Here is a 57,671-nt window from a genome sequence, read left to right as displayed (position 1 = left end):
CGCTGGCCACGAGGGCAGCGACAGCTCCAGAGCCTGCTTCGCCAAGTCGCACGGGTTGGTTTTTCCGATGTTCTCAGTGGAAATAAACGTGGAAGACAGGACTATCTGGTTTTCGTTCGCGGCCATGTACATCGCGCAGCCGGAGCTCTTTGTCGGATCCTCCGTGTTTCCTATGACTGCGGGGTGTCCGGAAACCTCCAGCTTTTCGAAATATCCGTAGCTCGATTTGTTGTCGTAGTACTGCTGAATGGTGCGTCCCGGGAAAGCGACCAAGGAAACTTCTTTCGAGTCGGTAGTTTCGCCTTTCCAGACGCACAGGTCGGGGAGGTTTGGTTTGAGGTCGTTCGGGGTTCTTTCTCCGTTGGTGGTTACGCCCAGTGTGGCGGTGGCTTCGTTGGGTAGTAGTTCGCAGGGTTCGAGTGCGACGGGGTTTTTCGGGTTGGTTATTCCGGTTCCGGATTGCGAGGCGGATGAGGTCACGTTGCTGGTGGTTGTGTCTTCCGGAGTTCCGGTCTGGCCCGTTGAGTTACTGGAGCAGGCGGCCAGTGCCATGGTCAGTACGAGTCCACCCGCGATTACTGAACCGCGTCGTATCTTGTGCATGAGGTTTTCCACGGTGTTCAGCTCTGCCTTTCGGGGTCGCGTTGCGCGACCGAGGCGTTGTCCTCGGCGATGCCGTATTCACGCAGCAGGGCTTCGTAAGCGGCTATCTTCTCGTCCAGTTTGTCGCGAATATCTTCAGCGGCAGCACGAAGAGATCCTTCGGGGGCGCTCATACGCTTCTGGAACGCCTCGCGGGCCTTTCCGGTGGTGTCGTCGTATGCGGTCAACTCACCAGGGTCGATTGTTCTTGAGTTTCTAGCGAGGTCTGCGGCCTCCTCTCGTGCTGTTCGTAGGTCCGCGATGGATGCTTTGAGCTTGTCGTGGTCGACGCTGAAACCGTCTTGACTCACGTCTGCTCCTTCCTGGGCCGCTGGGCTGTGATCCGAAACCGGGTCACATCCTGCCGGAGCTGGGTATGTCGCGTCAGTGGGATGGACCTATGGCCACTATGACGATCAGCACTCCGAGGTGTTCCGCGAACGCACCGCGATCACTCGGATGGCCCAGCGATGACAGCGGTGCTCGCGCGTGCGGAGCGGCCAACCAGGCGAGATCGCTCTGCCGAACGATTCGCGACTCCGCTCGAGGATGCCGTCCGTGCCGCGTAGTGCCGGGGCTTTGTGAATTTCGCGGGGAATCGACGCCCCGGTCACGGCGTAAACGGCGCTTGGTTGGGTCAGCCCTGGTCGTAGTCGCCGGTCTTGAGGCGGTTCAGGAATCCTGCCCAGGCTGCGGGGGTGACGGTGAGGGTGCCGCCCGCGCGGTCCTTGGTGTCGCGGACGGCGATGGTGGTCTCGGCGAAGCCGACTTCGACGCAGTGGGCGTTGTTGGCGCTGCGGCTGGACTTACGCCAGGTGTGCGGTGCGATTTTTCCTGCCATACTTGGGACTGTAGTTAACCTCGCAAGTTTCGGGAAGCCGAAGCGATCTTGTCCAACGACTCTTCGCGGTTGAGTGCGGCTTTAGCGGCTTCGGTGTGTGCGAGGCTGTGTTCGCGAATGGTCAGTGAATCGGTGATCAGTTGCGTGCTCGTCACGGTTTCGTGCCACAACAGCATGGGCAGCTTGCCGGTGGGAAACGTCATGAGTAGGAACGGTGAACCGCCGATAGCGTCGTGCCCGGTCGCTTCGAAGGGCACGATGCGAATGTCAAGAGTGTCGGGGCAAGCGTTGATGAGCTCGACGAGATGGTCGAGCTGTTCGGCCAGCACTTCGGTTCCGCCGATCCGTTGGTGCAGTGCTGCCTCGCTCATCACCGAGCTGAGGTGGAGCGGTTCGGAGCCGGTGATGCGATGCTGTCTCCGCCTGCGGCATTCGAGTCTGCGTTCCACTTCAGCCAAGCGGACGTTGGGGGCTCCTGCCTCGATAACAGCCCTGGCGTAGTTCTCGGTTTGCAGTAGCCCGTTGACGATGGCGCTGTCGTAGGAGCGCACGCCCTCCGCGCCGTGTTCGTAGCCGAAAAAGCGCAGTAGTTCGTCGCTGAACAGTGCCGAGTAGTCGCTCCACCAGCCACGGTTACCCGCTTTCTCGCGCAGGCTACGCAGCTCAGCGGCTTCTTGGTCATCGAGCTCGTACGCCTCGGCCAGCGTCGCGAGTCGTTCCTCGCCGATGTTTTTCTTCCCGTTCTCGAATTCGGACAGGTAGGCCGCGGTGATCCCGAACCGCTTGGCAGCGGCGGTGGCACTCAACCCGGCTTCGTCGCGCTTCTCGCGGAGCCGACGTCCGAGTTCCCAGGCGGCGACGGTCGGTGAGCTTGAGGCCATCGAACGCTCCTTCGCTGCGTCACGCTTTCTGGTGATCTGGCTATCTAATTAGATTGATGTCATCTACTGTCGATAACGAAAGGTGATCATACACGTACGTTAAGTAGTAAGGAGTGTTCGTGATGCTTGAGGTTCCGTTGTTGGGTTGGGGCTGGTCGGGTCCGGTGGTGTGGTGGAACCCGGTGGGCGGCTTCCGCCACGCCTTCTCCCGGGAGATCCGGCCGCGTCCGGAGCAGCGGCGTGACACGTTGTGCGGGCAGCAGGTCGTGCTGATCGATCCGTCCGAGGTGGACTGGCTGGTGCCGACCTGTGACATCTGCATGAGCGCGGCGATCGAGCACGGCCGCGAACAGGAGCGCCAGGAGCAGGAGACCAGTCGCAAACTCCGCGAACGCTTCGGCCGGGACGGAGGCGCGCTGTGACGGCGGCGAACACGCTGGGTCCGGCCGTGCTGCACCAGCCGCTCGGATTGCTGTGGCTGATGGGAACGGTGCTGGCACTGGCGGTTGGCAGCGTGCTGGCCCCGCTGCGCGGCGGGCACGGCGAGCACGCCGACGCGGGCCCGGGCGCGCTGACGGTCGCCGGTCTGCTGGCGCAGCAACCGAACAGCGACCCGGCAAAGCATCATGACGGTTCCGCCACCGGGAACAGCACGCCGGGAGCGAGCTGTGGCCCGATCCCGCCGGGCTCACTACTGGAAACGGCCACGATCGTGCTGCACGGCCCCGACCGCTCACCCGAGTCCGACTGGTGGGACGCCCTCGGCCACCACCCCAGCCCCAACCCCACACCCGCCGAACGACGCGCCCTGCTCAACCACCCCGATTACCGACCCCCGAACACGGCCAGACAACGACCACGCCACCCCACCAGCCTCGTGGAGGAAGACCTCGCCAGGCTGCTCAGCCTGCCCGAAGTGCCCGAGCAGATCCCCGAACCCGGCTACATCGGCAAACACCGCCTCAATGCGAGCTGTTCCCGTTCCGCGGTCGTGAATCCGAAATGGACGGATCTTGGAAGCAGGGGAGAAGATTGCGAGGTGGGGCACATCGGCGAACCGTCACCGTACCGAGAACGGGCCATGGCGGCCTGAGCAGCCGGACAGCCCTCGCGGTGAAGCACCTTGGGCGGTTCACCCGAACGATATGTTGATCTTCGTTCTCCGGTGCTCGACAGTTTTCCCGGGAATCACGAAATGATCACGAGAAAGGATCGGTTCTCGGTGAAGCCGAAGAAGCGGATCGCACTGGTACTCGCGACGGCGCTCTCCCTGGTGGGCATCATGGGAGCGGGAGCGGGTGCCGCCGAACAGCACGAACAGCGGCCTGGGGCGCGCGAGGCGCAGACCTCGATCGTGCTGGGCGAGCCCTACCACCTCTACAACCGCAGCGCCCACCTGTTCATGATCGCCAAGGGGTGGAACACCTCGCAGAACGGCATCCTGGACCTGTGGTACCAGCACCGAACCGACTCGGCGCGTCTGCAGGAGCAGTGGAAGTTCCTGCCCACCGGCTTCAGCGGGGTGTTCCGCATCAAGAACGTCGGCTCGGGGCTCTGCCTGCAGCCGGACAACCAGGACGCGCTGCGCCACGTGCGGCAGCAGGAGTGCGACCGCGGTGACCGCGAGCAGTGGTGGAACGTGGACAAGGACGAGGGGCTGCGCATCTCGCCGTACGACAACGCCCACCGGGTGATGAACCCCTACCAGGTGGCCTATCCCTCGCGGGACATCGTGCTGAACAAGGACGTGGACAGCCTGTCCCAGCGGTGGAGCGCCGTTCCCATCGACTGATCCGCGTATGACTAGTTGAACGGTCGGCTCGTTCCTTCCGGTTGTTCGGAAAGGAACGGGCCGACCGTTTCTACTCTCCGGCTCCGAGCGGTGTTCCGCCACTTCGGCGGGAGCGCCGAGTCGAGCATCCGCCGCTGTTCCCCAGCCGAGAACTCGGCCGGAGAGCACCCTGTCGGAATCGACTCCGTGCTCGGTCGGTTTCCGCATCCCGCGCTAGGCGGGATCAGCCGAGCGGTGCACCACCTCCGCCCGACCGTGGCGAATGCGAACCACCAGATCCGCCCGGTGCACCTCGCGGTCGTGGTGCGTCACCCGAACCACGGTGCGGCCGTGCGATTCGCGCTCCAAAGTATCCAGCAGTTCCAGCGCGGTCGGCTCGTCCAGGTGGGCGGTCGGCTCGTCCAGCAGCAGCACCTCCGCGTCGGGAACCAGCAGCGCCCTGGCCAGCGCCAGCCGCCGCGCCTCACCACCGGAGAGCTCGGTTCCGCCGTTGCCGACCACGGTGCCCAGCGAGTCCTCCCAGCCTCCCAGCCCGGCCGAGCGCAGCGTCGCCGCCAGCCTTCGGTCGTCGGCGGTGGGATCGGCCAGCCGGAGGTTCTCGCGGATCGTGGTGGAGACCAGCTGCGGATCCTGCGGGCACCAGGCGACCCTGCCCCCCACCGCGCGTTTTCCACTCTCCACCGGCAGCAGCCCGGCCAACACCGCCAGCGTGGTGGACTTCCCACCCCCCGAGTCGCCCACCACGGCCACCTGCGATCGCGGTGGAAGCCGCAGCGTCAGCCCGGACAACGCCGGATCCTCGGCGCCGGGCCAGCTCGCCCGGACGTCCTCAAGTAGCACCTCGCCCGGAGCGACCAACGATTCCCGGGCCGGCTCGGTTTCCGAACTCCCGGACACCCCCACCGGGCGCTTCCCGCCCTCGAGGCCGCCGTCCCGTTCGGACAGCGCCCCATCGGACAGCGTTCCTTCCGCCTGGTCCGGTTCGGACAGGAACGGGCCCAACCGCTGCTGCGCCCTACGCAGCGGCAGCCACTGCTGCGCGGCGGTGGGGAGCTCGGCGACCGCCTCGGTGGCCGCCAGCGGCACCAACGCGAGCAGCGGCGCCAGTACCGGAGCGAGCTCGCCCGCCGCGACCGCTCGGGCCGCCAGCGCGGTGCAGCCGACCACGGCAGCACCCATCACGAGCGTGACGACCGCTCCGGCCGCCCCCTCGCCCGAGGCCGCCCGACGGGCCTTGCGCGCCAGCTCGGCATCGGCGCGTGCCAGTTCCGCACGCCGCTCACCGGTGGCGCCGAAGGACAGCAGCTCGGCGGCGGATTCGAGCAGCCCCAGCACGCGGATGGACACCTCCCGGCGCCCCGAAGCCACCGCCGCGGTGGCACGGCGCTGCACCGCCAGCGCCACCAGCGGAGCCAGCACTCCCGCCAGCAGCAGCGCCACCGCGAGCAGCAGCCCCGCCTCGGGCAGCACCAGGGACTGCACGACAACGGCCCCGCAGCCAACCCCGACGGCGGTCAGCGGCGGCCCCAGCACGCGGGGCACCAGGTCCCGCACGTTGTCGGTGTCGTCCACCAGCCTGGCCGCGCCGTCGCCGCGAACCAGCGCCGTCGTGCGGGCGGGTCCCCAGCGGACCAGCCCGTCCCACAACCGTTCGCGCAGCCTGCCCGCCAGCCGGAACGCGGCGTCGTGGGTGGCCAGCCGTTCGACGTAGCGCAGCACGGCGCGGGACAGCGCGAAGGTCCGGACCCCCACGGCGGCGACGCTGAGCGTCAGCACCGGCGGCTGTTGTGCGGCACGCGCGATCAGCCATGCCGAGGTGGCGGTCAGCGCTATGCCGGACAGCAGCGAGAGCACGCCGAGCGCCGCGCCGCCGAGGCCCCGCGCGGTGACCAGCTCCCGGACGCGGGCGGGGCCGGAGGCGGTGGGGGAGGCTTCGGTGCCGCTCGCGTGCTCGTCGGTTGGCGACTCGCGGGGCTCGGCAGGTCCGGGGCGGTGGCTGGCCAGCACCACGACGGCGCCCGATTCCGCCGCGTCCCCGATCGCGGCGGAGACGTGCGCGGCGGTGGCGGCGTCCAGATGGGCGGTCGGCTCGTCGGCCAGCAGCACCCGAGCTCGGCCGCGCAACCGCAGCAGGGCACGCGCCACCGCCACGCGTTGCCGCTCCCCGGTGGACAGCGAGTCGATCGCTCGACTTGCCAGGTGCTCGGCGGCGGCCGCGCGCAGCACCTCGTCGATGTGGTCGGCGGTGCCCTCGGGCTGGTCGCTGCCGGCGAGCAGCAGTTCGTCGGTGACCGTTCCGCCGGAGAACGCGGGGCGCTGCGGGATCCAGGCGAGCGTGGCGCGCCAGCTCGCGGAGTCCGGCCTGTCGATCTCGGTCTCGCCGTAGCGCAGCGTCCCCGACTCGGGGGTGGTGAACCCGAGCAGCACCGCGAACGTGGTGGACTTGCCGCTGCCGCTGGGGCCGATCCCGCCGAAACCCTCCAGCCGGGTCACCCGCCCCGGCGGAGCCGTGAAATCCAGCCCGTCGGGCGCGTGGACCCCCCGACGGGCCACTCGGAGGCCGGTCACCCGCAGTGGGGCCGCGTGGTTCGGGAGCTCGGCGCCGTTCGGAACCTCGGATTCCGAGGGCGCGTGGGTGTCCTGCCCGGCAGCAGGGGGTTCGAGCCGGACCTCCTCGACGCGGCGTACGGCTTCCAGGCCGTCCTCGCTGGCGTGGTGCGCGGCTCCCGCGTTGCGCAGCGGCAGGTAGCACTCCGGCGCCAGCACGAGCACCAGCAGCCCGGTCGCCAGGTCGAGGTCACCGGAGACCAGCCGCATCCCGATGCTCACGGCCACCAGCGCCACCGAGAGCGAGGAGCACAACTCCAGCACCAGCGCGGACAGGAACGCGATCCGCAGCGTGGAGACGCTGTCGCGCCGGTACCGCTCGCTGACGCGGCGCACCGCCTCGCGCTGCGCGCCCGCCCGACCGAAGGCGGTGAGCACCGGCAGGGCGCGAACCAGTTCGGACAGTTGTCCCGACATGCGCCGCAGCGACTCGGCGGCCCGATTGGTGCGGCTCTCGGTGTAGCGGCCGACCAGCCAGGCGAACAGCGGGATCAGCGGGACCGTGACCAGGATGATGGCCGCCGAGGTCCAGTCGGCCAGCAGGATCCGGAAACCGACGATCGCGGGCACTACGGCGGCGGTCACCAGCGCGGGAAGGTAACGCGTGAAGTAGGCGTCGAGCGCGTCCAGCCCCTTGGTGGCGAGCGTGGTCAGTTCCGCCGCTCCGTAGCGGCCGATCCACTCTGGACCGCGTCGCAGCGCGGAGTCCAGCAGCTGGGCACGCAGCTCCTCCTTGGCGCCCGCCGCCGCGCGGGCGGAGACGCTCGCGGTGGCCCAGCCGAGCACGCCCCGGGCCAGGACCGCGCCGCACAGCACCGCCAGCCGGGCGCCGATGGCGGCGGTGTCGAAGCCGTGCATGACCACTCGCGCCAGCGCGTCGGCCAGCGCCCACGCCTGCGTGATCAGTGCGAAAGCGCTCAGCACGGCCAGCACGCCGCTGAGGTAGAGGGCGCGCCGGGTGGACGGCGACAGTCGGGGCAGCGCCCCCAACGGCCCCCCGGCGAGCACGGCGCTGCCCGCCGCGCCGCCCTCGGCACCCGTGGTGCTGTTCGGCTCCGTCGAACGAGCTGTCACGCTTCCCAACTCCCTGACGCGATCTCTCCCGATCTCATTGCTGCTTTCGCACTGCCACTGCTCTCGACGCCGTGCCGGTAACCGAGTCGCGGTGCTCGGGCGGTGTCAATTTCTCGCGAAATTGACGCCCCGGCGGTGCGGTGTGGCCTCGTGAGCGTCAATTTCTCGCGAAATCGTCGCCCCCTTCGACGCAGGCCGAGCTCCGAGCACCCTCGCAGGGCGAACTCCGACCATCCCGGCAGCCGAGCCCCGACCCCTCGCCACCGGAACCGCCGCGGGTTCTCCGGTGCGGCTCTCGCGAGGAAGGCCCGACGTTGTGTCGCTACCCGATGTCGGGCCTCCCGGAGCGAGAGCCGTGCCAGAGGTTCCGCCATTCGAACCACCACGCAAACCGAGCGGCCACAACGACTAAGCGGCGTGCACCGGAGGGATGTGTTTCGTGCCGATCCGTTTGCGGAACACCCAGTAGGTCCATCCCTGGTAGACCAGCACGGCCGGGGTGCCGAACGCGGCCACCCAGGTGACCACGGTCAGCGTGTAGGGGCTGGACGCGGTTTCGGCGATCGACAGCGACCACGCCGGGTCGAGCGTGGAGGGCAGCACGTTGGGCCACAACGCGCCGAACAGCGTCACCACCGCTCCGGCCAGCGCCACTCCCTGCAGCACGAACGCCTGACCGTCGCGCCCCACCGCCTGCCGCGCGAGTGCGGCCAGCCCGGTCAGCAGTGCGATGACCAGCGGAATCCAGGTCCAGGGCGCTCCTTCGCGCAGCTGGGCGACCAGCAGCAGCCCCACGACGGGTAGCAGCAGCGGGACCCCGAGCAGCAGCGCGAAGCGGTGGGCTCGTTCCCGCACCCCGCCTTCGGTCTTCAACGCCAGGAACGCGGCGCCGTGCAGCAGCGAGAACGCCGCCACGGCCACGGCACCGAGCACGTTGGGCAGCGTGAGTATGACCAGCGGGCCACCGACCCGGTCCCCGTTGGCGTCCAGCGGCAGCCCGAACACGGTCGCCGAGAGCACGAGGCCGACCATCATCGGAGCGACCCACGAGGCGATCACGATCACCGTGTCCCAAGCGCGCCGCCACCGGTCGGTGTCGACCTTGCCGCGGTACTCGAACGCCACGCCTCGGCCGATGAGCACCAGCAGCAGCACGGTGAACGGCAGGTAGGCGGTGCTCAGCAGCCCCGCGTACCAACCGGGGAACGACGCGAACATGGCACCACCCGCCACGATCAGCCAGACCTCGTTGCCGTCCCAGACCGGGCCGATCGTGTTGATCAGTACTCGACGTTCGGTCTCCTTGCGTCCCAGCACGGGAAGCAGCATGCCGACGCCGAAGTCGAAGCCCTCCAGGAAGAGGTAGCCCAGCCAGAGCAGGGCGATGATGCAGAACCAGACGGTCGGCAGGTCCATCAGGTCACTCCGGTGGTCGGGGCGGTGGGTCGTGCGCGGCCGATTCCGCGCGGGTTCGGCGGGTGGTCATCCGTGGCGACGGCGAGAGTGCAGGGCAAACCGGTCCTCCTGGTGGGCGTCAGTAGGCGAAGGAGAGGACGTCGTCCGAGCCAGAGTCGCTCGAGCCGGAGCCGCCCGAATCGGAGTCGTCGTCGGAGGACTTGTGCGGCATCACGGACTCGAAACCGCCGCGCGCGTAGCGCACCATCAGGAACACCTCCACCACGAGCAGCACGCCGTAGACGGAGGTCAGCGCGATCAGCGAGGTCATCATCTCCCCCGGTGACACCCCGGAGGAAACGGCCTGCGCCGTGTACATCCAGACACCGTCCACCCCCGAGGGGTTGGGGTTGGGAGCGACCACGAACGGCTGACGCCCCATCTCGGTGAAGATCCACCCGAACACGTTGGCCAGAAACGGCGTGGCGATGGACGCCAGCGCCAGCGGTCCCCACAGCCGCCCGCGCGGGAACCTCCCGCCTCTGGTGAACCAGAGCGCGCCCAGGGCTGCCAGTGCCGAGATCGCACCGAAGCCGATCATGAACCGGAAACCCCAGTAGGTGACCGGCAGGTTCGGCTGGTACTCGATCCGCTCGCCCGCGAGCTCTCCCAGCCTGGGATCGTCCGGGTAGTGCGTGCCGTACTTGTCCGCGTACTCGCCCTGCAGCTGTGGCACGCCCTTGACCTCGGTGCTGAAGTCGCCGTGGGCCAGGTAGGACAGCATGAACGGCACGGTGATGCTCTTGACGCTCTCGCAGTCGGGGCGGCTGACGTCGCCGTAGGCGAAGACCGAGAAGCTGGCGGGCTGTTCGGTGTGGCACAGCGCCTCCGCCGAGGCCATCTTGAGCGGTTGCTGCTCGAACATCAGCTTGCCCTGGATGTCGCCGGAGATCGCCAGCCCCACGAAGGAGAACAGCGCCACCCACGCGCCGACCCGCATCGACTTGTGCCAGACCCGGCGGTCCTCGTCGTGCGGCATGTCCTGCCGGTCGCGTTTCCAGACCTTCCACGCGGCGATGCCGAGCACGAACGTGCCCGCCACCGCGAAGCACCCGAAGATCGTGTGCGGGAAGGCCGCGAGCAGGGTGTTGTTGGTCAGCACGGCCCAGATCGAGCTGAGCCTGGGTTCGCCGTTGACCATCTCGACACCGACCGGGTGCTGCATCCACGAGTTGGCGGCCAGGATGAAGTAGGCCGAAGCCACGGTGGCCAGTGAGAACGCCCAGGCGCAGGCCAGGTGCACCCGCTTGGACAGCCGGTCCCACCCGAAGATCCACAGCCCGAGGAAGACCGATTCGACGAAGAAGGCGACGATGCCCTCCATGGCCAGCGGTGCCCCGAAGACGTCGCCGACGAACCTGGAGTACTCGCTCCAGGCCATGCCGAACTGGAATTCCTGCACGATGCCGGTCACCACGCCCATGGCGAAGTTGACCATCATGAGTTTGCCCCAGAATTTGGTCATCTTCAGGTACCGCTCGTTACCGGTGCGGTACCAGGCGGTCTGCATTCCCGCGACGAGGATCGCGAGTCCGATCGTCAACGGGACCATCAGGAAGTGATAAACCGTCGTGATCCCGAACTGCCACCTGGCGATGTCGAGAAGATCCACGCGTACCAGCCTGCCCCCCGAGCCGGTGGGGGTTGCAGGACAAATCGTCCTGTTCTTCGCCGGGCGAGGGTCCTGGTGGGGACCGGGACGTTGGTCCTGTCGAGGGAGGACCTATAGCCCGCTCCGGGGTGAATCGGAGCAAGATCAAGCGCGCGGTAAGAGCTTCACCCACGAATGAACGGAATTCTCACCCCGAAATCGGCCGTTGTAAACCGCCCGTCCGAAATTTCCACCGAAGGAGATGCTCCGAGTCGCGGCCCGGGCGGCCCGGGTGGGTGTCAATTTCCCACGAAATCGCCGCGCCGCCACGGCGGTGTGGCCCCGTGGCCGCCGATTTCTCGCGAAATCGCCGCGCCACTTCGACGTAGGCCGAGCTCCCGCCACTCCCGCAAGTCGAACTCCGACCACTCACGCAGGCCGTACTCCGACCACCCCGGGAGTCGGCACCGCCGCGGGTTCTCCCGTGCGGCTCTCGTGAGGACGCCGGAGACGTTGTGTAGGTGCCTACCCGATGTCGCCGGACCCGCAGCGAGAGCCGTGCGAGAGGTTCCGCCACGAAACCAGCTACGCAGACCGAGCCGACAATTCGACTACCCAAGAGCGTCGGAGACGGCGGAGCAGGTGCGCACGACCAGGGGGCCGACCTCGTCCGGCGAGAGCGGCTCCATGGCCACCACGCCCACGCTGGCGCGCAGGCCGGGCACGCCACGTACCGGGGCGGCCACCCCGTACGCCCCCGGCTGCAGCTCGCCCACGCTGGTCACCCACTTCGGCCCGTCCTCCGCGAGGTCCACGGCGCGGCCCGCCGCGCCGCGCTGCACGGAATGTCTGGTGCCCACGCGGTAGGAGACGTGGTAGCTGGTCCAGGACGGCTCGACCACGGCTATGGCCTGGGCCTCGTTGCCGTCGGCGACGGTGAGGTGAACCGTGGCCCCCACCCGTTCCGCCAGGGCGCGCAGCGCGGGCAGGGCCGCGAACCGCAGCTGCGGCACCACCTTGCCCGCCAGCCAGAGCACGCCGAGGCCCAGCCGGACCTTGGACCCCTCCCGGCGCACCAGACCTCGACTCTGCAACGGGCCCAGCAGTCGATACACCGCCGCCCTGCTGACGCCGACGGTGGTGGCGAGATCACTGATGGTGGGGGCCTCGCTGTCGGCGTCGGCCACCGCCTGCAGCAGGTTGAGGCCGCGCTCCAGCGTCAGTGAACTCTCCTTCGTCGGGGTGGCGCCCGCGGGCTCCCGCTCGGGATCCGGAGTGGGATCCCCGGCGGATCGGGCCGAGCTCGTGCTCATCGGGTCACCTCCGAACCGCGGGCAGCACCGTGCCGGACACGTCCCCCAGCCCGACCGGACGACCGTGCTCACCGGGCGCCGTGGCGCTGATCGTCACGCGGTCGCCGTCCTGCAGGAAGGTGCGCTGCTCGCCGTCCTCCAGCGTAACGGGATCGGAACCACCCCAGCTGAGTTCGAGCAGACAACCCCGCTGATCGGGCTCCGGCCCCGAAACCGTACCGGAGGCGAACAGGTCACCCGCTCGCACCGTGCTGCCGTTGACGGTCAGGTGCGCCAACTGTTGCGCGGGCGACCAGTACATCTCCCCGAAGGGCGGCCGGGACAGCAGGGTGTCGTTGCACCGCACCTCCAGACGCAGATCCAGGCCCCACGGCCGCTGCTCGACCAGGTAGTCCAGCAGCTGGTGATCATAGCCGGTGGTGGGGACCCGGGCCTGTTCCAGCGCCGCCAGCGGGGTGATCCAGCCCGACACCGAGGTCGCGAACGACTTGGCCAGGAACGGCCCCAGCGGCTGGTACTCCCAGGACTGGATGTCGCGGGCGGACCAGTCGTTGACCAGCAGGGCGCCGAAGACGTGTTCGTCGAATTCCTCGGGGCTCACGCGCGAGGCCGGTTCGCCGCCGCAGACGAATCCCACCTCCGCCTCGAAGTCGAGCCTGCGGGTGGGGCCGAACACCGGGGTGGGGTCGCCGGAGACGCGGCGCTGCCCGTTGGGGCGGGCCACGTCCGTGCCGGAGACCACCACGGTGCCGGAGCGGCCGTGGTAGCCGACCGGCAGATGCGTCCAGTTCGGCAGCAACGGCTCCGCCTCGCGACGGAAGATCTTGCCGACGTTCTCGGCGTGGTGCCGCGAGGAGTAGAAGTCGGCGAAGTCGGCCACGGTGAACGGCATCAGCTGGGTGTGCCAGTCGGCGCGGATCAACTCGGCGCCCTTGGGGCGTGAGTCGGCTCCGACCAGCTCCAGCAGGCGTTCCCGCAGCTCGCGCCAGGCCGCCGGTCCCGCCGCGAGCAGCGGATCCAACGAGTCGCCGGCGACGAGCCCGCCCACCCGCGGGCCGAGCTCGTCGGCGACACCCCGCAGCGGGACGGCGTGTTTGCCCACCCGCACGGCCACCGTCGGACCCTTGGCGGTGCCCAACACGCCGTAAGGCAGTGTCTGCGGCCCGAACGGGCGGTCCGGCGCGAACTCTGGGTCCTCGATCCAGGTCACAACAGTTCCAACTCGACGAGATCGGACACGGGGTCGATGGGCGAAGTCGCTCCGTACGAGGAGAACACGCTCCGGACCGCCTTCGCCGCCTCGTCGGAGAGTGAGCACGCCTCCTCGGTCAGTGCCCGTTCGTCGGTGCTGGCCAGGGCCGCGCGCACGTCCTGGCCGGACAGGGCGCGTCCCACGGCCACCAGCAGGTTCAGGAAACCGTGGTGCGGGAAGCCGGTCTCCGAGTCGGTGCGGCGAACCGCGCGGGGCATTCCGGCGGTCACCTTGAACGGAACCTCCAGCGTGGTGGCGACGGCCAGGAACTCGGCCACGACGTCGACACTGGGGAAGGATTCGACGGTCTGGCCTCCCGACCGCAGTTTCGGCCAGCATCCGAACTCGGCGACACGACGGACCCCGTCGAGCCACCCGTCGCCGCGTCGCGGTTCGACGACGCGAACCACGTCCTCCGGGACGAACTCGGAGACGCGTTCCAACCACACGTCGTCGACCTCGGACGGTCCGGGCATCTCGACCATACGCAGCGAGAGCAGTTCGTGGCGCCCCTCGATGATCGACAGTGCCTTCGGCACCTCGCCGAGCCCGGTGTCGCAGACCAGCGACATGGGAAGTGGCTCGGACGGTTTGGCCTTGGCCAGTTCGGTGATCAGTTCCGGCAGACGGGAGACCTGGCAGAGGATCGGCCCCAGTAACCCCGCGTACTCGCCGTCCCGCGCACGCAGGTGTTCCTCAACCGCCTGAGCGACGGACGCGTTGGCGGGCGGGAAGAGCGAGGCATCGTCCACCAGACGTGCGAACAGGGGCGGAATACCGCGCGGACCGGGCGCGTGGAGTTCAACAGCGCTTGACACGAGTGTCACGCTAATGCCGTGCCGGGCAGTGAACAAAAGTGTCCGTAAAACGAACGCTTTGCGGGATCGCTCGATTCGTCGTCGCTTCGGGGTGAACCGGCGACCGTTCGGCTATCAGCCCGGTGTTCTCGCAGCGCTCGGCTTCGCCACACTCGACCGACCGGAGGACGGTATGCCGTACTACCGCCAAGTGGGTGAGATTCCGCGCAAGAGGCACACGCGGTTCCGTCAACCCGACGGGAGCCTCTACGCCGAGGAACTGATGGGAATCGAGGGGTTCTCCTCGGAATCGGCCCTGCTGTATCACCGCGGCCTGCCCACCGCGGTCCTCGCGGCCGAAGCGGTTGCCGAACAGGGACGTGTCACCGAGCCCAACCTGCCGCTCCGGCCACGGCACTTCCGCACCGGGGAACTGACGTTCCCGGGCGGCGAGGCCGGTACCGACGCGGTCACCGGGCGCAGGCTGCTGTTCGGCAACAGCGACGTGTCGATCTGCTTCGCGGTGCCCGACACCACCAGCCCGCTCTACCGCAACGCGACCGGTGACGAGCTGTGCTACGTGCAGCACGGCTCGGCACGGTTCGAGACGATTTACGGAGCCCTGGAGGTCGCCGAGGGCGACTACGTCCTGCTGCCCGCCTCCACCACGTACCGGGTGGTGCCGCTGGGCGAACAACCACCCCGGTTGTACCTCGTGGAAGCCACCGGGCACATCGGCCCGCCCAAGCGCTATCTCAGCGCCAAGGGGCAGTTCCTGGAGAGCTCCCCCTACTGCGAACGGGACCTGCGCGGTCCCACGGAGCCGCTGCTGGTGGAGGGCGAGCACGTGGACGTGCTGGTCCGCCACCACGACGGCCTCACCCGGATGACGTATGAGCACCACCCGTTCGACGTGGTCGGCTGGGACGGTTGCCTGTATCCGTGGGTGTTCAACATCGCCGACTTCGAACCGATCACCGGACGCATCCACCAGCCGCCGCCGGTGCACCAGACCTTCGAGGGGCCGAATTTCGTGGTGTGCTCGTTCTGCCCCCGCAAGGTGGACTACCACCCGGACTCGATCCCGGTGCCGTACAACCACGCCAATGTGGACTCCGACGAGCTGATGTTCTACGTGGGAGGGAACTACGAGGCGCGGAAGGGCTCCGGAATCGGCATCGGCTCGCTGTCGCTGCACCCCTCCGGTTGCAGCCACGGACCACAGCCGGGGGCGGCGGAGGCCTCGCTGGGAGCGGAGCGGTTCGACGAGACGGCCGTCATGATCGACACCTTCCGGCCGCTGCGGTTGGGTGAGGCGGCCACCGCGTCGGAAGACCCCACCTACTACCGCAGCTGGGTGACCAACCGGTAGTTCTCGGAGCGGCAGGCCGGACGAGCTGGCCGCTTGGCGGAACCTCTCGTGGGCTCTCGCTCCGGCAGGCCCGACATCGGGTAGTTACTACACAACGTCGGGCCTTCCTCGCGAGAGCCCGCCGAGAGAACCCGCGGCGGTGCCGATCGCGAGGGTGGTGGGAGTTCGACTTGCGGGAGTGGTCGGGGTTCGGCCTGCTGGGGTGGCTAGGGCGACCTGCGGAAGTGGTGGGAGTTCGGCCTGCGTCGAAGGGGCGCGGCGATTTCTTGGGAAATTGACGCCGCTCCGGCCCCGGCCGGTAGCGCGGTCCCCCGCACGTGGTCCCGACACGCGGCGATCCCTGATCGGGGCACTTCCACAACGGCGCCGACTGGGTTAGGGTTACCTAATAAGTCCTGCTGTGCCGTCTCTGGAGGTGAGCGATGCCCGAGACCGCTCGCACGCCCGCGAAGCCCGGCGCTGCCGAGCGCGCCCGCACGATCGCCAAACGGGGCGGCAGAGCGGCGGTACAGCCTTCCGGCCTCGACGCCGAACGGGTTCAGCCGCTGCTGCACCACGTCCACCGGGACGGCACCGCCACGGTGCTGCTGTCGGACGGGCACCCCTTGGTCGGGGCGGTCTGGCAGGCTCCGCGCGGCGAATTCGGCGCCGTACTGGAAGTGGCCGACTCCGCCCCGGTACGGCTGCGTGAACCGGTACGCGGGCTGATCTGGCTGACCGGATGGCTGCGTCTCCCCGCCAACGGTGAACGGCACGAACGGGTACTGCAGATTGCCGAGGAACGCCCGGATCCGCGACTACTGGACGTCGGGCACGGCGCGACGGCACTGCGTCTGGAGTCCGTCTCGCTGGTACTCGCCGATTCCGAGGAGACCCGCTCGATCGACTCCGCGGATTTCGCCGCCTCGCGGCCGGATCCGTTCTGTCTCTACGAGGACGGCTGGCTGCGACACCTGGAACTCTCCCACCGTGACGTGGTCGGGCTGCTCACCCGCTACCTGCCGGAGCGGCTGCGGGGCGGGCACGTGCGCCCGCTGGGGCTGGACCGCTACGGAGTGCGGCTCCGGGTGGAATCGACCGATGGGGACCACGACGTTCGGCTCGGCTTCTCCCGCGCCGTGGAGGACTCCGAGCAGCTCGGTGCCGAACTACGGCGGTTGATGGGATGTCCCTTCCTGGCGGAACCGCGGTGACCCCCCAGCGATGACCCCACAGGGGTGCCCACACGGCATCGGTCGTGCCGCCCTGATCGCGCGGTCGTTTCGCCTTCCGCCGTGCGTAACGGACCCGCCGTGCGTAACGGATACGGCCACACGACCGGAAAACACCGGTCAGTAGGGTTCCCGGGGTGAGCACCAGTCACGGTCCCACCTCGCCGCGTTCCTGGTTACTGCCGAACCGACCCGACGAGCCGACCCGGATCACCGACCCGGGGCAGCGCAGGGCGATCGTCGTCGAACTGGTGATCGTCTTCGCGATCACGCTCGGCATGGCGGGATTGCAGAGCCTGCTGTCCCTGCTGGACGCGCTGCTGCGCCCCGAGTCACTGGACCAGCAGGCGGTTGCGATCAACACCTCCCAGGCGCGGCTGGGACTGTTGGACCTGCTGGAACAGCTGGCGAGTGTGCTGCGCCTGTTCGCCTGGGCCGCTCTCGGGGTCTACCTGCTGTGGCAGGGTGGCATCGCGCTGCGAAAAGTGGGTTTCGACAACAGCAGGCCGGGGCGGGACCTCGCGGGAGGTGTCGGGCTGGCCGCCCTGATCGGCATCCCCGGTCTGGGGCTTTACCTGGTGGCGCACTCGCTGGGGCTGAACCTGGCCGTGCAGCCCTCCACCCTGGACGAGGAGTGGTGGCGGGCTCCGGTGCTGGTGCTTTCGGCGTTGGGCAACGCCGCGGCCGAGGAAGTGCTGGTGGTCTGCTACCTGCTCACCCGGCTGCGGCAGCTGGGTGCCACCGAGAACCGCGCACTGTGGATCTCGGCGGTGCTGCGCGGCTCCTACCACCTTTACCAGGGATTCGGCGGTTTCGTGGGCAACGTGGTCATGGGGCTGGTCTACGGCCGGGTGTGGCAGCGAACCAACCGGATCCACGCGCTGATCATCGGACACGCCTTAATCGACGTCGTCGCCTTCGTCGGCTATGCCCTGTTGCGTGACCAGGTGGGTTGGCTGCCCTGATCACACACCCTCGGCACAACGAATCGTTACCGTAATGCCGAAATCGGTTAACGATCCGTCGAATTTCGCGTCGGATGCGGCTATTCTCGCTCGATACGGCTAGGCTGCGGGACCGTGACAACCCCACACGTGACGAGCGAAGTCGGCCCGCTGCGCACCGTGCTGCTGCACCGCCCCGGCGGTGAGCTCAAGCGGCTCACTCCGCGCAACAACGACCAACTGCTGTTCGACGCGATTCCCTGGGTGGACCGTGCCGAGCAGGAACACGACGCGTTCGCGGCGGTGCTGCGCGAGCAGGGCGTCGAGGTGCTGCTGCTCGACGAACTGCTGTCCGAGGCGCTGCGCGACCCGAGGGCCCGCACCGCGGCGCTGCACAGCGGCGTGGACGAACGCAGGCTGGGCGCCGAGGTGGCGGACACACTGTGCTCCTACCTGTCCAGCATGGACGAGAAGACGCTCACCGGCGTTCTGGTGGCGGGAATGACTTTCGAGGAGCTTCCCGCCGCCGAGGGGCAGTCGCTGGTGCGCCGGATGCACCAGCCGCACGACTTCGCCATCGACCCGCTGCCGAACCTGCTGTTCACCAGGGATTCCTCGGTGTGGATCGACGACAGGGTGGCGGTGACCTCGCTGGCGATGCCCGCGCGGATCCGCGAGTCCGCGCTGACCGACCTGGTCTACGCCTACCACCCCAGGTTCGCGCAGTCCGCCCGTGCCTACGGCGCGCACTCCGCCCCGGTCGAGGGCGGGGACGTGCTGCTGCTGGCGCCGGGCGTGGTGGCCGTGGGGGTCGGCGAGCGCACCACTCCCGCCGGTGCGGAGTCGCTGGCCCGCTCGCTGTTCGCCGACGGCCTCGCGCACACCGTGCTCGCGGTGCCGATCACGCAGACCCGGGCCTCGATGCACCTGGACACGGTGTGCACGATGGTCGATCACGACGCGGTGCTGATGTATCCCGCGATCCGTGATCACCTCACCGCCTACGTACTGCGCCCCGCAGGGGAGGGCATCAAGGTGGCCGGCCCCGAGCCGTTTCTCCGGGCGGCCGCCGAAGCGATGGAACTGGACCGGCTGCGGGTGCTCGACACCGGGCTCGATCCGGTCACCGCCGAGCGCGAGCAGTGGGAGGACGGCAACAACACGCTGGCGGTCTCCCCGGGAACGGTGGTGGCCTACGAACGCAACGTGGAGACCAACGCACGGTTGGAGGAGGCGGGCATCGAGGTGCTGCGCATCAGCGGTTCCGAACTCGGCTCCGGACGCGGCGGTCCCCGCTGCATGTCCTCCCCGATCGTGCGGGAGCCGCTGTACTGACCGAAGTTCTCCGGGCGGCTCCTCGGGGGGGCTCGCTCGGCGGGACCTTCCGGCGTGCGGCGATTTCCGCGCGAAACGGAGGCCCCGCGGGATTTCGGGTGTGAGGTTGCTCCTGCGGTGAGCGCACGAAGCGCCGAATGGCTATAACGTCGTGGGTGACATGGATTCGACGCTGGCCAGGCGAATGCTCGCCGCTTCCACCGAGATCACCAAGGCCGCCCTCGCGGAGGAGGATCCGGGGGCGGTGCTTCCGCTCGTGGTGCGGCGCGCCGCCGCCCTGGCCGAGGCCGACCTCGGGCTCGTGATGGTCCGCGACGAGCGGGACAACCTCACGGTGGAGGCGTCCTACGTCGGTCCGCACGCCCCCGAGCCGTTGACCGACCCGGTGGGGTCGGTGCTCTCACCGCACTCCGCCGCCTCCCAGGTGGCACACGGCGGGATGCCGGTGGTGGTCGACGACCTCATCGACGACCCGATGACGGCTCCCTACGTCCCGTGGGCGCTGCGGGTGTACGGCCCCTTCGCCGTGGCCCCGTTCGGCACGCACGAACGGAGGTTGGGCGCGCTGGCGGTGTACCGCAGGCGTGGTGCGGCCCCCTTCACCAGGGTGACGGTGGATCTGTTGACCTCGTTGGCCGCGCAGGCCGGGTTGGCGCTGGTACTGGCGGAGGGCTCCACCGCCCGGCAGCGCGTCGCCGTCTACCAGGAGCGCGAGCGGATCGCGCGCGACCTGCACGACGTGATCGTGCAACGGCTCTACGCGGCCGGGGTGCAGCTCAACGTGCTCGACCGCAGAATCGCCGCCGATCTGGATCCCTCGGACGCGAAGCGGCTGACCGAGATCACCGATCAGATCGATCAGACCATAGCCGAGGTGCGCGCCACCGTGCGCACACTGACCTCCTCCGATCCCGAGCAGCCGACCCGGGCGCCGGACCTGGCGGAGTCACTGCGCGGCGAGGTGCGCATCGCGGGGGAGCTGCTCGGTGAACCGCCCGAGCTGGAGCTGTCCGGCAACCTCGACGATGTACCGGTGACGGTGGCCGATCACGTACGCGCCGCGTTGCGCGAGGCGCTTTCCAACGTGGTGCGCCACTCCGGCGCCCGGAACGTGCTGGTCCGGGTGAGGCGTACCCACGACGGGCTGCTGTTGCAGGTCACCGACGACGGCTGCGGTATTCCGCGGGACGTGACCAAGCGGGGACTGCGCAACATGGAGGAGCGCGCCACGGCCGCCGGAGGTAGCTGCACCATCGATTCCTCCCCGGACAGCGGCAGCACCGTCACCTGGCGGGTGCCACTCACCGCGACCTGAGCCCGGCAGGGTCGGTCCCCGCTTCCCGAGCATGTCCCGCGGCTCCGAACGGGTTCCGCGGCTCGACCGAGCCCGCGGTCGCCGATACCAGCCCCGAGCGCCGTGGGCGGCCGAGTGGCCCCTTCGGCGGCCGATCAGCCCTGTCTGCGGGCGTACCAGGCAGCCGCCTGGGTGCGTCGTGCCATTCCCAGCTTGGCCAGCACCGATGTCACGTAGTTCTTCACCGTTTTCTCGGCGAGGAACAGCCGTTTGGCGATCTCGCGGTTGCTCATTCCCTCGCCGATCAGCTCCAGCACCCGCTGTTCCTGTTCCGTCAGCGTGTCCAACTCGTCCGGCGGTTTCTCGCTGTCCTCACGCATCCGGTCCAGTACGCGGCGCGTGGTCACCGGATCCAGCAGGGAGCGCCCCGCGGCGACCTCGCGGACCGCGTTGACGAGATCCTGACCCCGCACCTGTTTCAGCAGATAGCCGGAGGCACCGGCGTTGATCGCCCCTACCAGGGCCTGTTCGTCGTCGAACGCCGTCAGCACCAGGCAGTGCGGCGGTTCGGGTAACTCGCGCAGTCCGCGGCACAGCAGCAGCCCGTCACCATCCGGCAGGCGCATGTCGACGACCGCCACGTCCGGCTGATCCGCGCGTGCCCGGACGAGTCCCTCGTCCACATTGCTCGCCTCACCGACGACGCTGACGTCCGGCTCGGTGTCCAGTAGATCGCGCAGCCCCCTGCGCACGACTTCGTGGTCGTCGACGAGCAGCACGCGTACCTGCACGGTCTCCACGCTACTGGCGTGCTCCGCCGGGTGGTCGAGCAGGGTGTCCGCTGGTCGTTCCGGTGAGGCGGAAGCGTTCCGCCCCGTGAACTCGGCGGTTCCTAGTGCCGGAGCTTTCCGCTCCCGCATTTCTTACCGCCCTTGCCGGGGACGGCCTGCTGCGTCTGCTCGACGGCCCGGTGCGCGCCCTGGCGGGCCCGATAGCCCACCGAGGGTTTGCCCTTCGTGTCCACCGCCGTGGTCAGCAGCCCGCCGAGCAGACCGAGATTCTTCAGGAAGTGGATCTGCTGTGCGGCGCGCTGTTCCGGATCCTCGATCTCCCAGAAGGCGTGCGCCGCGAGTGTCGTCGGCACCAGGCTGCCGCTGAGCAGCACCGCCGCCAGCCGTGGGGCCTTGCCGAGCCCCAGCAGCACACCCGCCCCGATCTTCACCGCGCCGTCGATCCTGACCAGGGTTCGGGGGTGCGTGGGTACCTGCTGGGGCAGGCTGTCCTTGACCGGAGCGGTGGCTCGTTCCACCAGCGGGGTGGCCGCCTTGGCGTGACCCTCGGTGTCGCGGAAGACTCCGATACCGCCCCAGACGAAGATCGAGGCCAACAGTGGACGCGCGAGCCTGCGGATGAGCATCGACGAAACCTCCCGAGGTACTACACCTAGCCAGCCTGCGACGTGGCCGACATTACGCTTTCGAGCTCCGTTCCGCTCGGGGCGGAGTCGCCGCTCGACGATGCCCGCGGGTGGCAGCGGCCGGTGTTCGGTCAGGCGGTGTCCACCCGGGTGAACACCTCGTCCCAGGCGGCTGCCGTCTGCTTGGCGCAGAGTTCCGGCGCGGCGCCCCCCACCCCGGTTCCCAGCCCGGGCAGCGCTATGGAACGCACGACGCGGCGCACCGGTGTCCCGTTGTCCAACACCGCCCCGGACCACAGCCGGAGCATCGCCCTGGCCGCCAGGTAGGGATGCACGGTGTCACCCGGTAGTGTTTCGCCCGGTTCCCGCATCGTGGGAGCACTGATCAGCCAGGTGGGTACTCGGCAACCGGTGGGAACCAACAGCGCCTCACCGACCGGAAGCTCGCCCCCGTGGTAGGCGAGTACGGCACTGCGCACCTGTTGTTCCACATCGGGGAACGCGCTCGCGTAGGCGGCGTCTATCCCGCCCCGCATCCAGCCGTACGAGTTGGCCGGGCTGACCACGGCGTCGACGTGCGTGTCGAGTACCGAACCGTGGTGAACGCTGATGCCTTCCCGGCCGTAGGCGATGCTGTTCCATGCTGCGGCCAGCGGCTCGTCCAGTGCACACAGGACCAGCCGCAGCTCCGGTTCCGCCCCGTATCTCGAGCGCTCCGAATCCGCGGTCACGTGCACAGCATCGCAGCCGGAACGGGTTTCGCGTAATTGGGTAGGTCACACTCCGGGGGCATGATCTTTACCACTATCGTGTGAACTGGGGTTTCTTCGGTACGCCCGGGTGACGATTCCCGACGAAGTGCGGCATAGGCTGGCAGCGTGCCCCGAATCGCGTATCTGGGTCCGCAAGGCACGTTCACCGAACAGGCCGCGCGGGAGCTGACAGCGGACTTCGCCGCAGAGCTGATCGCCTACGACACCGTGCACTCGGCGTTGGAGGCGGTACGTGCCGGGGAGGTCGAAGCGGCCGGTGTGCCGATGGAGAACTCCGTCGAAGGGGCCGTGCCGTCGACCCTGGACGGGCTGGTGGCGGGTGATCCCGTAGTGGCCGTCGCCGAGCTGGTGCTGCCGATCCGGTTCGACGTGCTGGTGCGCCCGGGAACCACCGCCTCGGAGGTCACCTCGGTGGCGAGCCATCCACACGCACTGGCCCAGGTGCGCGATTGGCTGTCCCGGGAGCTGCCCCGGGTGCAGGACGTACCCACCGCTTCCACGGCCAGCGCCGCGGTGGAGGTGGAGAACGCCACCGCGGACGCGGCCGTGGTGGCTCCGGTCGCCCACCGATACCATTCCCGACTCACCCGGCTGGCGAGCGATATCGCCGATGTGGACGACGCGGTCACCAGGTTCCTGCTGGTCCGTAGCCCGGGGCACCTGCCCGAGCCGACCGGAGCCGACCGGACCTCGATCGCCGTGGTCGCACACGACGAAGTGGGAGCGCTCGGGGAGGTGCTGTCCGAGCTCTCGCTGCGCGGCATCAATCTGAGCCGGATCGAGTCCCGGCCCACCAAGGACCGTCTCGGCGCCTACCGGTTCTTCCTCGACTTCGACGGCCACGTGGCCGACACCAGAATCGGCGATGCGTTGACCGGGTTGCACCGGCGCTGTTCCGAGGTGCGCTTCCTGGGCTCGTTCCCCAAGGCGGACAACAAGCCCGTCAGCGTGCGGGCGTCCGACTCCGAACAGGCTTTTCGTCGCTCGATGCGGTGGCTGAGCGAGGTGCGCAGGGGCAGAACCGCCTGAGACCCGGCCCGTCGCCGCTCCGGTCCCGTTGGTCGCGCTCCGGTTGGCGCCGACCCGCTCCCTCCGGCCCGCTGCTACCCCCAGCCGAGTGCGTGCAGCTTCTCCTCGTCCAGCCCGAAGTGGTGCGCCAGTTCGTGCACCACGGTCACGGCGACCTCGTCGACGACGTGCTGCTCACTGGAACACATCTCCAGCAGTGGTTCCCGGTAGATCGTGATCCTGTCCGGCAGCACCCCGCCGTAGCTGCTGTCGCGCTCCGTCAGCGCGATCCCCTCGTAGAGCCCGAGCAGCGACTCGTCGTCCGGGTTGCGGTCCTCAACCAGGATGACCACGTTGTTCAGCTCCCGCAGCAGCCGCTGCGGGACCCGGTCCAACGCGTCGCCCACCAGCTCCTCGAAACGCTGTGACGACATTTCCACCGGCATCTCGGTCACCTCTGGCCGTCGGCGGGAACTCCCGGTCGGGGTGTCTTCTCGGGTGCGGGCTGGTCACTGATGGAGATCTCGCCGGTGACACTGCCGGTCACCGGGGCGAATCCGCCGTCGTCGAGTGTGGCCGCCACCTTGCAGTTGACCTTGCGCGATCCGGCCTGCCAGCTCTCCTTCGAGATGTTGTCCCAGTAAAGCGACAATCCCTTGTCCTCGGCCACGTTCTTGCCGCCCGCGTAGTTGGTCAGCTGTTTCTGGCAGGTCGTGAGCAGGAACTTGTCCTGTTTCTCGGTGGCGGGATGGCCGCCCTCGAACTTCTGGCTCAGATCGGCGACTCCGGTCATCTCCACCGAGTGCGGTTTCGCGCACTCGACGGGCGAGGAGACCGAGGTGCCGCTGATTCCCAGGCAGGTGCCCACGTCGTAGATGTCGGACTGGTCGAGGGAGTCGACCTTACCGGTGAAGCGGTACAACTGCCCGGCCGGACCCGGCTGCTGCAGCGCGCAGTGCAGCGTGCGGTCGCCGTTGTTCCAGCTCTGCTCGCTCGGCAGGAAGGCGCTGACCTCGAACCGACCGTTCGGGTCGAAGCCGTTCCGCAGATACTGCCGCGCCACGTCGGTACAACGCTTCGTCTTGATCTCGTTGAACACCTCGGTGCTGGGGAACGCGGCGTCGGGGCCGAACCGGGCCCACACCTCGGTGGTTCCGGTCATCTCGAACAGGTGTGGTTCGGAGCAGGGGACCTTGTCGATGTCGCTGGCATCCGCCTGGGTCCAGTTCAGGCAGGTCCCGGCCGGTGCCTCGAAGTCGGGGGGAGGAGCCGTGGTGGTCGGCTGTTGCGCCAGTCCGGGCGGCGGGTTCTCGGCGGAGGGCCAGTTCAGCAGCGCCGCCACCGTGAACACCAGCAGGGCGCCGATAACGGCCATGATCATCACCAGTCGTGCGTTCGCGGCTCCCTGCCGGCTCTGGCCGCCGCGGGAGGAATTCGTATTGCCGGAGTTCTGCTCCGACGGTGATTCGGGGGGCTCGGCCATCACTCCTCCATACTGCCTAACCCGACATCGGAACGCGCACAGCACGGTGTGTTTCGCTCCGGAGGGAGGCGCTGGCCATGCCGGTGGGCACGCGGGGCCACCCAGGCTGGGGGACACCGGCCGCGACAAGCTAGGCTGACCTGCCGTGATCGACCTGAAGACGCTGCGCGAGGATCCCGACGCCGTGCGCGCTTCGCAGCGCGCCCGCGGGGAGGACTCCGCTCTGGTGGATGCACTGCTCGCCGCCGATGAGCGGCGCAGGTCAGCGGTGGCCGGCGCCGACGAGCTGCGTGCCGAGCAGAAGCGGATGGGTAAGGAAGTCGGCAAGGCGTCGGGCGAGCAACGCGACAGGCTGCTCGCCGAGGCCAAGGAGCTCGCCAACAGGGTCAAGGAGGCCGAGGCCGAGCAGACCGCCGCCGATGCCGAACTGGAACGGGCGCAGCGGGCCGTTTCCAACATCATCGAACCCGAGACCCCGCACGGAGGCGAGCAGGACTACGTCGTGCTCAAGCACGTCGGCACGCCGCCCGAGTTCGACTTCGATATCGCCGATCACCTCGAACTGGGGACCTCGCTGGGCGCGCTGGACATGGAGCGCGGGGCCAAGGTCTCCGGGGCGCGGTTCTACTTCCTCACCGGGGTGGGGGCGCAGCTCGAACTGGGGCTGCTCAACATGGCCGCGGCCAGTGCGAGCGCGGCCGGTTTCACACTGACGGTGCCGCCGGTGCTGGTTCGCCCCGAGGTCATGGAGGGAACCGGTTTCCTGGGGGCGCACTCCGACGAGGTCTACCGGCTGGAGCAGGACGACCTGTACCTGGTGGGTACCTCCGAGGTGCCGCTGGCCGGGTACCACCAGGGCGAGATCCTCGACTTCACCGCGGGCCCGCGTCGCTACGCCGGCTGGTCCACCTGCTTCCGCAGGGAAGCGGGCTCCTACGGGAAGGACACCCGCGGCATCATCCGGGTGCACCAGTTCAACAAGCTGGAGATGTTCTCCTACTGCCCGCCGGAGCAGGCCCGCGAGGAGCACGAGCGGCTGCTCGCGCTGGAGGAGGAGATGCTGGGCAAACTCGAACTCTCCTACCGGGTGATCGACACCGCCGCGGGCGACCTCGGTGACAGCGCCGCCCGCAAGTTCGACTGCGAGGCGTGGATCCCCAGCCAAGGGGACTACCGCGAGCTCACTTCCACCTCCAACTGCACCACGTTCCAGGCACGGCGCCTGAACGTCCGCTATCGCGACGCGGACGGGGCGAACCGGATCGCCGCCACGCTCAACGGGACGCTGGCCACCACCCGCTGGATCGTGGCCATCCTGGAGAACCACCAGCGATCCGACGGCTCGGTCCGGGTTCCGGAGGGACTACGGCCGTTCATGGGCGGCATCGAGGTCCTGAACCCGTAACCGCCCCCCGGTTTCGGGCCTCCCGCTGGAAGCGGGCGGGAGGTTCCGCCGGGAGCCGGGGCGAGCCGAGCGGCCCGTGCTCACCCGGTGGCGGAGGGTTGCGCGACTTTCTCCGCCGTCCCCTTCTCCAGCGTCACGCGTACGCAGGCCGCGGCCAGCCGGGCCAGTTCCTCGTCTTCGACGAGCTCGGCGAGTTCCGCGGGCCTTCCCGGCAGGCCGACCCGCTGTGCGCCGGTCAGGGCCTTCTTGTCGAAGTAGGGACGCAGTTCCGGCCACACCGCCTGTGCCTCGCGGCAGAAGATGTCGGCCCCCACCGGCCCCAGCTTCGGAATCCCGCGCAGCGCGGAACGCAGTTTCGCCGGGTCACCGTCGGCCTCGGTGCGCATGCCGCGTGGATCGCCCCCGTACTCGTCCCGAAGGAGTTCCGCCCCCTGACCGAGGGCGGTGGCGGTGCTCTCGTCGTAACGGACGTAGTGACCGCGCCCCAGCGCGTCCACCCGTTGCTGCCAGGTGGCGCGCAGCATCCGCTCCGGCGTGTCGAACTCGGCGAGCTCGCGGCCGGCGGCCACCGCGATCTCGGCCTTGATCCGGGTGGACAGCAGCACCGACAACACCAACAGTCGGTACAGCGGCTCCGGCCGGTTCCGCAGTGTGATGTCCGCCTGCGCGGCGTAGGTCGTGCCCGCCACGTCCAGCAGGCGGCGGGCCGTGGTTCGTGTAGTCATGAGCCGGGATCTCCCGACGGCGAGATTGTCGATTCCGAGCGTTCCTCCCGTCGGATACCCGACACGACCCTTGGGTATCCGCGTTGCTCACCACGGTTTCGGCGGTGGTTCCGGCAGTGGGTCAGTGCTCCTTCAGGCCGGGCAGCACCTCCGATGCGATCTCCTCCAGCACCGCTTCCCGCCCCGCGAACGGTGCCTCCGTCCGGGGCCAGTGCACGATCACGTCGGTGAATCCCAGTTCGCTCGCTCTGCCCAGCACGTCCCTGAAACGCTCGACGCTGCTGAGCGAGTAGACCTCGCCCGCGTCGGCGTTCAGGTAGCGCGGCACCCTTCCCGGCACGCGCCCCCGCTCCCGCAGCACTTCCTCGAAACGTTCCGTGTTGTCCCGCAGCGAACGCCACCACGCCTCTTCGTCGGTCACTTCGGTGCCCGAGCCACGGCCGTTCGTCACCCAACCGTTGCCGAACCGCGCGGCGAGACGCATCGCACGGGTGCCCTCGGCGGCCACCACGAACGGGACACGCGGCGTCTGGACACAGCCGGGGGAGCGGCGCGCCTCGACCGCCGAGTAGTACTTGCCGTCGGAACTGACGTTGTCGTTCGTGAGTATCGAGTCCAGCAGCTCGGTGAACTCCCCGAAACGCTCGACCCGATCGGAGGTGGACAAGGGCTCGGTCCCGAACACCCGCTCGTCGAAACCGCTGCTTCCCGAGCCGAGACCGAGGAGGAAACGCCCGTCGCTGACATCGTCCAGCGCGGTCACCTCACGGGCGAAATGCACCGGGTGCCGGAAATTGGGGGAACTCACCAGCGTGCCCAGCTTGATCCGGGAAGTCACGGTGGCCGCCGCCGTGAGGGTGGGGACCGCGTCGAACCACGGTTTGTCCACCAACGATCTCCAGCCCACGTGGTCGTAGGTCCAGGCGTGGTCGAAGCCGTACTCCTCCGCCATACGCCAGAGCGGCTCCGCGGCCCACCAGCGGTGTTCGGGCAGAATCACTATCCCAACGCGCACACTCGTGACCGTATACGTTCATGCCGCTCCGCTACGAGAGGTAGTCACGGCGTAGGCGGCATATTCCATGAAAGTGGTGCGCATCGCGTCCCGATAATCGGCTCGGCACGGCAGAATGGTCTGGTGCGCAGACCATCCCTTGTCGCTTCCGATGTCGACGGAACCCTGCTGGACCCCGCGGAGCGGGTCAGTGAACGCACCGCGCGCAGCGCGCGTGGCGTGCATGCCTCCGGAACCCCGTTCGTACTGGTCACCGGTCGTCCGCCTCGCTGGGTCCCGCGAATCGTGGCCGGTCTCGGCGTGGCTGGGACAGTCGTGTGCTCCAACGGTGCGGTGCTCTACGACGCGGCCGCGGACCGTGTGCTGCAGAGCACGGCGGTCGAGCCGACAACCCTGCGGGAGGTGACCGGCGAGCTGCGCGAGGCCCTCCCGGGTTGTTCCTTCGGGGTCGAGCGAGCCACCAGCGGCGCGCAGGACCGGTTGGACCAGCAGTTCATCGCCGAGTCCGCGTTCCACCGCTGCTGGCCCAACCCGGATCTGCGCATCGCCGTCCAGGACGAACTCGTCGGTGTGCCGGTGGTGAAGCTGCTGGTCATGCACGAGCGGATGACCAGTGCCGAGATGGCGCCCGTCGCTGAGGAACTGATCGGGGGACGGCTGGAGATCACCTACTCCACCGGGGCCGGGCTGCTGGAGTTGTCCGCGCCCGGCGTGAACAAGGCGGCGGGGCTGGCGCGGGTGGCCGAGCAACTGGCGGCGGATCCCCCCGACATCATCGCGTTCGGCGACATGCCCAACGACATCCCCATGCTGGAGTGGGTGGGGCACGGCGTGGCGGTCGGCAACGCGCATCCCGAGGTCCGCCAGATCGCCGACGAGGTGACCACCAGCAACACCCACGACGGGGTGGCGACCGTGCTCGAACGCTGGTGGTGAACGGGAAGCACACGGCAGGTTTGCGTGGCTGATCGGGTAGCCGTCACGTGAGTCGGCGCCTTGCGGCGTTGGGCCGGCTCTTGAGTAGCGACCTACGCGGCGAGCGGCCCGGCCTCGCAACGCATCCGACTCACGCACCGGGGACACCCGCGCTGCGACCCGCACAGTCGCTTCCCGACGGCGCGGCCTCGGGGGCGGAAATTTCGCGAGAAATTGACGCTCCAGTGCGGCGGTGCCGACTGCGAGGGTGGTGGGAGTTCGGCCTGCGGGAGTGGTGGGAGGGTGGCTATTCGTCGGCGCCGGTGGTCCGGCGATTTCGTGGGAAATTGACGGAGCCCGCGCCTTCCCGCTGCTCGGGGGTGTCAATTTCGCGCGAAATCGACACCCCCGAGACCGTCGTTGGGAAGCGACCAGCCCAGCCACCCAGTGAGAGGTTCCGCCACCCGCCTCGCTACGCGAATCGGCGACGGATCATCCGGCCGAGGCCTGTCTGATGGTCTCCATCCGGTCGTAGACGTTTTGACCGGGGCAGGCGGTGTCGCCGACGTCGCGGTGGGTGAAGATCCGGGGCAACGTGACCGAGGTGCCCTCGGGGTACTTGTTGCCCTTGCCGCCCCCGGAGACCAGCGTGGTCTGTCCTCGCGGATCACGGCCGACGGTGCCGAGTTTCCAACCCGCGAGCCTGCCGGTCGAACGAAGCGCACTGTCGGTCGGGTGGGCGGTCTCGAAGTTGCCGATCAGCGCCACCCCGAAGGTCTGACCGTTGAATCCCTTGGTGTGGCCACCCACCACGTGGCGGCGCAGCCCGTCGGTACGGCCGGCGAAGATCGTTCCGCACTTGTCCACCAACGCGTGGTAGCCGATGTCGCCCCACCCGAGTTCCACGGCGTGGTAGTGATACAGCCCCCTGACCACCTCGGCGGAACGCGCGCAGGTGTAGTCGTTCGTCTCCACGGTGTGGTGCACGACCGCCGCTCGTGTGGTGGCCGAGTACTCCGGTGGCCAGCGCATCAGGCTCTCGTCGGCACCCCACTCCGCGCGGGTTACCACCGGTGGCCGTGCGCTCCGCCGTTCGGGTTCCGAGCGCACCGGCTCCGTGCCCGGTGTGATCGCGATCAGTTCCAGTTCCCCGGTCACGTGCTCGCCCGCCCGCACCGCGCGTATCCGGATGCGGGAGCTCGACCCGGTCCACCAGGCACCGCTGGCGCCTACCGCACCGGAGACCTCGTTGCCGCCGTGTCCCGAGGAGCCCAGTGGCGAGAGCTCGTGCCAGGAGCTCCAGCGTCCGTCCTGCCAGTACTGTGCCTCCGTGTGGTCCGGGGCTTTCCCGTCCCAGGTGACAGCGACCATGCTGAACTGTTCTCGGGTCCGCACCGTGCGGACGCCCGGTGCTTCCCGTGTGCCCGGTGCCTCGGACAGCGCTCGGTGCACCGCCGTGGTTTCCCCGTGATCCGGATTCGCTCGTTCCGTGGTCGAACCGGCCGCGCCGGTGGTCAGCAGTGTGGTCGTGGTCAGTGCGATGGTTCCGACGATCAACCCGCGGCGCATAAGTCGCCTCGCTCACATTGCCGGCAGGCCCGGGCGGTGGTTGTCGGCAGGCCCGGGCGTGATTTCGATGTGAGTTGTCCACATCATCGCGAGGCAGTATGCGACCAAATCACCACACGCGCCCGGCGGAGCGGGCCGTTTTTCCGAAGCCGCGATCGCGAAACCGACACGCTCGGTCGCGTATGGCACGCGGTTTCGGCACCCGATCGGTCTAACGCTACCCTCGCGGCTGTGAGCTTCGGAGGTTATGACCTGATAATCGTAGGTTCCGGATTTTTCGGACTTACGATCGCTGAACGCGCCGCCACCCAGTTGGACAAGCGAGTACTGCTGCTGGAGCGAAGGCACCACATAGGTGGCAACGCCTACTCCGAGGCCGAGCCGGAAACCGGTATCGAGGTGCATCGTTACGGTGCGCATCTGTTCCACACCTCGAACAAGCGCGTGTGGGACTACGTCACCCGCTTCACCGACTTCACCGACTACCAGCACCGGGTCTTCACCCGGTACCAGGGACAGATCTACTCCTTCCCGATGAACCTCGGGCTGATCTGTCAGTTCTTCGGACGTGCCTTCACTCCGGACGAGGCGAAGGCGCTGGTCGCGGAGCAGGCCGCCGAGATCGAGACCGCCGATGCCAAGAACCTCGAGGAGAAGGCGATCTCACTGATCGGTCGTCCGCTCTACGAGGCGTTCGTACGCGGCTATACCGCCAAGCAGTGGCAGACCGATCCCAAGGAACTGCCCGCTGCCAACATCACCCGGCTGCCGGTGCGTTACAACTTCAACAATCGCTACTTCAGCGACACCTACGAAGGCCTGCCGGTGGACGGTTACACCGCCTGGCTGCGTCGGATGGCTGACCACCCCAATATCGAGGTGCGGCTGGAAACCGACTACTTCGACGTGCGTGACCAGTTGCCCGACGTTCCGGTCGTCTACACCGGTCCGCTGGACGGTTACTTCGACTACTCCGCCGGTGAGCTCGGCTGGCGAACTCTCGACTTCGAGACCGAGGTCATGCAAACGGGTGACTTCCAGGGCACGCCGGTGCTGAACTACGCCGACGAGGAGATCCCTTACACGCGGATCCACGAATTCCGGCACTTCCACCCGGAGCGGGATTACTATCCCAATGACAAGACCGTGATCGTTCGGGAGTACTCGCGGTTCGCGGAGAGTGGTGACGAGCCCTACTACCCGATCAACACGGCCGAGGACCGAGCGAAGCTGGAAGCCTACCGTGAGCTGGCCAAACGGGAGGCGAAGGAGCGCAAGGTGCTCTTCGGCGGCAGGTTGGGCACTTACAAGTACCTGGACATGCACATGGCCATCGGATCCGCGCTGAGCATGTTCGACAACAAGGTTTACCCCTACTTCACCGAGGGCCGCTCATTGGACGGCTCGATGGAGGACTGACGTGACTGACCGGACTTCTCCGACCGAGCCTGACCTGGCCGAGTCGGATCAGTTGGAGCAGGACGCCGCGGAGCAGAACTCCTCGGAACAGGACACGGCGGCTTCCGGAGCGGAGAGTGACTCCGTGTACGCCGTGGGTGAGAGCAAACTCGCCGACTCGGCCACGGTCCGTACCGGTGGCAAGCGGATCGGGGCCGAACAGGTGCTGCAGCGGGTGTTGCTGCCCCGTTCCGAGGATCCGATGGACGCCCGTCCGCTCTACCTCGACGAGCCGGAAGCCGCTTCGCAACACGCCACCGTGTTGTCCCGTCGATCGCTGCGTGTTCCGGTACACACCAACATCTCGTTCGCCTCGTACTTCAACGCGTTCCCCGCCAGTTACTGGAAGCGCTGGACGAAGCTCGACGAGGTCGTGCTGCGGCTCAAGGTTCGTGGCTCGGGCAGGCTGGACGTTTACCGCTCCAAGCCGAACGGCGACATCGTGCATCTGGAGGGGACGGCCGTATCCAGTCCGAAGTCCTGGCGTCGGCTGGAGTTCCGCATCTCGCTCAAGCCCTTCGAGGACGGCGGCTGGATCTGGTTCGACCTGTTCACCAACGAGGGTGACATCGAGCTCGACGAGGCGGCCTGGACCACCGACCTCAAACTGCCGAAGCAGCGGGTCGTGGTCGGCACCACCACAATGCGCCCGGACGACTGCGTGCAGACACTGCAGACGCTGGGTGAGGACTCACAGGTCCTCGACCTCGTCGAACGCGTGGTGGTGGCCGATCAGGGTTCGCAGAAGATCCGCGAGACCGAGGGTTTCGACGAGGCCGTTCGCCGAATCGGTGACAAACTTCACGTCATCGAACAGCCCAACCTCGGCGGTTCCGGTGGGTTCACCCGCGTGATGTACGAGGGTATCCACAACTCCGATGCCGAACAGGTGATGCTGTTCGACGACGACATCGCGATGGAGCCGGACGGCATCCTGCGTTCCAACGCCTTCGCGCGGGCTTCGGTGCAGCCGGTGATCGTCGGTGGGCACATGCTCAATCTTCAGGCCAGGTCACGGCTGCACACCATGGGTGAGGTCGTCGATCTCGGTGCCGCGATGTGGCGTGCCGCACCGGGTGCCGCCACCGACCACGACTTCGCCCAGTATCCGCTGCGCAAGAGCAGGAAGCTGCACAAGCTCATCCACTCCACCTACAACGGGTGGTGGATGTGCCTGTTCCCGAGGGAGGTCATCGAGCGGACCGGCCTGCCGTTGCCGCTCTTCCTCAAGTGGGACGACGCCGAGTACCACCTGCGTGCGGGTGAACGCGGTTATCCGACCGTTTCGCTGCCCGGTGCCGCCGTCTGGCACATGCCCTGGACGGACAAGAACGACGCGACGGACTGGACGGCCTACTTCCACACCCGAAACAGGCTGATCCTCGCCGCGCTGCACAGCCCGGACGACGTGCGCAAGAACCTGGTCAAACAGAGTCTCAAGCTCACGCTGCGGCACCTGTTCTCCATGGAGTACTCCACGGTCGCGGTGCAGCTCAAGGCGGTGGAGGACTTCCTGGCCGGGCCGGAGGGGCTTTTCGAGAGCCTGCGTACCGCCTTACCGGAGGTACGCAAGTTGCGTGAGAACTACTCCGACGCGCAGACCTACTCCTCCGCCGGGGAGCTACCGACTCCCTCCGCCAATCCCGCCCTGGCCGAAGCACTGTTGGATCCGCCGGTGCACCCGGTGCGGATAGCCAAGCGGGCTTCCCAGGCATTGCTGCACAACCTCAAGGCGCCCGATCCGAACGCCAAGAACCGGCCGCAGCTGAACATCCCCTCCTCGAACGCGCTCTGGTTCCTGCTCGGTGCGCTGGACAGTGCCACCGTATCCACCGCGGACGGAAGCGGTACCGTGTTCCGGCGACGTGACCCGGACGAGTTCCGCAGGCTCGGCAGGCGGGCGTTGGCGGACTACCGCAGGCTCGTCAGCGAGTGGCCCCGGTTACGGGACGCCTATCGACAGGCACTGCCTGAGCTGACCAGCCCGGAGTCCTGGAAGCGGATGTACGAGTGATTCGAAGCGAATCCGAGCGTCGGGCACTGCCGGGTGCACCGATCCGGGACCGGAACACCGGCCCCGGGCGGGCACCCGGAGTGGACGCACCTCGGCAGGAGAGGAAGCCGGAGACGAAGTGGACGTAGAGCTGACCACCGTGGCGACCGAGCCGATCGAGCCGATCGAGTCGGAGCAGACCACGGAGGAGGGACCGCCCGCTGCAGTCACGGCAGAGACCACCGCGGTGCGCCGTGTGCAGCACGTGCTGGCAGCACAACCGGTGGTTACCGTCGCGAAGGGCATGTCCAAATTCGGTGACCACGCACTCGGCTGGCTGGCGGTCGGGGCGGTCGGGGCGATCACCGACCGCCGCCGTCGTCGTGAGTGGGTACTGGCCGCTGCCGGTGTCGCCGCTTCGCACGGCGCCTCCATCGCGGTCAAGCGTCTCGTGCGGCGTAACCGCCCCGGCGACCCGGGTATCCGGGTGCTGGTCGACACCCCCAGCCGGTTGAGTTTTCCCTCCTCGCACGCCACTTCGACAACCACGGCCGCGATCCTCTACGGCAGGTTGCTCGGACGTGGGCTGGGACCGGTGGTGGTACCGCCGATGATGATCAGCCGCCTGGTGCTCGGCGTTCACTATCCGAGCGACGTGTTGGTCGGCTCGGGACTCGGTGGGGCCGTCGCGCTGGGTGTACGTCGATATGGCGAACGGCGGAGGAACCGTGGCTGACAGCAGCGAAGCCGATTCCCGGACCGCGGAGGAGACCACTTCGGGAAGCAACGACGGACAGCGGTCCAAACGGTCGGAGACAGGATCCGCTTCCAGCGTCGACACTGCCACCACCGAGCGCGAGATCGAGGCCGAACGTGACGCCGAATCCTCGAGCACCGATGCGTATTCCGCCGACACCGCGGACGCCGTGCGCACCGACTCCGAGGGGCTGATCGGCTCGGAGGCGGGCGGGGAAGCCGGTGCACTGGAGGACCGGTTCACCGAAGGCACGGCGGCCACGAACTCGGCCGGGACAACGACCGCCGAGGGATCGCTCCAGGACAAGTCCTCGGACGCCTACCACGCGAAGGTGATCGCCGCTGCGGGAACCCCGAGCGGGCTGCTCAACGGGCTGATCAAGGAGCTGCGGCCGAAACAGTGGGTCAAGAACATCCTGGTGCTGGCCGCACCGTTCAGCGCGGGTGAACTGTGGGCGGTTCCGACCCTGCTCGACGCGGCCGTGGCCTTCGTGGTCTTCTCGATGGCCGCTTCGGGGATCTACTTCATCAACGACGCTCTCGACGTCGAGTCCGACCGGGCGCACCCGACCAAGCGAAACCGGCCGATCGCGGCGGGGCTGATTCCGCTGCCGGTGGCCTACGGGGTGTGCGGGTTGCTCCTCGTCGGCTCGCTGGTCATCTCCGGTCTGATGAGCATGGGGCTGTTGGCGGTGATGCTCGTCTACGTCGCCGTGCAGCTCGGCTACTGCTTCGGACTCAAGCACCAGCCGGTGATCGACCTGTGCATCGTGGCCTCCGGCTTCCTGCTGCGCGCGGTGGCGGGCGGCGCGGCCGCCGGGCTGGAGATCACCCAGTGGTTCTACATCGTGGTCGCTTTCGGCTCGCTGTTCATGGTGGCGGGCAAGCGCTACGCGGAGGTCAAACTCGCCAACGAGACCGGAGCCAAGATCCGCAAGTCGCTACGGGCGTACTCCGCCTCGTACCTGCGGTTCGTCTGGGCCATCTCGGCCGCGATCATGATCATGTCATACAGCATGTGGGCCTACGACATCCGGCAGGTGGACAACTCGATCTGGGGAGTGGTGTCGATCATCCCCTTCGTGATCGGCATCCTGCGCTACGCGGTGGACGTGGACAAGGGGGTGGCCGGCGAGCCGGAGGAAGTGGCTCTCAAGGACAAGGTGCTGCTGGTGCTGTTCGGCATCCTGGCCGGGTGTCTCTTCTTCGCCTTCTACCTTTGAGCGTCAGCAGGAGAGTGGGGTGCGTGGCCGGGTAGCCGTCACGTGAGTCGGCGCCTTGCTGTGTTGGGCCGGCTCTTGAGTAGCGACCTACGCGGCGAGCGGCCCGGCCTTGCAATGCATCCGACTCACGCACCGGGGACACGCGCTGCTCATGCCGCATGACTGATGATGCGGATTCCACAGCCCGGTGCTCGTGGGTGGCCGAGTGGCGGAACCTCCGGCACGGCTCTCGCTGTGGGTCCGGCGACTTCGGGTAGCGACCTACACAACGTCTCCGGCGTCCTCGCGAGAGCCGCACCGGAGAACCCGCGGCGGTGCCCACTGCGTGGGTGGTCGGAGCGCGGCCCGCGCGAGTGCTCGGAGTTCGGCTCCGCGTCGATGGCGCGGCGATTTCGTGGGAAATTGACGCCCACATCCCCGTGCCACCCTCGGCTGCCCGGCGATTTCGTGGGAAATTGACGCCGGACAGTCTGGGATCTGCTCACTCTTCGGAGGCCACCGGTAGGGATCGGCCGTCGGTTATCCGAACCAGCTCGTCATGGGTGGTGGGAAACACCGTGCGGGGGGTGCCGCCCGCGGCCCAGACCCGTTCGTAGTCCGCCAGCGCACTGTCGACCACCGTCGGCAGCGCCTCGGGATGCCCCAACGGGGCCACCCCGCCGATCGCCTGGCCGGTGGCCCGACGAACCTGCTCGGGCTTGGCGCGGATGAGCGGTTGCCACCCCAGCCGCAGGGCCAGCGCTTCCGTGTCCACCCGGTGGCGCCCACTGGTCAGCACCAGAACCGGCTCCTCACCGGAGAGGAAAACCAGGCTGCCCGCGATCGCGCCCGTCTCGCAGCCGAGGGCCGCAGCGGCATCGGCGGCGGTCCTGGTCGATCCCGGCATCTCCCGGATCTCGCCCGGTACACCCACCGCCCGAAGCCGGCGGGCAACCTCTTTGCTGCGTTCGGGGAGCATGCTCTCCGAGGACGCGGTCGTCTCCGACTGCACGCGGCGAACCTCCGTACGGCTTCTCGGCGCATTGGGCCGACCTCTCGCGACAGTTCGCACCCTAGCGCACCATACTTCGATCGTGACCGAATCACCCGGGCGTGGTGCCCGTTTCCCGGAGTCGTTGCAGCTGCTGCGCGGATTGCGCGCCAGCCGCTGGTTCACCGATGACGAGGTGACCGCGGCGGAGCTGCGCCGCGTACTCGAGGTGGCCCGTTGGACCGGTTCCGCGCGCAATCGCCAACCGTGGCGGGTGCACACCGTTCGCGACGCGGACACCAGGGGAGAGCTGAGTCGCTGCGGTGACTACGCCCTGCACCTCGCGCAGGCACCGGTGGTGCTCCTGCTCGCGCTGGATCGCGGCGGGGCGGACGCCGAGTTCGACGGAGGGAGGTTCGCACAGACCCTCATCGCGGCGGCGGGCGCTTTCGGGCTCGGTTGCTGCCCGGCAACCTTCTTCCCGGCGGCCAACGCCGACCGGGCCACCGCGATCGCCGGGTTCGAGGCACCCTGGTCGGTGCGCACCGGGATCGCGTTGGGATGGCCCGCGCCCGCCCCTCCCGGCCGCTCCGCGATCCCGCGAGGCAGATTGCCGTTGGGCGTCCTCTGGTCGGGGGAGTGAACCCGCTCAGGGGAGTGAGCGCCGTTCGACAGCGGCTCGGCTCCGCGAGAGACCGCCGCACGCACCCCTGTCATTCCACCGGCCCTGGCGTTCCACCGGCACGAACCGGGCCGCGAACCCTGGCAGCAGTACCCGTCAGTAGTGCCCGTCAGTAGTAGGAGTACTCCGGCAGGGGCTGTCCGGAAACCTTGCGCAGCACGTCCGCGACATTCTGCATCCACCACACGGCGAACCGGGCGGGCGTGAGCGGATCGCTCCAGTCCGCCGTCTTGTCGAAGTGCTCGTCGATGGGGGCGCAACCGGGGCCGAGCACGCCGTGTTCCACACCGTAGGCGATGCGCATGTTCACCAGCACCCAGAACCACGCCTCGACCTGCTCGGCGTTGTGCAGCACCAGCTGTTCACCCGTGGCCGGCAGGGTGCGCAGCACGACGTCCGCGTCCTCGCGGAGCCGGTTGATCAGGTCGGCCTCCAGCCAACCACGCAACGCGTCGTCGTCCACGGGATCGCACCAGCTGTCGCGCAGCGCGCGGAGCATGGTCGAGTCCAGTGGTGTGACCGGCAACGGCAACGAGAGTCGCTCACACAGCCAGTCGTATTCGCGGTATTCGTCCAGTCTTCCCTGGATCAGTTCCCGATATCGTGGCAGTGAAGCGCGTAGCCACTTGAACATGGTCGAATCGAACTCAGCGACCAGCGTGTTATCCACAATGGAGCACTTCACGGCCATATCCGAGTCTCCCATCGCCCCGGCCCCGAATCCACAGTCGATTCTCGCAGCCGACTCGACGGGAGTCACAACCGCATCCACGATGCGATAGCGATCGGTGTTATCCGCCAGTTGCCCGGTCTCCCCGGCACTTCCGCGCCGGAGGAGACCGGGTCGGCAACCCGCTGGAAAACTCCGGTCAGTAACGGTACGCCTTGGTCTTGCCGGTCTTGGAGTTCCAGATGATGTAGCCGTGCTGGAAATCGCTACGCCGACCGTTCTTGATGCCGTACTCGTTGGTCTTGGGAAAACCCAGCCACGATTTCTCGGCGCCGAGCTTCAGCCAGCGGGCGCGGATCGCACCCTGCACCGAGTGAGCACCGGTTTTCTCGCTCCAGTAGACGGAGGCACCGTGGTGATCCGCGCCGCGGAAATGCGTGTAGATCCCCTTGCCACCGGGAGTGTCCGTGGTGGTGGAGGTCGGGTAGTTCAGAAAACCGCGTTCATAGCCGTTCTTGGCCCAGAATTGCCTCGGCGGCCCCCAGATTCCCTGCGCACCGGTCTTCGGAGTCCAGTAGATCGAGGCGATCCCGATCGCCTTGGTCCCCGTGAAGTGGTTGTAGCGCCCCTTGCCGTCCGGCGTCTTCAGCTCGTCGGTGGTGGGGACACCGTAGGTCTCGTGCGTGCCCACCTCGGTGTAGCGGTCGGCGATGGCACCGTGCACTTCGTGCGTGCCGGTGTCGTTGGTGTGATACATCCAGCCGTTCTGGAACTCCTGGTAGGAGATCCCGTCCTTGTGGTACTCGGTGTCCACCGGGTGACCGAGCAGCTTACGCAGCTTCGGATCGTTCCAGTACCGATGTTCGATGGGGGTGAATTCGGCGGACGACGCCTTCTGGGTCTGCTCCTCCGCCCGGGTCTGTTGTTCCGCGCGGGAAGTGTCCACATCGCCGCTCGCGATGCCGGACAGCCCCAGCGACAGCGTGGCCGCGAGCATGGTGGCCGCGCCGGCCACTGCTCTGCGCAAGATCGAACCGTTTCCGGAAAACACGGGATGCTCCTGTTCAGCTCGGCGAACTCCGAACGATGCCCAGCTTGGGAGCGGGTGGGCCGGAGCTGTGGCACGGACACGCTCGATCCCACGGCTCATACCGTTATTTCACCTGTTAGTGACAACGAGGGGCCTTCCGGAACGCTCCGGAAGGCCCCTCGGGGATGTCACACCATCACACCCGTCGAATGCTCAGCGAGTGGTGATCCATCGGGTCACCACGGCCGGTCGACGATCTCACCGGTCTCCGGGTAGTAGATGACGTAGCCCCCCTGGAAGTTCACCCTGCGATTACCGTTCTCAGTGGTCATCTCATCGCTGATGGGGTAGCCGAGGTAGGAGCGTTCCCAGCCGAGCTGCCGCCACCGGTCACGGATACCGCCGTAGACGGCGTGCGCCCTGTCGACACTCTTGCTGAAGTAGATCGAGCTGCCGCCCGCACCGTTGAAGTGGTTGTAGGAGGCCTGTCCATCCGGTGTGATGCGCTGATCGGTGGTCGGGTAACCGAGGGGTCCTCCCGGACCACCTTCCTCCAGCAGGTACTTCGAGGCGATCCCTCCCTGCAGGGAATGTGCCTGGGTCGGCTGGCTCCAGGCGACCATGGCGAACATATTGTTCTGGCCGCTGAAGAGGTTGAACCTTCCGGAGCCGTCCCCGTAACCGACGAGCTCGTCGGTGATCGGGTACCCCAACGGTCCGGTGACCCCGCCGCTCGCCATCCACTTGTCGTAGATGGCGCCGTAGACGGCGTGCGTGGCCCCGAATTCTTCTATCCAGGAGCCTTCCGAGGCCGAGTAGATGGCGCCGCCATCGCTTCCGGCGAACTCGATGTAGCTGCCCTTACCATCCGCGGCGCTCTGCTCGTCGGTGGTGGGGTAGCCCAGCGGGCCGCGTTCCCAGCCCAAGGAGGCCCACTTGTCCCGGATGGCGCCTTGGATGGTGTGTGCGCCGGTCTGTTCCGACCAGTAGATCGAGCCGTTGTTCTCGAAGTGGTTGTACTGGCCGGTGTTGTCCGGTGTGGCGGTGGTGTCGGTGGTGGGGTAGCCCAGCGGGCCGCGTTCCCAGTTGGTGGAGGCCCACTTGTCGTAGATAGGGCCCTGGATCGTGTGTGCGCCGGTCTGTTCCGACCAGTAGATCGAGCCGTTGTTCTCGAAGTGGTTGTACTGGCCGGTGTTGTCCGGTGTGGCGGTGGTATCGGTGGTGGGGTAGCCCAGCGGGCCCGCTCCACCGCCGGTCTCCTCCCACTTCGCCAGGACCTTGCCCTGCAGCACGTGGGCCTGCGTCTCGGCGGTCCAGTAGATGACGCCGCCGTTGGCGAACTCGCTGTACTGGCCCCTGCCGTCCGCTGTCGCGGCGGTGTCGGTGGTGGGGTAACCCAACTGGCTACCGCCACCTTCGGCGCGCCACTTCCGCAGCACGGGCTCACCGAGCACGTGGGCTTCCGCGCCCTCCGGCGCGTAGATCGCGCTCGTTCCCCGCTCGGAGCTCACGAACTCGCCGTAGGGGGTTCCGGCCTCGTCCGTTTTCCTGCCGGTGGAGGGCACGCCCAGTGCCTCGTGCCCACCCGCATTCACGAAGGCGTCGAGCACGGCACCCGAGACGGAGTGCACGCCCTGGTCCGCCGACCAGTAGATCCGGGCGTTGTCGTACTTCTGGTAGCGGAGCGAGTCGCTGACGACCTGCTCTTCACCGACCGGCTCGCCCAGGCGTTCCTGTTCCGCGGCGTCGAGGCTCTGGTAGTACTCGTCGATCTTGCCCGCGCCGGGGTCCTCGTCGACCTGATCGCCGCTGTCTCCGGAATCGGAGCCCGAGTCGCCGCCGGAACCGGTGTCATCACCGGACGTCGAGTCGGTGGACCCGGAGTCCTCGGTGGTGCCGCTGCCGGAATCGCCGGTGGACCCGGAGTCCTCGGTGGCTCCGCTGCCCGAGTCACCGGTGGAGCCGTCCCCGGAGCCCGAGGCGTCGCTCGATCCGGAGTCGTCCTCGGAAGTGCTGTCCCCAGAGCCCGAAGAGTCGGTCGATGTGCCTGCTTCGCTCCCAGACTCGGTCTGGGAGGAGTCGTCACCGGAGTCGGCCTGCTGCTGGCTCGACTGGGTGGTCGGCGTGCTCTGCTCGGGCTGTTCGGTCGCTCCGGCCGCGGGCGCGGCCGTGACCAGGGCGGCTGCCGTGCTCAGCGCGACGGCATGCCCCACAAGATTCTTGACCGTCACTATTTCCCCTTTCAGGTCTCGTTCCATGATCGGACGAAAGGGGCGTGACTGTCGCGTCCTGTTATCGTTTCGCAGTCGAATTTACCCGTGCAATCGTCTTGCTTCGGGGTGTAACGCGGTGAGCTGAATTACATTCCATGCTTTCGTCGGCACGCTCAGTCGTGATTGTTCGCGGCGCTCGGTGTCGAGTCTCGCCGAATACGGAAACGATGTCACGCCTCGCGGCCGTGCTTGGCGGAATCGGGCCGCGCTGGTCAGCCGACCGGGGAGACGAGTTCGCCCGGTGCGTGTTCGACGAGAACAAGCACCGGGCGAAAATCGGTATGCCGTGTGGAGGTTGTGCGGTCAGGCCGGAGAAGGCGGAAATCCGGACGTATCGCGGAGTCCGCTCAGAACGGGAGCCTGCGGAACACCGCGCGGGGCAGATGCCGCAGCACGCTCATCACGTAGCGGAACTGCGCCGGTGCCCACACCAGTTCCCTGCCCTTGCGCACCGAGTTCACGACGATCTCCGCGACCTGCTCGGGAGTCTGCGCCAGCGGCGCCTCCTTGAGCCCTTCGGTCATCTTCGACTTGACGTGTCCGGGGCGCACCACCGTCACCTTGATTCCGGAGGGGCGCAGCGCCTCGGTCAGGCCGGTGTAGAACCCGTCCATCCCGGCCTTGGAGGAGCCGTAGGCGAAGTTGGAGCGACGCACCCGTTCCCCCGCGACGGAGGAGAGCGCGACGATGTGGCCGTGTCCCTGCTTGCGCAGGTGCTCGGCGAGCAGCACTCCCACCGTCACCGGAGCCACGTAGTTGATCTCGGCCATCTCCTGCGCCGCCGAGACGTCGGTCCAGAGTTTCTCCTGGTCGCCCAGCATGCCGAACGCGACGATGCTGATGTCGATGTCCCCTTCGCCGAAGGCCTTGTCCAGGGTTTCCGCGTGGGTCTCGGGCTTGCGGGCGTCGAACGGGACCGTGGTCACCGTGCTGCCCGTCTCGCGCAGTCGCTCCGCCGCCGCCTCCAACCGGTCGGAGGGGCGCGCGGCCAGCACTATCCGAAGTGGACGCTCTCGCGCGTAGCGCTCGGCGGTGGCCAGCGCGATGTCCGAGGTGCCGCCGAGCAGCAGCAGGGACTGGGGGTTGCCAACCGCATCGATCACAGGTTCAGCCTCCTGGCCAGGTCGGAACGGAAGATTCCTTCGGGGTCGACCGCGGCACGCGTCTTGCGCCACTCGTCGATGCGCGGGTACATGCGCTCGATCATCTCGGGAGTGGTGCGGGACTCCTTGGCGAGGTAAAGCCTGCCACCGGCCTCCAGCACCATTTCGTCCAGCTCCCGGCACAGCCGATCGAGACCCGGCGTGACCGGGATGTCGACGGTGAGTGTCCAGCCCTTGTCCGGGAACGACATCGGTGCCGCGTTTCCCGGGCCGAATGTCTTGAGGACGTTCAGGAACGAGACGTGTCCCGAGGCGCTGATCTTGTCGATCGAGCGACGGAACGTTCGTTCCTGACCGAACGGAACCATGAACTGGTACTGCAGAAAACCGTTGGAACCGTACACACGATTCCATTCGCCGACCAGGTCGAGCGGGTGGAAGAACTGTGTGATGTTCTGTACCGAGCCGTATTTCGTGGGCGCTTTGCGGTACCAGACCTCGTTGAAGGCGGTGATGGTGTACTTGTTCACCAAACCGTTCGGAAAAACCGGCGGCGCCGTCATCAACTGGGGGGCGTCGAATCCGAGTGGGTTCTTCCGCAGTTTTTTCGGGAGTTCGTCGAGAGTGGCGGGATTGCCCCGGGTGAGCAGTGCGCGTCCCATCCGGTCGCCCCGCGCCAGCGAGTCGAACCAGGCGACCGAGTACACGTAATTCTCGTCGGAGCCGTCCGTGAAGTGCTCGAGCAGCTCGTCCAGATTCTGGGTCCGGATGTTGTCGACCACGAAGTAGGCCGTTTCCACCCGCTTGAGGCGAATGGTGGCCCGGACGACGATGCCGGTCATCCCCATACCGCCGACCGTGGCCCAGAACAGCTCGGCCGATTCTCCGTCAGGGGTGAGCCTGCGTATCTCGCCGTCCGCGGTCAGCAGGTCCAACGAGATCACGTGGCTGCCGAACGATCCCTGCGAGTGGTGGTTCTTGCCGTGGATGTCCGCCCCGATGGCCCCGCCGACGGTCACCTGCCGGGTGCCGGGAAGTACCGGTAGCCAAAGTCCGTACGGGAGCAGCCTGCGCATCAAGGTGTCCAGGGACACGCCCGCGTCCACGTCGACGAGCGCGTTGTCGACGTCGATCGTGTGGATCCGGTCGAGCGCGGTCATGTCGATGACGGTTCCACCGGCGTTCTGCGCCGGATCGCCGTAGCTGCGGCCGAGACCTCTGGCGATCACCCCGCGTGGGCCGGCCTCGCGCACGGCGCGGGCGATTGTCTCGACATCCGGTGTGCTGACCACTTCGGCCGTGGTGGGGGCAGTACGTCCCCAGCCCGTCAGCATCCGTTGCTCGTTGTTAACCGATCCCACCGGGCCGAGTCTAGCTGCGTACCGTTGCACGGCAGCGCCGGGTGAAACCCGGCCCCACCCCGCTGGACCGGTCGAGTGGCTACACTTGCCGATGAGTCAGGGGCGGCGGGTGACGCGTGGGCGGGTTGATTACCGCCCGGCCCGGTTCCCGCTTAAGTGTCGTCGTGACAGCCGAGGTGAACGAGTGGCCGTGGCCGAAAGCACCGCCGAACCTGATACCAAGAAGCTGGGGATAGTCGAGCAGCTCATCCGTTTCGGACTCATCGGCGTCGTCTGCGCGCTGCTGGACTACGGCTCGTACATGACGCTGCTCGCGCTGGACACGCCGAACTGGGCGGCCCGCACCCTGGCATTCGTACTGGGCACCAGCGCCTCGTACGTGGCGAACCGAAGACTCACCTTCGCCGGTGCCAACACCGGCAACACGAAGGCGAAGGCCGGGGCGTTCGTACTGGTCTACGTGGTGACCTTCTTCGTCAACATCGGTACCAACCAGCTGTTGTTCCTGCTGTTGCCCGAGTTCGGCTTCCACTACGGGGCGCAGCTCAAGTGGACGGTATGCTGGCTGGCGGGCCAGGGCCTGGGTACCGCGATCAACTTCGTGCTGCTGCGCTGGGTCGTCTTCCGGGAGTGAGCTGGGTCGTCTTCCGGGAGTGATCCGCTGACCTCGGGGGCGCCGGCAATTTCCCGCGAAATCGCCGGGTCACTGCGCAAGGACCTGGTGCGTACGGCGGTTCGGCCTGGGGCGGCCGTCAATTTCCCGCGAAATCGCCGGGCCGTTACGACGCGGGGCCGAGCCCCTACCAAGTCCGCAGGCCGCACTCCGACCACTTCCGCAACCCGCACCGCCGCGGGTTCTCCGGTGCGGCTCTCGTGAGGAAGGCCGACGTTGTGTAGGTCGCTACCCGAGGTCGGGCCTCCCCGCAGCGAGAGCCGTGCCGGAGGTTCCGCCAAGCGACCAGCTACTCCGCCCGAGCCGTCAAAGCCTACTGGCTGCCGCGTCGGTTGGCGGACCCGTCGACATGCCCGATCTTGTCGCCGTCGAACTCCTCTTCCGAGGAGGTGTCGTTGCGGTCGTCCGAACTGGGCACATCCCCGGGCAGCTGCACCGGCCTGCTCATCGGCCCCGGGCTCCACGTGCCCCAGTGGGTCTCCTCCTCGATGTCCATGGCCGTCTGGGCGGGTAGCGCCGCGGGCCGGTACCGGTCCACGGCGTAGAGCGTGCCCCAGTCCCGGTGGATGTTGCCGCGCAGGTAGGTCGGCATCTCACGCATGCTGCTGGTGACGTTGAGCCAGCCGAACGGCCCTGCCGCGTCGGGCGAGGACCACGCCTGGCCGACCGAACGCAAATTGCCACCGGCGCTGATCCGGAAGCGCGGCACCTCGGCGATACCGTGGCTGATGTCCGGCAGGTTCAGGCACGGATGCTGGAAGGCGGCCGTCCACTCAACGAAGGCGGGTGCGTCGCCGATGAAATCGGTCATGTTCGTCAGCCGGGGTGCGCGGGGGGCGCTGAAGGCGAGCCAACCGTCCTCGCCGAGAGAGCGGTCGACGGCCACCACCCGGGCCTGCTCGGCTCCTTTCGCCCTGCCGTCCACGCTGATCCGGGCGTCCCGCCAGTCGGTCTTGGGAGCCGTCAGCACGCGGCGACGATCCGTCACCTCGAAGCCGTCATCGGTCTGCTTGCCGAACTCCACATAGATCCTGTTCGCACCGCTCACCTTGCCCGCCAGGGTGAGCACCATCGGGACGTTGCCCTTGCGGGCACGTTCCGGCAGGTCGTACCACTGGGTGCGCAGTTCGCCGGTCACGGCTTCCCGGCTGGCGTAGCTGCCCCAGACCGGTGCTTCATCGCTGCCCAGGTCGTAAGGTGGAGTCCAGTCCTTGCCCTGGGGTTCGCCGTCGTCGGGGGGCAGGCCGTCGCGTCGGAAGCCGCGCATCTTGGCCCCCAGGTACGCTTTCGGCGACTCCTCGGACTCCAGGCGGGCGGGGACCTCGGCATCCGGTAGCGGGTTGTCGGGTTGCGTCTCGGAGACCCGCAGCATTCCCGCGAGCGGGTCCTTCTCCACGTACACGTAGTCCGACAGCCCGCAGCTGCTGCCCATCAACTGCTTGACCGAGTCCTTGCCCAGGCTGTAGCTGTTCCACTGGCTCTGGATCGCCTTGCCGAAGGTGGCCAGCTCACCGATGACCAGCAGCGCGCAGACCACCGAGAGGGGGGCGGTGCCCAACCGCAGTGCACGACTGCGGCCCTCCACACCGGTGCGGCCGTGGCGGTCGAGCTTCGGCGGGTTGACCACGTGCGGCCGGTGCTCGTCGATCCGCAGGTGCTCGATGACCGCGACGATCAGCGCTATCCCCCCGATGACCAGCAGCACCGTGCTGGCCTCGTAGCCGAGGACCGAGGGCTGCTTGTTGTGCCAGGGAATTCCCCATCCCGAGACGTACCACCAGGCGTTGGGTCCGGTGGCCGCCAGCGCGCAGATCGCCATCAGGCCCGCGAAGAACGCGGCACGGTTGCGCCGCGACCGCAGCACCGTGCCACTGGTGGCCAGCGCGGTCAGCGCCGCGAGTGCGCCGCCGACCGAGGCGAAGATGCCGAAATGGTGTGTCCACTTGGTGGGAGTGAGCACCAGCACGAAGAACGTCAGCGCCGTCATCCCCAGCAGCCTGCGACTCGGGCCGAGTGCCGCGCCCCGGATACGGCCGCGTCGCAGCAGCACCACGGCACACGTGATCAGGCACAGGATCACCAGCAGTACGGGGAACCGCCGGGTCATCGAGCCGTCGGGGATCTGGCTGAACAGCAGTGAGTAGCGGCTCACCTCCTGGTACCAGCTCAGGCTCGGGCCGAGCTCGCCGCGCAGCTGGGTCGACTCGAGCACCGACTGCCAGGTCTGGTCCCAGTAGACGATGTTGAGTATCGCGAAGCCGCACGCCGAGATCGGGGCGAGTACCGGCAGCCAGCCGAACTCCCTGATTCGTTGGCTGACGATCCGGAACAGCGGTTTGAACGCGACCACGAAGGGCAGCACGGCCATCAGCCCGTGCGGATTGGCTCCCAGCGCCAACGCGGCCCCGAACAGGCCGACAGCAGCGGGCAGCAGGCGCTTCGTCGCCACCGCCCGCTCCACACCGGCCAGCGCGAGCAGCGAGAACAGCACGACCACCGGCTCGGGACGGAGGCCGTTGTTGTAGGGCATCCAGAACGCCAGGAAAACGGCGGCGGCGGCCCAGCCCGCCGCGTGACTGCGGCGAACCTGTTGCCCGAGCCTGGGCAGCAGCTCCCGACTGATCAGCAGCCAGCTCGCGATGCCCATCAGCAGGGCGGGCAGCCGCATCCAGGGGGTGGAGGCCGAGATCCGAACCCACTGCGAGTAGAGCTCGTAGAACCAGCCGAACGGGGATTCCGGAGCGCCGAACCAGCGGTAGTAGTTGCTGATGTAGCCCGCGCTGTCCCGGGAGCGCGCTATCGAGAGGATGTAGCCGTCGTCGGAGGTCATGGCTCCGATCAGCCACCAGACGAGCAGTGCGGCCAGTACCGACGCGTCCCGCCATGTGGGTTTCCACCACCCCGTGGGGACCAGTTTGGGAGCACGTCGTCCAGCGCGGCGGTCGAGCCTGCGGATCACGATCACGCAGCCGATGAAGCACAGCACCGCCAACCCGATGACCACGAACTTGAACACCGTCGCGCTGGTGGACCACCGGGTGTCGACCTGCGCCCGGAACGAGACTTCTTCGACCGGGTCCTGCCGCTCGTCGAGGTCGGAGTAGATGCCGGTCAGCTGCGGACGCCGGTCCCCGCCCGTCGCGTTCGCCAGTGGTTTCTCGCCCACACTGGCGACGGTCCGCGAGCCGTCGGAGCGCACCGAGATCGTGCAGTTCCCGTCCGGGATGGTGGCGCTGCCGAGCCGGCTCCCGCGGGAGAGCAGCGTGAGCCTGCCGTCCTCGACGCGTAACACCATGCCGGTGAGATCGCCGTACTCGGAGGAGGGGGGATTCGTGCTCAGTACGTTGGCCGAGTCCGAGGTCCTGGAATCCAGGCTGCGGGCGGTCGCGCAGGGCGCGGTGAACTCCAGATCCACCGGGGAGTAGCTGACCAACGGGGCGGAAACCGGCTCGGTTCCCTCCGCCGTGGGCCAGCTGAGGTTGGTGATCTCGTGCTTGACGGGCAGGAACGGCACCGACAGCGAGAGGATCGTCCCCACTATTCCGAGTACAGCCGCGATCCCCCGAAGACGTCTGCGGGAAGCGGTCTCGTTCGCGGCACCACGGTCTCCGGTGTCACCGGAGCCGTTTCCCCGATTGGGCCGCTCGTCCTCTTTCCGCCCGACGCTAAGCACGAGTGGAGAATAGTAGGTGTTCAGGCGACGCTGTTTCGCGGTATCACCGGCATGTGCCGCCCGACACGTCGCGCGGATTGTCGTCGAGTTGGTTTTCGCCGTTTTGTCCAATGTTCGGCGGCGCGCCGCCGAACCGGTGGCACGACGATTTCCGGTCCGGCCGCGTGGCGGTCGGACCGGTCCGGCGTGCCGGGTGGCCCTGGCGTGGGCCGCCCCGGATCACCTGCGGTAGAAACGTTCCTGCCTGCCCAGGCGCAACAGCCGGAGCCATTCCAGGAAATCCTTCGGGCTCCGGCGCTGCCACACGAAGTAGAGCCCGAAACGCGCCACTTCGAGCATCCCTATTCCGCGCATGCCCGGCTGTGCGAGCAGGTAACCGCGGTTTCGGTAGGTGTAGTAGCGCTTGGTGGAATCCTCCGGATCCTGTGCGTGAAACTTCCCACCCAGCATCGGTTTGAATTCTCCCGAGCCGTTGGGATGCAGGAATCGAGTACGCAGTGTGGTCCCGAACGGCAGTCCGGATCGCACGATCCGGCGGTGTATTTCCACCTCGTCGCCGCGGAAGAACAACCGGTAATCGGGCACTCCGACCACGTCCAGCGTGCCCGCCCGGAACAGTGCCCCGTTGAACAGCGAGGCGATGCCCGGCAGGAAGTCGTGCTCGGAGCCGGTGCCGCGCAGTTCCTCGGGGCGGCGTTTCCACGTCAGGCCACGCCGCAGCGGGAAGGCGAGGGTGTCCGGGCTGTCGATGTCGACCACGACCGGTGACACGGCGGCGAGGCCGCGCGCTTCCGCTTCGTCCAGCAGGGTTCGCAGCGCGTGCTCGTCGGCGGGGCGGCCGTCGTCGTCACCGAGCCAGATCCACTCCGCGCCCAGCGAGAGCGCGTGCATCATGCCCAGCGCGAACCCACCCGCGCCGCCCAGATTCCGCCGGGAGGGCAGATAGGTCGTGGGGATCGGGCACTCGGCGACCACCTCGGCAGCGGGTTGGTCCGGGCCGTTGTCGACCACCACCAAGTGGTCCGGCGGCCTTGTCTGGCTCCCGATCACCTTCAGCGACTCGGCGAGCAGTTCCGGGCGGTGTCGGGTGACGATCACCGTCACGACCGAGTCCGCCGGCAGCAGTGCGGATTGTTCGGATGCCGTCATCAGCTCTCGCCGCTTCCGACGGTCGCGGCCGAACCGGCGTGCTCCTGCTGCATCCTGGCCTTCGCCTGCGCGCTGAGGTTCTCGAAGGGGTCCTTGCCCTTGTAGTGCGTGAGCACCTCGCGCAGCGGACCGTGCTCCTTGATCTGGCCTTTTTCCATCCAGATCGCGGTGCTGCACAGCTCGGCTAGGAACTCGTCGGAGTGCGAGGCGAACACCAGCATCCCGGAACGCTTGACCAGCTCGTTGAGCCTGCCCTTGGCCTTTTCCAGGAAGTCGGCGTCGACCGCGCCGATGCCCTCGTCGAGCACCAGGATCTCGGGGTCGATGGAGGTGACCACGCCCAGGGCGAGCCGGACCCGCATACCGGTGGAGTAGGTGCGCAGCGGCATCGACAGATAGTTCCCGAGCTCGGTGAACTCGGCGATGTCGTCGATCCGTTCCTCCATCTGCTTGCGGCTCATGCCCAGGAACAGCCCGCGGATGATGATGTTCTCCTGCCCGGAGATCTCCGGGTCCATCCCCACGCCGAGATCGAAGACCGGGGCTACCTTGCCCTCTACGCGCGAGCTGCCCCGCGTCGGCTCGTAGATGCCGGAGAGCAGCCGCAGCAGGGTGGACTTGCCCGCGCCGTTGTGGCCGACCAGGGCCACCCGGTCGCCGTGTCGCAGCGAGAGGTCGATGTCGCGCAGCGCCTCGATGATCGGGACCTTGGTGTCGGTTCCGATCTTGCCCCCGGTCTTGCCGAGCATGGCCTTCTTCATCGAGCGCGACTTCGCGTCGAAGATCGGGAAGTCAACCGCTGCGTTCCACACGTCGATACTGACCACGGTTCGTCGACCTCCTTCTAGACCCAGTAGGAAACGCGGGCCCGGTAGTTGCGCATCATCAGCAGTGCCAGGCCCCAGCCGCCCACTGTGATGGCCAGCACGATCAGCCAGTGGTAGAGATCCTGGTTGCTGCCCAGCAGCGGCGAACGAACGATGTCCACGTAATGGTAGACGGGGTTTATCTGGGCCAGCCAGGCGCGCGGTCCCGCGTTCGCCTCCAGCGCCGACATGGGCCAGACGATCGGCGACATGAAGAACAGCAGCTGCATGAAGCTGCTGACCACCGGCGGGATGTCGCGGAACCGGGTGCTGACGATCCCGAACAGCAACACCACCCAGCCCGCGTTGACCAGTAGCAGCAACAGCGCGGGGAACACGCTGAAGACGGTCCACGACAGATCGGGCCGGAAGATCGCCAGAATCGCGAAATATATGACCAGGTTGTGCAAGAAGAGCAGGAACTCGCGCCACACCGTCCGGAAGACGTAGATGCTGATCGGCGCGGGTAGCTGCTTGATCATCCCCTCGTTCTGGATGAACACGTCCGTACCCGAGGTCAGGCATCCGGAGATGAAGTACCAGATGATGAAGCCCACGGTCATGTACGGCACGTACTCGCCGGGATCCATCCCGAAGATGGTCGAATACAGCAGCCCCAGGCCGGTGGCCGTGACACCCATGCTGATGGTGATCCACAGCGGACCCAGGACGGAGCGACGGTAACGCTGCTTGACGTCCTGCCACCCCAGATGGGCCCAGAGCTGCCGCTGCTGCGCTGCCCTGCTGATGTCGTCGAACACCCTGCGCCAGCTGCGGGAGCGCGCCGTTGTGGGCGCTACCGCGGGCGCTTCGGTTTGGTCTGTCGTGCTGGTCGCCTGCACGCTGTGCAGCGTACCGACCGGGGCACGCGCTGTTGCGGTGGGAGTCACCCCGGGGAGCATTGTCCGCTTGGTTACTTTGGTTCGTTTCGGGATCACTCGAACGGGGGATCGAATGCTTGCTCGATCGATGCAGCGCACGGCCCCCACCAGGCGGGTGTAACCGTCTTTTGGGTGGGGGGTCACGGTCCGAGGAACGGGGTCACGATGTCCCGGTGCCGGTGCCGGTGCCGGTGCCGGAGGCGGGGGCGGTGCCGGAGGCGGGGGCGGGGGGCTCACGCCCCACCCGCCGACCGGTTCGGGTGACTCTCCGGCAGGAGGGGAGAGGCCCGCTCAACGGTTCAGAGGTACTGCCCGTGCGACGATCCGCCCCGGTGATCGTGTTCACCGCCGTCGGTCTCTCCCACGGGCAGCGCGCCCTGCCGCATCTTCTCCAGCTGATTGCGGGCGGCGAGCTGTTGGGCGTAGAGCGCGGTCTGCATGCCGTGGAACAACCCTTCGAGCCAGCCCACCAGCTGGGCCTGCGCGATCCGCAGCTCCGCCTCCGAGGGAGTTTCCTCCTGGGCGAAAGGCAGTGACAGCCGCTCCAGCTCCTGGATCAGCTCCGGTGCGAGTCCCTGCTCCAGCTCCTTGACGGAGGACCGGTGGATCTCCTTCAGCCGGTTCCGGCTGGCCTCGTCCAGCGGAGCGGAGCGCACCTCCTCCAACAGCTGTTTGATCATCGTGCCGATTCGCATGACCTTGGTCGGCTGCTCCACGAGCTCGCCGAGATTTTGATCACTGTGTTCGCTCGCGGACTCGGCGTCCCCGTCGGCGCTGTTGTCGCCAACCGGCTGGTTCGGGGTGACCGAGGCGCCCACCGGAGCGTTCTCGTCGCCGACCACGAACATTCGTCCCGGTTCGATGTCCCTGCCGTTCATCTTTCAATAGTGCCGCGTGCGCCACACGGAACGCGAACCGGTGTGCCGGTTGTGTGCCTCCGAGGTGGCGGAACTCGTCCGTGATGCCGGGTGGTGACGCCGGGAGAACTCGGGGCCCGCTGTCCCAGCACCCGAGTTCCGGTCACTCCGCCCGGTGGTCACTCCGCTCGGTCGGTCGTGAGCAGGATCTTGCCGTGCACGCCGCCCGCCTCCATGAGTTCGTGCGCTCGTGCCGCTTCCCGCATCGGAAGCCTGTGGTGCACGACCGGGCGAACCTCGCCGCGCTCGATCCTCGGCCACACCCGCTGTCGTACGTCGTAAACGATCCCGGCCTTGCCGTGCGGACCTTCCAGCGGCCTGCCCCGCAGCCCCAACGCCGACATTCTTAGCCGTTTGACCAGCATCTTCCCCATGTCGAGTTCGGCCTTGCGGCCACCCTGCAGCCCGATCACCGCCAGGTGCCCGTCGGTGGCGAGCGCGCTGAGGTTGCGGTCCAGGTACGAGCCGCCCATGTTGTCCAGGATCACGTTCGCCCCGCCGAGCCGCTTGACCTCGGCGACGAAGTCCCCCTCGCGGTAGTCCACGGCCAGACTGGCTCCGAGTTCCTCGCACAGCCGCAGCCCCGCCTCACTGCCCGCGGTGGCGACCACCTTCGCCCCCAGCGCGCGGCCGAGCTGTATCGCGCAGGTGCCGATGCCACCCGAGCCGCCGTGTACCAGCAGCACTTGTTCCGATTCGAGTCCGGCCTCGTGCACGATGTTGGACCACACCGTGCAGACGACCTCCGGCAGGCCGGCCGCGTCCACCCGGTCGAGTCCAGGAGGGATCGGCAGCAGCTGAGTGGCGGGCACCACCACCCGCTCGGCGTAGCCCCCGCCCGCCAGCAGGGCACACACCTCGTCACCGGGCCGCCAGCCGGTGACCCCAGGGCCGGACTCGACCACGGTGCCCGAGCACTCCAGCCCGAGCAGCTCGCTGGCTCCCTCGGGCGGCGGGTAGGAGCCCTGGCGCTGTGCCAGATCGGCCCGGTTGACCCCGGCGGCGGTCACGTCGACGGCCACCTCGCCGGGGCCGGGTTCGGGCGCGGGTACTTCGCGCCACTCCAGGACATCGGGTTCGCCCGCTTCGCGGATGGTGATCGCGTGCATGCTCCCGACCGTAGCGCCGCCACACCTCCCGGACGTGGTGAGTGCCTTTCGATCCCGGCGTGTCGGTTTTTCCGGCGTTGGGAAGGCGGAATTCTCGAATGCGTCCACGGGCAGGTTTTTCGGGAAAAACGGGAAATGTCTTCGTGTGCGTCGCTGGACCGCGTGAACGGGGACATTTCGGCATCTCGATCTTCCGTTCCACCGACATGGCGTCTTGACTTTACCGGGGAGTTTTATGAACTCTTGTCCGACACGTATTCACCCGATACGGGGAGCAAGATGAGAGTGCACAACGTCCGATCAGGACGCTTCGTCGCCGCGCTGCTCGCTACCGGCGCGACCGCCGCTTTCACGGCGGTTCCCGCTGCGGCGACCCCGGCGGCGGGGCCCGGATTCAATGTCAACGACGTGAATCGGCATCTCGTGGCATTCCAGCGGATAGCCGAGCGCAACGACGGCACACGTGCTTCCGGAACACCCGGGTACCAGGCCAGCGTGGACTATGTCGCGGGCAAACTCCGGCGCGCGGGGTACGAAGTGTCCACTCCCGACTTCGAATACACCAAGTACCGCCTCGATTCGGTCTCCCTGAGCGTCGCGGGTTCGCCGGTCGAGGAAGTCGGTGCGATGGAGTACTCGCCCGCGACCCCCGACGGTGGAGTCCAGGCGCCGCTGGCGGTCACACCGGTGGATGACTCCACCGGTTGCCAGGCGTCCGATTACCAGGGCGCGGACGTTACCGGCACCATCACGCTCGTCAAGCGCGGTGCCTGCACCTTCGCAAAGAAGCAGCGGCTCGCCGCCGAGCAGGGCGCCGACGCCGCGATCATCTACAACAACGTCGAGGGCTCGCTCAACGGCACCCTGGGCGGCGGCGACGCGGGCGTGATCCCCACCGCCTCGGTCAGCAAGGCCGTCGGTGCCGACCTGGTCGCGAAGGCGGGCGAGAGCGCCACCCTGAACCTCAGCGCCACCTTCGACGAGATCACCACCGAGAACGTGGTCGCCGAGACCCGCACCGGCCGCAAGGACAACGTCGTGATGGCGGGTGCCCACCTCGACAGCGTGGACGCGGGGCCCGGCATCAACGACAACGGCACCGGTAGCGCCGGACTGCTGGAAACGGCCCTGGAGATGGGTGGCAGCCCCGACGTCAACAACGCGGTGCGGTTCGCCTGGTGGGGTGCCGAGGAGTCCGGCCTGATCGGTTCCACCAAGTACGTCAACGGGCTGAGCTTCGAGCAGCAGCTCGACATCGCGATGTACCTGAACTTCGACATGATCGGGTCGCCGAACGCCGGTTACTTCACCTACGACGGTGACGATTCGGACGGTGTGGGAGCCGGTCCCGGGCCGTACGGCTCGGCGCAGATCGAGCAGGACTTCACCAAGGCGATGCAGCGCCAGGGCATCGAGGTCGAGGGAACCGACTTCAACGGTCGGTCGGACTACGGGCAGTTCATCGCCGAGGGCATCCCCGCGGGCGGACTGTTCACCGGTGCCGAGGGCGTCAAGACCGAGGCCCAGGCGGCCAAGTGGGGCGGCGAAGCGGGCGTAGCCTACGACCCGAACTACCACAAGGCCGGTGACGACCTCGGCAACGTCGATCGCACCGCGCTGATCCGCAACACCCGGGCATTGGCCGGTGTGGTCGAGCACTACGGTCAGACGACCGAGGACGTCAACGGGATGCAGAGCAGGGCCGAACGCGCCCGGCTGCGCAGCATGGCGAAGGCGCAGACCATGAGCCTCGCGTCGAACACCGACTCGCACGGGCACAGCTGCCAGCTTCCGCTGAAGTGATCCGGCCCAGCAGCATCCGCTGAAGTGACCCGGTTGCCATGGGGACCGGTTCACAGCACGGTTGCTCGACCGGCGAATCGACGACCGGGGCGTCCTCGCGGCGCCCCGGTCGTTTTCGTTCGGCGGCGATTTCCCAAAAATCGCCGGGCGGATGGCACCGGCGAGTACCGAATCCCGAGCACTCTCCAGGCCGAACTCCGACCACCCTCGCAGTCGGCGCCGCCGCTGTCCGGGACTGTCCGGCGGGACGCGACCATGCGGGTGAGCAGCGTGCGTGTCCCCGGTGCGTGAGTCGGATGCATTGCAAGGCCGGGCCGCTCGCCGCGTAGGTCGCTACTCAAGAGCCGGCCCAACGCCGCAAGGCGCCGACTCACGTGACGGCTACCCGGCCACCCGAGCAACTTCTGTCGCGGATTCCTAGTCCAGGGCGCGGCGCAGGAAGAACTTGATCCCCAGCGCACCGAAGATCACACAAGCTCCCAGCAGGGCCAGCAGGCACACCCAGGGCGCCATGTGCGGCACGTCCGGCAGCAGCGCGCCGCGCATGCCCTCGCTGACGTAGGTCAGCGGGTTGAACGCGCAGACGATCTGGAACCAGCGCAGCTGGTCGAGTTGTGCCCAGGGGAACTGGCTCGCTCCGGTGAAGATCAGCGGAGCCAGGATCACGGCGAACATGATGTTGATCCGCCGGGGCGGTACCGCCGCGCCCACGGTGAGCCCCACGGTGCCGCCCACGAGCGAGCCGAGCACCATGCACAGCACCGCGAACGGCAGTCCGGACAGGTCCCAGGCGACGTTGCCCAACATCAGCAGTCCGATCGGGAACATCAGCAGCGCCGCGAACAGCCCTCGAAGAGCGCCGAAGAGCATCTTCTCCACGGCCACCCAGGTGATCGGCAGCGGGGCGAGTAGCCGGTCCTCGATCTCGCGGGAGAACGAGAAGTCCAGCACCAGCGGGAACGAGGTGTTCTGCAGTGCCACCAGGAACGAGTTGAGCGCGATCATTCCCGGCAGCAGGATCTGGGCATAGCCGGGTTGGGTGTAGCCGAGCTGGCCCAGCACCTTGCCGAAGATGAACAGCAGCGCCACCGGCTGCACCAGTACCTGCGCCAGGAAGCTGGGCATCTCGCGTCCGGTGACGAACACGTCCCTGCCGAGTACGGCCCAGAACGCGCGAAGAGAGCTCTGCGCGGTGCCGGTCATCGTAGGTCCCTGCCGGTCAGCTCGATGAAGACGTCCTCCAGGCTCGCCGAGCCGAGTGAGAGGTCGCTGACCGTGATCTCGTTGTCGTGCAGTTTCGCCGCGACCGGGCCGAGCAGCGAACCGGGGTCACCGTCCACGTAGAGGCGTAACTCGGTATCCGGGGAAACCCCTTCGAGGGCGGTCGAACCGCCCGGGGCTTCGACCCGCTGTACCCCGGGGATGTCCGACAGCAGGCCGGTGACCTTGTCGCTGTCGAAACCGTTCGGCCGGACCCGTGCGTCGATGGTTCCGCTGCCCGGCAGCGACCTGATCAGCGAGGTAGGGGTGTCCACGGTGAGCATCCTGCCGTGATCGACCACGCCCACCCGGTCGGAGAGCTTTTCGGCCTCTTCCATGTCGTGCGTGGTCAGTACGACGGTGACCCCCTCGGAACGCAGATCGTTGACGCGGTCGTGTACGAACAGCCTCGCCTGCGGATCCAGTCCGGTGGAGGGTTCGTCGAGGAACAGCACCTCGGGCCGGTGGATCAGCGCCCTGGCGATCATCAGCCGCTGTGCCTGGCCGCCGGAGAGGTCGTCGATGCGCGCCTTGGACTTGTCGGCCAGTCCCATCCGCTCCATGAGTCGGGTGGCCAGCGCGTGCCGTTCGGAGCGGCCGATTCCGTGGTACGAGGCGTGGAACAGCAGGTTCTGCCTGGCGTTGAGTGACCTGTCGAGATTGACCCGTTGCGGAACCACGGCGACCTTGCTCCTGGCGGCCACGGGGTCACGGGCCACGTCGATCCCGCCGATCGTGGCGCTCCCGCTGGTGAGCACGATCCGGGTGGTCAGAATTCCCACCGTCGTGGTTTTGCCCGCGCCGTTCGGTCCCAGCAGTCCGAAGATCTCACCGCGCCGGACCCGGAAGCTCAACCCGTCCACCGCGTTGTGCGTGCTCTTGGGGTAGTGCTTGACCAGATCCGCCACTTCGACCGCAGCAGTCACCCGTCCCCCTGGCAGGAGCTCGTCGTCTCGGTTGTTCCCTTCGTGGTGCTCCCCTGCCACTCGTGCGGGCCACCCACTCGTGCGGGCCACGCGGCACCGGAAACCCGTGCGGCAGCTGGGTTACTGCCGTGATTGTACGCCGCCGATCCGCGATCGAGGTCAACTTTCGCCTGTCGGCAGCCCC

50 protein-coding genes (1 of these 50 cut by a window edge) are annotated in these 57,671 nt (G+C 67.7%); 18 read left to right on the top strand and 32 right to left on the bottom strand.

Features of this window, described 5'->3' with window-relative positions:
- The 4 genes from ACOQFL_RS21240 to ACOQFL_RS21225 form a co-directional block, all read right to left on the bottom strand.
- Positions 1-603: the 5' portion of a DUF3558 domain-containing protein gene (locus tag ACOQFL_RS21240; protein ID WP_435545955.1), read on the bottom strand. The gene continues 9 nt to the left of window position 1, outside the view; only the first 603 of its 612 coding nucleotides appear in the window; its start codon is at positions 601-603; its stop codon lies beyond the left edge, outside the window.
- 17 nt (positions 604-620) lie between these two features.
- Positions 621-953 (bottom strand): hypothetical protein, encoded by a 333-nt coding sequence (locus ACOQFL_RS21235; protein WP_435545954.1) that lies wholly within the window; start codon positions 951-953, stop codon positions 621-623.
- 326 nt (positions 954-1,279) lie between these two features.
- The gene (locus tag ACOQFL_RS21230; RefSeq protein ID WP_435545953.1) at positions 1,280-1,483 is read right to left on the bottom strand and encodes a DUF397 domain-containing protein; all 204 of its coding nucleotides are present in this window, start codon (positions 1,481-1,483) and stop codon (positions 1,280-1,282) included.
- Positions 1,484-1,497: 14 nt separating this feature from the next.
- Positions 1,498-2,364 carry a helix-turn-helix domain-containing protein gene (locus ACOQFL_RS21225; protein WP_435545952.1) on the bottom strand — a complete coding sequence of 289 codons (867 nt, stop codon included), beginning with the start codon at positions 2,362-2,364 and terminating at the stop codon, positions 1,498-1,500.
- A gap of 122 nt (positions 2,365-2,486) precedes the next feature.
- On the opposite strand from ACOQFL_RS21225, the gene ACOQFL_RS21220 reads away from it, so the two are divergent.
- The 3 genes from ACOQFL_RS21220 to ACOQFL_RS21210 all read left to right on the top strand — a co-directional run bounded on the left by ACOQFL_RS21220 (position 2,487) and on the right by ACOQFL_RS21210 (position 4,156).
- Positions 2,487-2,786, top strand: a complete 300-nt coding sequence (locus tag ACOQFL_RS21220; RefSeq protein WP_435545951.1) for an HC3 family zinc finger protein — start codon at positions 2,487-2,489, stop codon at positions 2,784-2,786.
- Positions 2,783-3,457: a hypothetical protein gene (locus ACOQFL_RS21215; protein ID WP_435545950.1), complete on the top strand. Its 675-nt coding sequence runs from the start codon at positions 2,783-2,785 to the stop codon at positions 3,455-3,457. Before ACOQFL_RS21220 ends, ACOQFL_RS21215 begins: the two co-directional genes overlap by 4 nt.
- A 129-nt stretch (positions 3,458-3,586) precedes the next feature.
- Complete coding sequence (locus tag ACOQFL_RS21210; protein ID WP_435545949.1) at positions 3,587-4,156, top strand: RICIN domain-containing protein; 570 nt, start codon at positions 3,587-3,589, stop codon at positions 4,154-4,156.
- A 213-nt stretch (positions 4,157-4,369) separates the two neighbouring features.
- Here the strand turns inward: ACOQFL_RS21210 and cydD are convergent, their stop codons facing one another.
- The 6 genes from cydD to ACOQFL_RS21180 all read right to left on the bottom strand — a co-directional run bounded on the left by cydD (position 4,370) and on the right by ACOQFL_RS21180 (position 14,266).
- Positions 4,370-7,837 carry a thiol reductant ABC exporter subunit CydD gene (cydD, locus tag ACOQFL_RS21205; RefSeq protein ID WP_435545948.1) on the bottom strand — a complete coding sequence of 1,156 codons (3,468 nt, stop codon included), beginning with the start codon at positions 7,835-7,837 and terminating at the stop codon, positions 4,370-4,372.
- Positions 7,838-8,245: 408 nt separating this feature from the next.
- Positions 8,246-9,253, bottom strand: coding sequence for a cytochrome d ubiquinol oxidase subunit II (cydB, locus tag ACOQFL_RS21200; RefSeq protein ID WP_435545947.1), 1,008 nt, complete (start codon positions 9,251-9,253; stop codon positions 8,246-8,248).
- 118 nt (positions 9,254-9,371) lie between these two features.
- Positions 9,372-10,904 (bottom strand): cytochrome ubiquinol oxidase subunit I, encoded by a 1,533-nt coding sequence (locus tag ACOQFL_RS21195; protein ID WP_435545946.1) that lies wholly within the window; start codon positions 10,902-10,904, stop codon positions 9,372-9,374.
- A gap of 590 nt (positions 10,905-11,494) precedes the next feature.
- The gene (locus ACOQFL_RS21190; RefSeq protein WP_435545945.1) at positions 11,495-12,196 is read right to left on the bottom strand and encodes an IclR family transcriptional regulator; all 702 of its coding nucleotides are present in this window, start codon (positions 12,194-12,196) and stop codon (positions 11,495-11,497) included.
- Positions 12,197-12,200: 4 nt separating this feature from the next.
- The gene (locus ACOQFL_RS21185; RefSeq protein ID WP_435545944.1) at positions 12,201-13,406 is read right to left on the bottom strand and encodes a fumarylacetoacetate hydrolase family protein; all 1,206 of its coding nucleotides are present in this window, start codon (positions 13,404-13,406) and stop codon (positions 12,201-12,203) included.
- Positions 13,403-14,266 (bottom strand): hypothetical protein, encoded by an 864-nt coding sequence (locus tag ACOQFL_RS21180; protein ID WP_435545943.1) that lies wholly within the window; start codon positions 14,264-14,266, stop codon positions 13,403-13,405. Before ACOQFL_RS21180 ends, ACOQFL_RS21185 begins: the two co-directional genes overlap by 4 nt.
- A 172-nt stretch (positions 14,267-14,438) precedes the next feature.
- Here ACOQFL_RS21180 and ACOQFL_RS21175 point away from each other — a divergent pair, with 172 nt between their 5' ends.
- The 5 genes from ACOQFL_RS21175 (at position 14,439) to ACOQFL_RS21155 (ending at position 20,422) form a co-directional block, all read left to right on the top strand.
- Entirely contained in the window at positions 14,439-15,617 is a 1,179-nt protein-coding gene (locus ACOQFL_RS21175) for a homogentisate 1,2-dioxygenase (RefSeq protein ID WP_435545980.1), read from the top strand.
- A 422-nt stretch (positions 15,618-16,039) separates the two neighbouring features.
- Positions 16,040-16,810: a DUF2470 domain-containing protein gene (locus tag ACOQFL_RS21170; RefSeq protein ID WP_435545942.1), complete on the top strand. Its 771-nt coding sequence runs from the start codon at positions 16,040-16,042 to the stop codon at positions 16,808-16,810.
- Between the two features lie 155 nt (positions 16,811-16,965).
- The gene (locus ACOQFL_RS21165) at positions 16,966-17,793 is read left to right on the top strand and encodes a CPBP family intramembrane glutamic endopeptidase (protein ID WP_435545941.1); all 828 of its coding nucleotides are present in this window, start codon (positions 16,966-16,968) and stop codon (positions 17,791-17,793) included.
- A gap of 129 nt (positions 17,794-17,922) precedes the next feature.
- A complete protein-coding gene (locus ACOQFL_RS21160; RefSeq protein WP_435545979.1) occupies positions 17,923-19,107 on the top strand; it encodes an arginine deiminase in 1,185 nt (394 codons plus the stop codon).
- Between the two features lie 160 nt (positions 19,108-19,267).
- Entirely contained in the window at positions 19,268-20,422 is a 1,155-nt protein-coding gene (locus ACOQFL_RS21155) for a GAF domain-containing sensor histidine kinase (RefSeq protein WP_435545940.1), read from the top strand.
- Between the two features lie 134 nt (positions 20,423-20,556).
- Here ACOQFL_RS21155 and ACOQFL_RS21150 read toward each other — a convergent pair whose 3' ends face one another.
- The 3 genes from ACOQFL_RS21150 to ACOQFL_RS21140 form a co-directional block, all read right to left on the bottom strand.
- Complete coding sequence (locus ACOQFL_RS21150; RefSeq protein WP_435545978.1) at positions 20,557-21,192, bottom strand: response regulator; 636 nt, start codon at positions 21,190-21,192, stop codon at positions 20,557-20,559.
- A 101-nt stretch (positions 21,193-21,293) separates the two neighbouring features.
- Entirely contained in the window at positions 21,294-21,818 is a 525-nt protein-coding gene (locus ACOQFL_RS21145) for a DoxX family protein (RefSeq protein ID WP_435545939.1), read from the bottom strand.
- 131 nt (positions 21,819-21,949) lie between these two features.
- The gene (locus ACOQFL_RS21140) at positions 21,950-22,549 is read right to left on the bottom strand and encodes a macro domain-containing protein (RefSeq protein WP_435545938.1); all 600 of its coding nucleotides are present in this window, start codon (positions 22,547-22,549) and stop codon (positions 21,950-21,952) included.
- 147 nt (positions 22,550-22,696) lie between these two features.
- On the opposite strand from ACOQFL_RS21140, the gene pheA reads away from it, so the two are divergent.
- Positions 22,697-23,620 (top strand): prephenate dehydratase, encoded by a 924-nt coding sequence (pheA, locus tag ACOQFL_RS21135; RefSeq protein WP_435545937.1) that lies wholly within the window; start codon positions 22,697-22,699, stop codon positions 23,618-23,620.
- Positions 23,621-23,694: 74 nt separating this feature from the next.
- Here the strand turns inward: pheA and ACOQFL_RS21130 are convergent, their stop codons facing one another.
- A complete protein-coding gene (locus ACOQFL_RS21130; RefSeq protein WP_435545936.1) occupies positions 23,695-24,045 on the bottom strand; it encodes a metallopeptidase family protein in 351 nt (116 codons plus the stop codon).
- A gap of 5 nt (positions 24,046-24,050) precedes the next feature.
- Positions 24,051-25,082 carry a septum formation family protein gene (locus ACOQFL_RS21125; protein WP_435545935.1) on the bottom strand — a complete coding sequence of 344 codons (1,032 nt, stop codon included), beginning with the start codon at positions 25,080-25,082 and terminating at the stop codon, positions 24,051-24,053.
- 145 nt (positions 25,083-25,227) lie between these two features.
- Between ACOQFL_RS21125 and serS the strand changes: the two genes are divergently transcribed.
- Positions 25,228-26,487, top strand: coding sequence for a serine--tRNA ligase (gene serS / locus ACOQFL_RS21120; RefSeq protein ID WP_435545934.1), 1,260 nt, complete (start codon positions 25,228-25,230; stop codon positions 26,485-26,487).
- Positions 26,488-26,567: 80 nt separating this feature from the next.
- Here the strand turns inward: serS and ACOQFL_RS21115 are convergent, their stop codons facing one another.
- Positions 26,568-27,212, bottom strand: coding sequence for an endonuclease (locus tag ACOQFL_RS21115; RefSeq protein ID WP_435545933.1), 645 nt, complete (start codon positions 27,210-27,212; stop codon positions 26,568-26,570).
- Positions 27,213-27,333: 121 nt separating this feature from the next.
- The gene (locus ACOQFL_RS21110; RefSeq protein WP_435545932.1) at positions 27,334-28,227 is read right to left on the bottom strand and encodes an LLM class flavin-dependent oxidoreductase; all 894 of its coding nucleotides are present in this window, start codon (positions 28,225-28,227) and stop codon (positions 27,334-27,336) included.
- A gap of 123 nt (positions 28,228-28,350) precedes the next feature.
- On the opposite strand from ACOQFL_RS21110, the gene ACOQFL_RS21105 reads away from it, so the two are divergent.
- Positions 28,351-29,163 (top strand): HAD family hydrolase, encoded by an 813-nt coding sequence (locus ACOQFL_RS21105; protein WP_435545931.1) that lies wholly within the window; start codon positions 28,351-28,353, stop codon positions 29,161-29,163.
- Positions 29,164-29,634: 471 nt separating this feature from the next.
- On the opposite strand, the gene ACOQFL_RS21100 is transcribed toward ACOQFL_RS21105, so the two are convergent.
- Complete coding sequence (locus tag ACOQFL_RS21100; RefSeq protein ID WP_435545930.1) at positions 29,635-30,711, bottom strand: peptidoglycan recognition protein family protein; 1,077 nt, start codon at positions 30,709-30,711, stop codon at positions 29,635-29,637.
- 231 nt (positions 30,712-30,942) lie between these two features.
- On the opposite strand from ACOQFL_RS21100, the gene glf reads away from it, so the two are divergent.
- The 4 genes from glf to ACOQFL_RS21080 all read left to right on the top strand — a co-directional run bounded on the left by glf (position 30,943) and on the right by ACOQFL_RS21080 (position 36,141).
- A complete protein-coding gene (gene glf / locus ACOQFL_RS21095) occupies positions 30,943-32,130 on the top strand; it encodes a UDP-galactopyranose mutase (RefSeq protein WP_435545929.1) in 1,188 nt (395 codons plus the stop codon).
- Between the two features lie 133 nt (positions 32,131-32,263).
- Entirely contained in the window at positions 32,264-34,183 is a 1,920-nt protein-coding gene (locus ACOQFL_RS21090) for a glycosyltransferase (protein WP_435545977.1), read from the top strand.
- A 118-nt stretch (positions 34,184-34,301) separates the two neighbouring features.
- On the top strand, positions 34,302-34,898 hold the full coding sequence (locus ACOQFL_RS21085) for a phosphatase PAP2 family protein (RefSeq protein WP_435545928.1): 597 nt from the start codon (positions 34,302-34,304) through the stop codon (positions 34,896-34,898).
- Between the two features lie 352 nt (positions 34,899-35,250).
- The gene (locus ACOQFL_RS21080) at positions 35,251-36,141 is read left to right on the top strand and encodes a decaprenyl-phosphate phosphoribosyltransferase (RefSeq protein ID WP_435545976.1); all 891 of its coding nucleotides are present in this window, start codon (positions 35,251-35,253) and stop codon (positions 36,139-36,141) included.
- A 481-nt stretch (positions 36,142-36,622) separates the two neighbouring features.
- On the opposite strand, the gene ACOQFL_RS21075 is transcribed toward ACOQFL_RS21080, so the two are convergent.
- Positions 36,623-37,099 (bottom strand): YbaK/EbsC family protein, encoded by a 477-nt coding sequence (locus ACOQFL_RS21075; RefSeq protein WP_435545975.1) that lies wholly within the window; start codon positions 37,097-37,099, stop codon positions 36,623-36,625.
- A 115-nt stretch (positions 37,100-37,214) separates the two neighbouring features.
- Here ACOQFL_RS21075 and ACOQFL_RS21070 point away from each other — a divergent pair, with 115 nt between their 5' ends.
- Positions 37,215-37,754 carry a nitroreductase family protein gene (locus ACOQFL_RS21070; RefSeq protein WP_435545927.1) on the top strand — a complete coding sequence of 180 codons (540 nt, stop codon included), beginning with the start codon at positions 37,215-37,217 and terminating at the stop codon, positions 37,752-37,754.
- Positions 37,755-37,902: 148 nt separating this feature from the next.
- On the opposite strand, the gene ACOQFL_RS21065 is transcribed toward ACOQFL_RS21070, so the two are convergent.
- The 5 genes from ACOQFL_RS21065 to dprE1 form a co-directional block, all read right to left on the bottom strand.
- Entirely contained in the window at positions 37,903-38,484 is a 582-nt protein-coding gene (locus ACOQFL_RS21065) for a DUF2017 family protein (RefSeq protein WP_435545926.1), read from the bottom strand.
- A gap of 178 nt (positions 38,485-38,662) precedes the next feature.
- Positions 38,663-39,490: an LGFP repeat-containing protein gene (locus tag ACOQFL_RS21060; protein ID WP_435545925.1), complete on the bottom strand. Its 828-nt coding sequence runs from the start codon at positions 39,488-39,490 to the stop codon at positions 38,663-38,665.
- A gap of 239 nt (positions 39,491-39,729) precedes the next feature.
- A complete protein-coding gene (locus ACOQFL_RS21055) occupies positions 39,730-41,751 on the bottom strand; it encodes a hypothetical protein (RefSeq protein ID WP_435545924.1) in 2,022 nt (673 codons plus the stop codon).
- Between the two features lie 362 nt (positions 41,752-42,113).
- Positions 42,114-42,869 carry a decaprenylphospho-beta-D-erythro-pentofuranosid-2-ulose 2-reductase gene (dprE2, locus tag ACOQFL_RS21050; protein ID WP_435545923.1) on the bottom strand — a complete coding sequence of 252 codons (756 nt, stop codon included), beginning with the start codon at positions 42,867-42,869 and terminating at the stop codon, positions 42,114-42,116.
- Entirely contained in the window at positions 42,866-44,203 is a 1,338-nt protein-coding gene (dprE1, locus tag ACOQFL_RS21045; RefSeq protein WP_435545974.1) for a decaprenylphosphoryl-beta-D-ribose oxidase, read from the bottom strand. Before dprE1 ends, dprE2 begins: the two co-directional genes overlap by 4 nt.
- Before the next feature lie 211 nt (positions 44,204-44,414).
- On the opposite strand from dprE1, the gene ACOQFL_RS21040 reads away from it, so the two are divergent.
- Positions 44,415-44,864: a GtrA family protein gene (locus tag ACOQFL_RS21040; protein WP_435545922.1), complete on the top strand. Its 450-nt coding sequence runs from the start codon at positions 44,415-44,417 to the stop codon at positions 44,862-44,864.
- A gap of 352 nt (positions 44,865-45,216) precedes the next feature.
- Here ACOQFL_RS21040 and ACOQFL_RS21035 read toward each other — a convergent pair whose 3' ends face one another.
- The 6 genes from ACOQFL_RS21035 to ACOQFL_RS21010 form a co-directional block, all read right to left on the bottom strand.
- Positions 45,217-48,576 (bottom strand): arabinosyltransferase domain-containing protein, encoded by a 3,360-nt coding sequence (locus ACOQFL_RS21035; RefSeq protein ID WP_435545921.1) that lies wholly within the window; start codon positions 48,574-48,576, stop codon positions 45,217-45,219.
- A gap of 219 nt (positions 48,577-48,795) precedes the next feature.
- Complete coding sequence (gene glfT1 / locus ACOQFL_RS21030) at positions 48,796-49,725, bottom strand: galactofuranosyltransferase GlfT1 (RefSeq protein WP_435545920.1); 930 nt, start codon at positions 49,723-49,725, stop codon at positions 48,796-48,798.
- Positions 49,725-50,537: a galactan export ABC transporter ATP-binding subunit Wzt/RfbE gene (gene wzt / locus ACOQFL_RS21025; RefSeq protein WP_435545973.1), complete on the bottom strand. Its 813-nt coding sequence runs from the start codon at positions 50,535-50,537 to the stop codon at positions 49,725-49,727. The genes glfT1 and wzt overlap by 1 nt, the downstream gene beginning before the upstream one ends.
- 32 nt (positions 50,538-50,569) lie before the next feature.
- Positions 50,570-51,433 carry a galactan export ABC transporter permease subunit Wzm/RfbD gene (gene wzm / locus ACOQFL_RS21020; protein WP_435545919.1) on the bottom strand — a complete coding sequence of 288 codons (864 nt, stop codon included), beginning with the start codon at positions 51,431-51,433 and terminating at the stop codon, positions 50,570-50,572.
- Between the two features lie 338 nt (positions 51,434-51,771).
- A complete protein-coding gene (locus ACOQFL_RS21015) occupies positions 51,772-52,350 on the bottom strand; it encodes a bacterial proteasome activator family protein (protein WP_435545918.1) in 579 nt (192 codons plus the stop codon).
- A 158-nt stretch (positions 52,351-52,508) separates the two neighbouring features.
- The gene (locus tag ACOQFL_RS21010; RefSeq protein WP_435545917.1) at positions 52,509-53,498 is read right to left on the bottom strand and encodes an NAD(P)H-quinone oxidoreductase; all 990 of its coding nucleotides are present in this window, start codon (positions 53,496-53,498) and stop codon (positions 52,509-52,511) included.
- 279 nt (positions 53,499-53,777) lie between these two features.
- Between ACOQFL_RS21010 and ACOQFL_RS21005 the strand changes: the two genes are divergently transcribed.
- Positions 53,778-55,301: a M28 family metallopeptidase gene (locus ACOQFL_RS21005; RefSeq protein WP_435545916.1), complete on the top strand. Its 1,524-nt coding sequence runs from the start codon at positions 53,778-53,780 to the stop codon at positions 55,299-55,301.
- 417 nt (positions 55,302-55,718) lie between these two features.
- On the opposite strand, the gene ACOQFL_RS21000 is transcribed toward ACOQFL_RS21005, so the two are convergent.
- Together ACOQFL_RS21000 and ACOQFL_RS20995 are read right to left on the bottom strand one after the other, a co-directional pair.
- The gene (locus ACOQFL_RS21000; RefSeq protein ID WP_435545915.1) at positions 55,719-56,504 is read right to left on the bottom strand and encodes an ABC transporter permease; all 786 of its coding nucleotides are present in this window, start codon (positions 56,502-56,504) and stop codon (positions 55,719-55,721) included.
- On the bottom strand, positions 56,501-57,487 hold the full coding sequence (locus ACOQFL_RS20995; protein WP_435545914.1) for an ABC transporter ATP-binding protein: 987 nt from the start codon (positions 57,485-57,487) through the stop codon (positions 56,501-56,503). The genes ACOQFL_RS21000 and ACOQFL_RS20995 overlap by 4 nt, the downstream gene beginning before the upstream one ends.
- Positions 57,488-57,671 lie beyond the last annotated feature (184 nt).

The sequence above is a fragment of the Actinopolyspora sabaoui genome, assembly GCF_051225635.1.
GTDB lineage: Bacteria > Actinomycetota > Actinomycetes > Mycobacteriales > Pseudonocardiaceae > Actinopolyspora.
This window is presented reverse-complemented; position numbering and strand designations above follow the sequence as displayed.

Excerpts from the sequence above, each read along its gene's own strand:
- ACOQFL_RS21230 (WP_435545953.1), bottom strand. The coding sequence starts at position 1,483 with ATGGCAGGAAAAATCGCACCGCACACCTGGCGTAAGTCCAGCCGCAGC.
- ACOQFL_RS21225 (WP_435545952.1), bottom strand. The coding sequence starts at position 2,364 with ATGGCCTCAAGCTCACCGACCGTCGCCGCCTGGGAACTCGGACGTCGG.
- ACOQFL_RS21220 (WP_435545951.1), top strand. The coding sequence starts at position 2,487 with ATGCTTGAGGTTCCGTTGTTGGGTTGGGGCTGGTCGGGTCCGGTGGTG.
- cydB (WP_435545947.1), bottom strand. The coding sequence starts at position 9,253 with ATGGACCTGCCGACCGTCTGGTTCTGCATCATCGCCCTGCTCTGGCTG.
- ACOQFL_RS21190 (WP_435545945.1), bottom strand. The coding sequence starts at position 12,196 with ATGAGCACGAGCTCGGCCCGATCCGCCGGGGATCCCACTCCGGATCCC.
- ACOQFL_RS21175 (WP_435545980.1), top strand. The coding sequence starts at position 14,439 with ATGCCGTACTACCGCCAAGTGGGTGAGATTCCGCGCAAGAGGCACACG.
- ACOQFL_RS21170 (WP_435545942.1), top strand. The coding sequence starts at position 16,040 with ATGCCCGAGACCGCTCGCACGCCCGCGAAGCCCGGCGCTGCCGAGCGC.
- ACOQFL_RS21155 (WP_435545940.1), top strand. The coding sequence starts at position 19,268 with ATGGATTCGACGCTGGCCAGGCGAATGCTCGCCGCTTCCACCGAGATC.
- ACOQFL_RS21145 (WP_435545939.1), bottom strand. The coding sequence starts at position 21,818 with ATGCTCATCCGCAGGCTCGCGCGTCCACTGTTGGCCTCGATCTTCGTC.
- ACOQFL_RS21130 (WP_435545936.1), bottom strand. The coding sequence starts at position 24,045 with ATGCCGGTGGAAATGTCGTCACAGCGTTTCGAGGAGCTGGTGGGCGAC.
- ACOQFL_RS21125 (WP_435545935.1), bottom strand. The coding sequence starts at position 25,082 with ATGGCCGAGCCCCCCGAATCACCGTCGGAGCAGAACTCCGGCAATACG.
- ACOQFL_RS21115 (WP_435545933.1), bottom strand. The coding sequence starts at position 27,212 with ATGACTACACGAACCACGGCCCGCCGCCTGCTGGACGTGGCGGGCACG.
- ACOQFL_RS21100 (WP_435545930.1), bottom strand. The coding sequence starts at position 30,711 with ATGCGCCGCGGGTTGATCGTCGGAACCATCGCACTGACCACGACCACA.
- ACOQFL_RS21075 (WP_435545975.1), bottom strand. The coding sequence starts at position 37,099 with ATGCTCCCCGAACGCAGCAAAGAGGTTGCCCGCCGGCTTCGGGCGGTG.
- ACOQFL_RS21065 (WP_435545926.1), bottom strand. The coding sequence starts at position 38,484 with ATGGCCGTGAAGTGCTCCATTGTGGATAACACGCTGGTCGCTGAGTTC.
- ACOQFL_RS21055 (WP_435545924.1), bottom strand. The coding sequence starts at position 41,751 with ATGGAACGAGACCTGAAAGGGGAAATAGTGACGGTCAAGAATCTTGTG.
- dprE1 (WP_435545974.1), bottom strand. The coding sequence starts at position 44,203 with ATGCTGACGGGCTGGGGACGTACTGCCCCCACCACGGCCGAAGTGGTC.
- glfT1 (WP_435545920.1), bottom strand. The coding sequence starts at position 49,725 with ATGACGGCATCCGAACAATCCGCACTGCTGCCGGCGGACTCGGTCGTG.
- ACOQFL_RS21015 (WP_435545918.1), bottom strand. The coding sequence starts at position 52,350 with ATGAACGGCAGGGACATCGAACCGGGACGAATGTTCGTGGTCGGCGAC.
- ACOQFL_RS21010 (WP_435545917.1), bottom strand. The coding sequence starts at position 53,498 with ATGCACGCGATCACCATCCGCGAAGCGGGCGAACCCGATGTCCTGGAG.
- ACOQFL_RS21005 (WP_435545916.1), top strand. The coding sequence starts at position 53,778 with ATGAGAGTGCACAACGTCCGATCAGGACGCTTCGTCGCCGCGCTGCTC.
- ACOQFL_RS21000 (WP_435545915.1), bottom strand. The coding sequence starts at position 56,504 with ATGACCGGCACCGCGCAGAGCTCTCTTCGCGCGTTCTGGGCCGTACTC.